Source organism: Anaeroglomus insulsum (assembly GCF_050689095.1).
In the GTDB taxonomy this organism is placed as follows: Bacteria; Planctomycetota; Phycisphaerae; order Sedimentisphaerales; family Anaerohalosphaeraceae; genus Anaeroglomus; species Anaeroglomus insulsum.
In genome coordinates this window covers 1-57,671 of record NZ_JBOGCL010000003.1, presented here as the reverse complement: position 1 = coordinate 57,671, position 57,671 = coordinate 1, and the positions used below count along the sequence as shown (strand labels likewise).

Annotated in this window: 49 protein-coding genes and 1 other RNA gene (1 of these 50 running past the window's edge); 21 read left to right on the top strand and 29 right to left on the bottom strand. The window is 51.8% G+C overall.

Features of this window, described 5'->3' with window-relative positions:
* Together pdxA and ACQ9LF_RS03820 are read right to left on the bottom strand one after the other, a co-directional pair.
* On the bottom strand, nucleotides 1-153 hold the beginning of the coding sequence (pdxA, locus tag ACQ9LF_RS03825) for a 4-hydroxythreonine-4-phosphate dehydrogenase PdxA (protein WP_462488046.1). Its footprint begins 894 nt before the window's first position; 153 of the gene's 1,047 nt are visible here — the first part of the coding sequence; its start codon is at nucleotides 151-153; its stop codon lies beyond the left edge, outside the window.
* A gap of 12 nt (nucleotides 154-165) precedes the next feature.
* On the bottom strand, nucleotides 166-807 hold the full coding sequence (locus ACQ9LF_RS03820; RefSeq protein ID WP_462488045.1) for a riboflavin synthase: 642 nt from the start codon (nucleotides 805-807) through the stop codon (nucleotides 166-168).
* Nucleotides 808-1,195: 388 nt separating this feature from the next.
* Here ACQ9LF_RS03820 and ACQ9LF_RS03815 point away from each other — a divergent pair, with 388 nt between their 5' ends.
* Together ACQ9LF_RS03815 and ACQ9LF_RS03810 are read left to right on the top strand one after the other, a co-directional pair.
* A complete protein-coding gene (locus tag ACQ9LF_RS03815; protein ID WP_462488044.1) occupies nucleotides 1,196-2,008 on the top strand; it encodes a PA14 domain-containing protein in 813 nt (270 codons plus the stop codon).
* A gap of 126 nt (nucleotides 2,009-2,134) precedes the next feature.
* Nucleotides 2,135-4,039, top strand: coding sequence for a hypothetical protein (locus tag ACQ9LF_RS03810; RefSeq protein WP_462488043.1), 1,905 nt, complete (start codon nucleotides 2,135-2,137; stop codon nucleotides 4,037-4,039).
* A 20-nt stretch (nucleotides 4,040-4,059) separates the two neighbouring features.
* On the opposite strand, the gene rsmG is transcribed toward ACQ9LF_RS03810, so the two are convergent.
* Both rsmG and secA read right to left on the bottom strand, forming a co-directional pair.
* Nucleotides 4,060-4,782, bottom strand: coding sequence for a 16S rRNA (guanine(527)-N(7))-methyltransferase RsmG (rsmG, locus tag ACQ9LF_RS03805; RefSeq protein WP_462488042.1), 723 nt, complete (start codon nucleotides 4,780-4,782; stop codon nucleotides 4,060-4,062).
* A gap of 9 nt (nucleotides 4,783-4,791) precedes the next feature.
* A complete protein-coding gene (gene secA / locus ACQ9LF_RS03800) occupies nucleotides 4,792-8,274 on the bottom strand; it encodes a preprotein translocase subunit SecA (RefSeq protein WP_462488041.1) in 3,483 nt (1,160 codons plus the stop codon).
* Nucleotides 8,275-8,592: 318 nt separating this feature from the next.
* Between secA and ACQ9LF_RS03795 the strand changes: the two genes are divergently transcribed.
* Complete coding sequence (locus ACQ9LF_RS03795; RefSeq protein ID WP_462488040.1) at nucleotides 8,593-10,539, top strand: ABC-F family ATP-binding cassette domain-containing protein; 1,947 nt, start codon at nucleotides 8,593-8,595, stop codon at nucleotides 10,537-10,539.
* A gap of 36 nt (nucleotides 10,540-10,575) precedes the next feature.
* Here ACQ9LF_RS03795 and ACQ9LF_RS03790 read toward each other — a convergent pair whose 3' ends face one another.
* Complete coding sequence (locus ACQ9LF_RS03790) at nucleotides 10,576-11,559, bottom strand: NAD(P)/FAD-dependent oxidoreductase (RefSeq protein WP_462488039.1); 984 nt, start codon at nucleotides 11,557-11,559, stop codon at nucleotides 10,576-10,578.
* Nucleotides 11,560-11,590: 31 nt separating this feature from the next.
* The gene (locus tag ACQ9LF_RS03785; protein WP_462488038.1) at nucleotides 11,591-12,907 is read right to left on the bottom strand and encodes a hypothetical protein; all 1,317 of its coding nucleotides are present in this window, start codon (nucleotides 12,905-12,907) and stop codon (nucleotides 11,591-11,593) included.
* 314 nt (nucleotides 12,908-13,221) lie between these two features.
* Here ACQ9LF_RS03785 and ACQ9LF_RS03780 point away from each other — a divergent pair, with 314 nt between their 5' ends.
* Nucleotides 13,222-13,998 (top strand): PilZ domain-containing protein, encoded by a 777-nt coding sequence (locus tag ACQ9LF_RS03780; protein ID WP_462488037.1) that lies wholly within the window; start codon nucleotides 13,222-13,224, stop codon nucleotides 13,996-13,998.
* A gap of 71 nt (nucleotides 13,999-14,069) precedes the next feature.
* Here ACQ9LF_RS03780 and ACQ9LF_RS03775 read toward each other — a convergent pair whose 3' ends face one another.
* The 5 genes from ACQ9LF_RS03775 to ACQ9LF_RS03755 form a co-directional block, all read right to left on the bottom strand.
* Nucleotides 14,070-15,128 carry a M42 family metallopeptidase gene (locus ACQ9LF_RS03775; protein ID WP_462488036.1) on the bottom strand — a complete coding sequence of 353 codons (1,059 nt, stop codon included), beginning with the start codon at nucleotides 15,126-15,128 and terminating at the stop codon, nucleotides 14,070-14,072.
* Nucleotides 15,129-15,161: 33 nt separating this feature from the next.
* Nucleotides 15,162-16,121: a ParB/RepB/Spo0J family partition protein gene (locus tag ACQ9LF_RS03770; RefSeq protein WP_462488035.1), complete on the bottom strand. Its 960-nt coding sequence runs from the start codon at nucleotides 16,119-16,121 to the stop codon at nucleotides 15,162-15,164.
* A 251-nt stretch (nucleotides 16,122-16,372) separates the two neighbouring features.
* Nucleotides 16,373-17,857 carry a PDZ domain-containing protein gene (locus tag ACQ9LF_RS03765; RefSeq protein ID WP_462488034.1) on the bottom strand — a complete coding sequence of 495 codons (1,485 nt, stop codon included), beginning with the start codon at nucleotides 17,855-17,857 and terminating at the stop codon, nucleotides 16,373-16,375.
* Between the two features lie 3 nt (nucleotides 17,858-17,860).
* A complete protein-coding gene (locus ACQ9LF_RS03760; RefSeq protein WP_462488033.1) occupies nucleotides 17,861-19,450 on the bottom strand; it encodes a S1C family serine protease in 1,590 nt (529 codons plus the stop codon).
* A 32-nt stretch (nucleotides 19,451-19,482) separates the two neighbouring features.
* Nucleotides 19,483-19,764, bottom strand: coding sequence for a cupin domain-containing protein (locus ACQ9LF_RS03755; RefSeq protein ID WP_462488032.1), 282 nt, complete (start codon nucleotides 19,762-19,764; stop codon nucleotides 19,483-19,485).
* A gap of 149 nt (nucleotides 19,765-19,913) precedes the next feature.
* Between ACQ9LF_RS03755 and ACQ9LF_RS03750 the strand changes: the two genes are divergently transcribed.
* The 4 genes from ACQ9LF_RS03750 to ACQ9LF_RS03735 all read left to right on the top strand — a co-directional run bounded on the left by ACQ9LF_RS03750 (nucleotide 19,914) and on the right by ACQ9LF_RS03735 (nucleotide 22,981).
* Complete coding sequence (locus ACQ9LF_RS03750; RefSeq protein ID WP_462488031.1) at nucleotides 19,914-20,627, top strand: hypothetical protein; 714 nt, start codon at nucleotides 19,914-19,916, stop codon at nucleotides 20,625-20,627.
* A 216-nt stretch (nucleotides 20,628-20,843) separates the two neighbouring features.
* Nucleotides 20,844-21,647: an HD domain-containing protein gene (locus ACQ9LF_RS03745; protein WP_462488030.1), complete on the top strand. Its 804-nt coding sequence runs from the start codon at nucleotides 20,844-20,846 to the stop codon at nucleotides 21,645-21,647.
* 148 nt (nucleotides 21,648-21,795) lie between these two features.
* Nucleotides 21,796-22,299 carry a transcriptional regulator NrdR gene (gene nrdR, locus ACQ9LF_RS03740; RefSeq protein ID WP_462488029.1) on the top strand — a complete coding sequence of 168 codons (504 nt, stop codon included), beginning with the start codon at nucleotides 21,796-21,798 and terminating at the stop codon, nucleotides 22,297-22,299.
* Between the two features lie 130 nt (nucleotides 22,300-22,429).
* The gene (locus ACQ9LF_RS03735; protein ID WP_462488028.1) at nucleotides 22,430-22,981 is read left to right on the top strand and encodes a hypothetical protein; all 552 of its coding nucleotides are present in this window, start codon (nucleotides 22,430-22,432) and stop codon (nucleotides 22,979-22,981) included.
* 41 nt (nucleotides 22,982-23,022) lie between these two features.
* On the opposite strand, the gene ACQ9LF_RS03730 is transcribed toward ACQ9LF_RS03735, so the two are convergent.
* The gene (locus ACQ9LF_RS03730) at nucleotides 23,023-23,637 is read right to left on the bottom strand and encodes a MarC family protein (protein WP_462488027.1); all 615 of its coding nucleotides are present in this window, start codon (nucleotides 23,635-23,637) and stop codon (nucleotides 23,023-23,025) included.
* A gap of 33 nt (nucleotides 23,638-23,670) precedes the next feature.
* Nucleotides 23,671-24,048, bottom strand: coding sequence for a hypothetical protein (locus tag ACQ9LF_RS03725; protein WP_462488026.1), 378 nt, complete (start codon nucleotides 24,046-24,048; stop codon nucleotides 23,671-23,673).
* Nucleotides 24,049-24,188: 140 nt separating this feature from the next.
* On the opposite strand from ACQ9LF_RS03725, the gene ACQ9LF_RS03720 reads away from it, so the two are divergent.
* The 5 genes from ACQ9LF_RS03720 to efp all read left to right on the top strand — a co-directional run bounded on the left by ACQ9LF_RS03720 (nucleotide 24,189) and on the right by efp (nucleotide 34,334).
* The gene (locus ACQ9LF_RS03720; RefSeq protein ID WP_462488025.1) at nucleotides 24,189-27,596 is read left to right on the top strand and encodes a PD-(D/E)XK nuclease family protein; all 3,408 of its coding nucleotides are present in this window, start codon (nucleotides 24,189-24,191) and stop codon (nucleotides 27,594-27,596) included.
* Entirely contained in the window at nucleotides 27,593-31,345 is a 3,753-nt protein-coding gene (gene addA / locus ACQ9LF_RS03715) for a helicase-exonuclease AddAB subunit AddA (RefSeq protein ID WP_462488024.1), read from the top strand. Before ACQ9LF_RS03720 ends, addA begins: the two co-directional genes overlap by 4 nt.
* 474 nt (nucleotides 31,346-31,819) lie before the next feature.
* Entirely contained in the window at nucleotides 31,820-32,794 is a 975-nt protein-coding gene (gene rfaD / locus ACQ9LF_RS03710) for an ADP-glyceromanno-heptose 6-epimerase (RefSeq protein ID WP_462488023.1), read from the top strand.
* Between the two features lie 40 nt (nucleotides 32,795-32,834).
* Nucleotides 32,835-33,551 carry a site-2 protease family protein gene (locus ACQ9LF_RS03705; RefSeq protein ID WP_462488022.1) on the top strand — a complete coding sequence of 239 codons (717 nt, stop codon included), beginning with the start codon at nucleotides 32,835-32,837 and terminating at the stop codon, nucleotides 33,549-33,551.
* A 222-nt stretch (nucleotides 33,552-33,773) separates the two neighbouring features.
* Nucleotides 33,774-34,334 (top strand): elongation factor P, encoded by a 561-nt coding sequence (efp, locus tag ACQ9LF_RS03700; RefSeq protein WP_462488021.1) that lies wholly within the window; start codon nucleotides 33,774-33,776, stop codon nucleotides 34,332-34,334.
* Between the two features lie 216 nt (nucleotides 34,335-34,550).
* Here efp and ACQ9LF_RS03695 read toward each other — a convergent pair whose 3' ends face one another.
* From ACQ9LF_RS03695 to ACQ9LF_RS03675, 5 genes are all read right to left on the bottom strand, one after another.
* Nucleotides 34,551-35,264 (bottom strand): GDSL-type esterase/lipase family protein, encoded by a 714-nt coding sequence (locus tag ACQ9LF_RS03695; RefSeq protein WP_462488020.1) that lies wholly within the window; start codon nucleotides 35,262-35,264, stop codon nucleotides 34,551-34,553.
* Between the two features lie 65 nt (nucleotides 35,265-35,329).
* On the bottom strand, nucleotides 35,330-36,298 hold the full coding sequence (locus ACQ9LF_RS03690) for a TRM11 family SAM-dependent methyltransferase (RefSeq protein WP_462488019.1): 969 nt from the start codon (nucleotides 36,296-36,298) through the stop codon (nucleotides 35,330-35,332).
* A gap of 5 nt (nucleotides 36,299-36,303) precedes the next feature.
* Nucleotides 36,304-36,915 carry a MutH/Sau3AI family endonuclease gene (locus ACQ9LF_RS03685; RefSeq protein ID WP_462488018.1) on the bottom strand — a complete coding sequence of 204 codons (612 nt, stop codon included), beginning with the start codon at nucleotides 36,913-36,915 and terminating at the stop codon, nucleotides 36,304-36,306.
* Nucleotides 36,916-36,925: 10 nt separating this feature from the next.
* On the bottom strand, nucleotides 36,926-37,843 hold the full coding sequence (locus tag ACQ9LF_RS03680; protein WP_462488017.1) for a DNA adenine methylase: 918 nt from the start codon (nucleotides 37,841-37,843) through the stop codon (nucleotides 36,926-36,928).
* Nucleotides 37,840-38,043 carry a helix-turn-helix domain-containing protein gene (locus tag ACQ9LF_RS03675; RefSeq protein WP_462488016.1) on the bottom strand — a complete coding sequence of 68 codons (204 nt, stop codon included), beginning with the start codon at nucleotides 38,041-38,043 and terminating at the stop codon, nucleotides 37,840-37,842. Before ACQ9LF_RS03675 ends, ACQ9LF_RS03680 begins: the two co-directional genes overlap by 4 nt.
* A gap of 592 nt (nucleotides 38,044-38,635) precedes the next feature.
* Between ACQ9LF_RS03675 and ACQ9LF_RS03670 the strand changes: the two genes are divergently transcribed.
* Nucleotides 38,636-39,097, top strand: a complete 462-nt coding sequence (locus ACQ9LF_RS03670; protein WP_462488015.1) for an acyl-CoA thioesterase — start codon at nucleotides 38,636-38,638, stop codon at nucleotides 39,095-39,097.
* Nucleotides 39,098-39,996: 899 nt separating this feature from the next.
* Here the strand turns inward: ACQ9LF_RS03670 and ACQ9LF_RS03665 are convergent.
* Nucleotides 39,997-41,172 carry a hypothetical protein gene (locus ACQ9LF_RS03665; RefSeq protein WP_462488014.1) on the bottom strand — a complete coding sequence of 392 codons (1,176 nt, stop codon included), beginning with the start codon at nucleotides 41,170-41,172 and terminating at the stop codon, nucleotides 39,997-39,999.
* 143 nt (nucleotides 41,173-41,315) lie between these two features.
* Complete coding sequence (amrB, locus tag ACQ9LF_RS03660; protein WP_462488013.1) at nucleotides 41,316-42,188, bottom strand: AmmeMemoRadiSam system protein B; 873 nt, start codon at nucleotides 42,186-42,188, stop codon at nucleotides 41,316-41,318.
* Nucleotides 42,189-42,290: 102 nt separating this feature from the next.
* Here amrB and purE point away from each other — a divergent pair, with 102 nt between their 5' ends.
* The gene (gene purE / locus ACQ9LF_RS03655; protein ID WP_462488012.1) at nucleotides 42,291-42,800 is read left to right on the top strand and encodes a 5-(carboxyamino)imidazole ribonucleotide mutase; all 510 of its coding nucleotides are present in this window, start codon (nucleotides 42,291-42,293) and stop codon (nucleotides 42,798-42,800) included.
* A gap of 108 nt (nucleotides 42,801-42,908) precedes the next feature.
* Here the strand turns inward: purE and ACQ9LF_RS03650 are convergent, their stop codons facing one another.
* Complete coding sequence (locus tag ACQ9LF_RS03650) at nucleotides 42,909-43,106, bottom strand: DUF4177 domain-containing protein (protein ID WP_462488011.1); 198 nt, start codon at nucleotides 43,104-43,106, stop codon at nucleotides 42,909-42,911.
* A 200-nt stretch (nucleotides 43,107-43,306) separates the two neighbouring features.
* Here ACQ9LF_RS03650 and rnpB point away from each other — a divergent pair.
* Both rnpB and ACQ9LF_RS03640 read left to right on the top strand, forming a co-directional pair.
* Nucleotides 43,307-43,690, top strand: an RNA gene (gene rnpB / locus ACQ9LF_RS03645) — RNase P RNA component class A.
* Nucleotides 43,691-43,828: 138 nt separating this feature from the next.
* On the top strand, nucleotides 43,829-45,088 hold the full coding sequence (locus ACQ9LF_RS03640; protein ID WP_462488010.1) for a BaiN/RdsA family NAD(P)/FAD-dependent oxidoreductase: 1,260 nt from the start codon (nucleotides 43,829-43,831) through the stop codon (nucleotides 45,086-45,088).
* Nucleotides 45,089-45,215: 127 nt separating this feature from the next.
* On the opposite strand, the gene ACQ9LF_RS03635 is transcribed toward ACQ9LF_RS03640, so the two are convergent.
* Nucleotides 45,216-45,476 carry a DUF2442 domain-containing protein gene (locus ACQ9LF_RS03635; protein ID WP_462488009.1) on the bottom strand — a complete coding sequence of 87 codons (261 nt, stop codon included), beginning with the start codon at nucleotides 45,474-45,476 and terminating at the stop codon, nucleotides 45,216-45,218.
* Nucleotides 45,457-45,702 carry a DUF4160 domain-containing protein gene (locus ACQ9LF_RS03630; protein ID WP_462488008.1) on the bottom strand — a complete coding sequence of 82 codons (246 nt, stop codon included), beginning with the start codon at nucleotides 45,700-45,702 and terminating at the stop codon, nucleotides 45,457-45,459. The genes ACQ9LF_RS03635 and ACQ9LF_RS03630 overlap by 20 nt, the downstream gene beginning before the upstream one ends.
* A 161-nt stretch (nucleotides 45,703-45,863) precedes the next feature.
* Between ACQ9LF_RS03630 and ACQ9LF_RS03625 the strand changes: the two genes are divergently transcribed.
* Nucleotides 45,864-46,502, top strand: coding sequence for an NUDIX hydrolase (locus ACQ9LF_RS03625; protein ID WP_462488007.1), 639 nt, complete (start codon nucleotides 45,864-45,866; stop codon nucleotides 46,500-46,502).
* 13 nt (nucleotides 46,503-46,515) lie between these two features.
* Here ACQ9LF_RS03625 and lepA read toward each other — a convergent pair whose 3' ends face one another.
* Together lepA and ACQ9LF_RS03615 are read right to left on the bottom strand one after the other, a co-directional pair.
* On the bottom strand, nucleotides 46,516-48,315 hold the full coding sequence (gene lepA, locus ACQ9LF_RS03620) for a translation elongation factor 4 (RefSeq protein WP_462488006.1): 1,800 nt from the start codon (nucleotides 48,313-48,315) through the stop codon (nucleotides 46,516-46,518).
* Between the two features lie 102 nt (nucleotides 48,316-48,417).
* Complete coding sequence (locus tag ACQ9LF_RS03615) at nucleotides 48,418-49,470, bottom strand: Gfo/Idh/MocA family protein (protein ID WP_462488005.1); 1,053 nt, start codon at nucleotides 49,468-49,470, stop codon at nucleotides 48,418-48,420.
* Nucleotides 49,471-50,085: 615 nt separating this feature from the next.
* Between ACQ9LF_RS03615 and ACQ9LF_RS03610 the strand changes: the two genes are divergently transcribed.
* A complete protein-coding gene (locus ACQ9LF_RS03610; RefSeq protein WP_462488004.1) occupies nucleotides 50,086-52,110 on the top strand; it encodes a TonB-dependent receptor plug domain-containing protein in 2,025 nt (674 codons plus the stop codon).
* 87 nt (nucleotides 52,111-52,197) lie between these two features.
* Here the strand turns inward: ACQ9LF_RS03610 and ACQ9LF_RS03605 are convergent, their stop codons facing one another.
* The gene (locus ACQ9LF_RS03605) at nucleotides 52,198-52,896 is read right to left on the bottom strand and encodes a CDP-alcohol phosphatidyltransferase family protein (RefSeq protein WP_462488003.1); all 699 of its coding nucleotides are present in this window, start codon (nucleotides 52,894-52,896) and stop codon (nucleotides 52,198-52,200) included.
* A 143-nt stretch (nucleotides 52,897-53,039) separates the two neighbouring features.
* Between ACQ9LF_RS03605 and ACQ9LF_RS03600 the strand changes: the two genes are divergently transcribed.
* Entirely contained in the window at nucleotides 53,040-53,537 is a 498-nt protein-coding gene (locus ACQ9LF_RS03600) for a zinc ribbon domain-containing protein (RefSeq protein ID WP_462488002.1), read from the top strand.
* Nucleotides 53,538-53,682: 145 nt separating this feature from the next.
* On the opposite strand, the gene ACQ9LF_RS03595 is transcribed toward ACQ9LF_RS03600, so the two are convergent.
* From ACQ9LF_RS03595 to pyrF, 3 genes are all read right to left on the bottom strand, one after another.
* Nucleotides 53,683-54,066 (bottom strand): PilZ domain-containing protein, encoded by a 384-nt coding sequence (locus ACQ9LF_RS03595; protein WP_462488001.1) that lies wholly within the window; start codon nucleotides 54,064-54,066, stop codon nucleotides 53,683-53,685.
* Between the two features lie 299 nt (nucleotides 54,067-54,365).
* Entirely contained in the window at nucleotides 54,366-55,733 is a 1,368-nt protein-coding gene (gene murD / locus ACQ9LF_RS03590) for a UDP-N-acetylmuramoyl-L-alanine--D-glutamate ligase (RefSeq protein ID WP_462488000.1), read from the bottom strand.
* A gap of 82 nt (nucleotides 55,734-55,815) precedes the next feature.
* A complete protein-coding gene (gene pyrF / locus ACQ9LF_RS03585; protein WP_462487999.1) occupies nucleotides 55,816-56,751 on the bottom strand; it encodes an orotidine-5'-phosphate decarboxylase in 936 nt (311 codons plus the stop codon).
* Nucleotides 56,752-56,928: 177 nt separating this feature from the next.
* Here pyrF and ACQ9LF_RS03580 point away from each other — a divergent pair, with 177 nt between their 5' ends.
* Nucleotides 56,929-57,642, top strand: coding sequence for a hypothetical protein (locus ACQ9LF_RS03580; RefSeq protein WP_462487998.1), 714 nt, complete (start codon nucleotides 56,929-56,931; stop codon nucleotides 57,640-57,642).
* The last annotated feature ends 29 nt before the right edge of the window (nucleotides 57,643-57,671 follow it).

Here is a 57,671-nt window from a genome sequence, read left to right as displayed (position 1 = left end):
AAGCTGTTCATCCAGCCCGAAGATTATATATTTTGCCTGACGGCGCAGCAGCGGATCGGCCAGAGCCTTGACCACAATCTCCGGCCCTATCCCGCCCGGGTCCCCCATCGTAATGCCGACCACCGGCTCAAATGTCGTGGATCCATCCGTCATTGATGTTGTTCTCTAAAAACCCAGTTCCCGTAATTTGGATTCAGTCAAACCCTCCCGGGCCGGCACGATCCGTTCGAGCTGCTTGCGTATCGCTTTGACCAGAATATCCGTCTCAATGTTGACCGCATCGCCTGCCCGGGACCGCCCCCACGTCGTGCGGGCAAGCGTTTCCGGAATCAGGGCCACCGTCAGTGCCTTTTCTGTCACCGATGCCGCCGTCAGGCTGATGCCATCCAGCGCCACAGACCCCTTGACCACAATCTCGGGCATCAGCTCGGCCGGAGGCTCAATCGTAAACACGGCAAAATCCCCCTTTTTTTCAATCGATGCAATCTTCCCAACCCCATCGACATGCCCCTGCACAATATGTCCACCAAATCGCCCCCCTGCCTGCATCGCCCGCTCCAGGTTTACGACCTGCCCTGTCCGAATATGTTTAAGAGTGCTCCGACTCAGCGACTCACCGCTAACGTCAAATCCGGCCGTATCCCCATGAAGACTCGTCACGGTCAGACAAACCCCGTTAACCGCGATACTGTCGCCCAGTTTCGTCCCCTCCGCCACCGCACCAAGACGGACCGTCAGCACCATCCCACCTGCCCGCGGAACAACCGACAAAACCGTACCTATACTTTCAATGATTCCTGTAAACATCTTCTTTTCCTATATATATAGTGCATCTGGCATAGTAAGATTGCCCGTCGGGATTGTCAAACATCTTTTAAATCCGACGTGGTATCTTCCACCAGGACAATCACATAAAAAAAGACAGGACATATAAGAATGAATCATACGATGATCCCATTGCACCGCCATTCTCGCAGCGCATCAAGGAAAAACCCGACAGCAAGCCGATACGAAAACGGCCAGGGATGGCTTACAGAGGTTGTTTATGCTGCGATGCCGCCAACCGCCATTTGGATTCACACACCATGATGTCGCCAAATAATTCCCTTTTTTTTGACTCACCAGCCCGGTTTTGCTACAATATACCCCAGTCGCTGGGTGGGGAAAAGCGTAGAGATGGGAGAGGAGAACAACCATGAGAACAATAAGGTTGGCTGGGATGATGGGGGTTGCACTGCTGGGCACAATGGCGTATGGAAATCTGCTGGGCAAATATTATGCGGGGGTTAATATCGATGTCAACGGCGTTCTTCAGACGCAGGGATTGACCGAACGATTTCGGCGAGTGGATGCCAATATCGATTTCTGGGACGGCAGTCGGTATTATCGATGGCAGCCGATTTCCGGGCAGCCGGATAACTATACGGTCGAATGGACAGGGTATATCAGAATTGACGTACCGGGTGAGTATGGTTTTGGCACGATTTCAGATGACGGTTCGCAAATCTGGATCGATGGGCAGATGATTGTCGATAACGGCGAAGGACAATGGTACGACTGGGAAGATAACATGGGCCAAAATGAGCCGGGCGAGCCCAATCAGCCGGTGTATCTGAATGTTGGCTACCATGCCATTATGGTGCGATTTTACGAAGGACCTACTTATGACGGCATTGAGCTATGGTGGTTGCAGCCAGGCACAGGCCCATCCGATATCCCCTATTACGGCACAACCTTTCATGGCACCCCGCCGACCTATAATCCCAATACCAACTGGGCAATTGTGCCCGCCTCGGTACTGGTAACGCCGGAGGAATATAATGGGCTGACCTGTGCAGCGGATTTATACTCAGACGGCGTGATTAATCTGCTTGATTTTGCAATTCTGGCGGCGGAATGGCAGACGCTGACGCCAGTCTATGGGGACTTGACCGGCGATAGTACGGTCGATATGGAAGACCTGGCACAGTTTGTCATCTTCTGGCTTGAGCCTTGTCTTGTATCTTGATTCGGTGATGTAACGTCTATACCCATATACGGCTGTGTTTTTTTGTGCGACAGAATAACATAGCCGGGGCAGGCATGTTTTTGCGCACACACGGGGCAATGGCATCGCATTTATGGAGTATCGGCAATGAACACAACGGTTCGAATCGTGGCAGGATTATGGCTGGTTTTGATCTCGACAGGTCTGGCGGGACAGGAAGCGGAACGGACTCCGTACGGGGTATGTGCCCATGTATCGCGGTCCAGCGACCACACGCTGGCTGAACAGGAATTTCCACTGATGCGGGCCGCAGGAATTCGGTGGGCCAGAACGGACTTTGACTGGACAACGGTCCAGCAGCACCAGGGCGGGCCGTGGGATTATACGATGTTTGACGAAACCCTGCGGAAAGCGGAGGCGGCAGGGATTACGATTCTGCCGATTCTGGGGTATGATGTGGCGTGGGCGCGTCCGGCCTACCGGCATCTGGACTTGTGGCGGGAGTACGTGCGGAATATGGTGAGTCGGTACAAGGGACGCCTGACATATTGGGAAGTGTGGAACGAGCCGGATTTGGAGCAATTCTGGAAAGAAAAACCTGATCCCGCTAACTATACCACGCTGCTGATGGCGGCGTATGAGGAAATCAAGGCAGCAAACCCCGACGCAAAGGTGCTGCTGGGCGGGCTGTCGGGGATACCCTTTGAATTTATCGAGGGGATTTACAAAGCCGGCGGCAAGGCGTATTTCGATATCATGAACGTGCACCCGTATCGCTATCCGAAGACGCCGGAGGGAGCATCATTCCAAGACGACCTGGCCAAGCTGCGGCAATTGATGGCTCAATACGGCGATGGCAGCAAGCGGATTTGGATTACCGAGATTGGCTGGCCGACACATCGAAACAATTCCCAACTGCTGGGCGATATTGTGCGGGCGGGATTAAAGGCTGTAAATGCCCGGAAAACCAACTGGACACTGGCGGTGTTTGACGATCCGGGGTATGTGATTCAGGTGCCGCTGACAGACGAAGCGTTGCAGAACATGCTGCCGGACGGGGGCAGGGTCATTCGACTGAAGATGGCGGAGATGGAACAACTGAGTCCGGCAAAATACGATGCCCTCTTGCTGCCGCTGGAGGAGACGTTTCCCGCCGACTGGTTTGATGCGATGGAACTGTACGTTCGCGACGGCGGGGTCTTGATATCAGGTCAGGGCGTACCGCTGTATTATACCATCAAGCGTGGCGAGGATGGACGCTGGGTTCAGGGCGACGCGGGGGAATCGTACCGCCAGCGGCTGCATATCGGCTGGGAGGCGTGGTGGACGCGACAGGGTGTACCCAGGACGATTGCAACGTTAAAAGTGCCGGACGAATTGGCCGGACAGATTCAAATCACCAAAGATGCTCCGGCGGCCACACGATTTTTAACCGATGCAAAGTTAAAGCCCGCAGATCGGTTTATTCCGCTGCTGCAGGCGGTCGAAGGCGATTATGTCGGGACGACTGCGGCGTTGTTTGATTTGAACAGCGACATGAAGGGGGCGGTGATTGTGTCGTCCCTGCAGGCGGAGTATCGCGGCGTGCTGGAAGACCAGCAGGCCCTGATGCTGGCCCGGACATATTTGATTGCACTGCACAGCGGTGTCGAGCGGATGTTCTGGTACAATTTCCGGGCGTTCGAGAATAATCCATTCTATAACGAGGACCATTTCGGGATAGTACATCGGGACTTGTCGGCCAAGCCGGCGTATCGGGCGATGCTGGCATTGAACCGGGCGAGGCCTGCCGGCTCGATGGTGGTTGGAGATATGCGACAGATTGAAACGATATTCATACCCGGCTGGAAGCGGCCGGATGGGCGAATGGCCTGGGCGGTCTGGAATGTCGGGCCGGCCAGAGAAATGGCGCTGAAGGTACAAGGTGAAATTGCAGAGGCGTTTGATGTCTTCGGCAACACATTGTCGATTCAACCGACCGACGGTGTGATTCAATTAACCGTTACGGAGCGACCGGTTTATATCGTCGGTCCCCAGCAAATTGAACCCTAAAGATTGGTGATTGAAGAGGTCTAAGCCAGCGGTTTGCGGGTGATGAGCGAATAGCTGCGAGGGTACTCTGCGGGGGTGGGGCTGATTTTGCGAATGTCGATAAGGCGAAAAGCATCAGCGATGCCGGGCAGGGTGTATTGATAGGTATGGGAAAGCTTGCCGCCAAGAGTTGTAATGGATTGTTCCGCCGCAGCGCATTCAGAGTCGCTATCCGGGCCTTTAAAGGCCAGCATCGCCCCGCCGACCTTGACCAGTCCCAGCGAGATTTCAGCCAGCACGCGCAGGTCGGCGACGGCACGAGCTAATGCCGCATCAAATTGCTGACGATAGCGGGGATCGTGAGCGACATCTTCGGCACGGCCATGCAGGACTGTCAATGTCTTGAGGCCCAGTTGGGCGGCGACTTTTTGCTGGAAATGCACCTTCTTGCCGGTGGCTTCGATGGAGACAAAGTGCCATTCCGGGCGGACGATTGCTAAGGGCAGCGAGGGAAACCCGGCCCCGGAACCGACATCAACCACCGAAAAACGCTCGCGGCCGGCAGCCATCGCATCCAGAATCGGCAGCACTGCCAATGAGTCCAGAAAATGCCGGATGCGCACCTGCTGCGGGTCGGTAATCCGCGTCAGGTTGGTATGCTTATTTTCTTCCGCCAGCAGCTTAGCCAGGGTATCAAATGCCTGCTGATGCCCTGCCAGCAGAGTGCCGGCTGTATTCATATCCAGCGAGGACACGTTCATCATAAAGACAGATCAGGTATTCTGCCCGCAGCATTTTTTGTATTTCTTGCCGCTGCCGCACGGACAGGGATCGTTGCGGCCAACCTGCGGCTTGTCGTGGCGAATCGTTTTGACGGTTTGTTCACCCTGCGGGGCCATCGCCGCGGCGCGCTGGCGCTGGGCGGCCTCGAACTGGCCGGTCTGGTCGTGGTGGGTACGGCTGACCTGATAGACGCTTCGGGCCCGTTCGCCGGCCTGCAGACGGACCTTGAAGATGATGTCCGTTACGCGCTCGGCGATGCCGTTGAGCATCTGAGTGAACATCTTGTAGCCTTCATGCTTGTATTCAATCTTCGGGTCTTTTTCGGCATAGGCCCGCAGCATGATGCTTTCCTTGAGATGGTCCATCGCATAAAGATGGTCCTTCCAGGCGACATCGAAAATCTGGATAAGCACATAGCGTTCGAGGTTGCTCAGCTCGCTGCGCATAAATTCGCGTCCGACGGCCAGCAGTTTTTCCTGGGCTTTGGCCGCATCGGCCAGCTCGGCCAGCGGAATGTCCACACCGAACCGTTCTTTGGCAAACTGGGCCTTTCGGTCAGGCGTTTCTTTGGCGTATTGCTCAACCTGTGCGGCCAGCCGGCTTTCATGCCAGCTTCGGCTTTCTTCCAGCAGAAGATGATAGATCGCCTCCGGCTTCATTTCGGTCAGCTGTTCGGCAGTCAGACGGGTCTGATATTTCTGATTGGCCCAGTCGGCCAGCGACTGGAAGGCATACGCATTAGGCCCCTGCTGCCCGAAGACCATACTCATCGCAAATTCTACCGGGTATTCGATTTCCCGCTGCCTGTATTTGTCTTCAATCGCAGCCAGCAGCTTCTGATGGACCGCTGGAATGGGTTTATCCTTCAGTTCGGCAGGATCCATCTGGATGGCAAATTTGGCCCCGGCCCACTGAGCAAACGTCCGCACCGCAAAATCTTCCGAGAGAAAATCCTTCAGCCGCGACAGGTCTTTTTTATCGACCAGCCCGCAGGCCGCATCAATGAGCAGATGCTCAATCTCGTCGGCTTTCATTTGCTTGAGTTTGGAGGCCGAAACACTGACCTGGAAGGCGCTCATTGCCCAGCGGGTCAGTTCGCTGATATTCCACGTGCTGGGATCTTCGTAATCTTCCAGATATTCTCCAAGCGAAACCGAGATGGTGTTTTCAATGCTTTTTTTCGCTTCGTCGCGCAACAGCTCTTCAATATAGTCGGCGTCCTGCCCGCGGATGCGACGCATCTCCAGATCCACCCCGAATTCAATTTTGGCCCATTCGATGATGCACTGGTACGGATACTCAGGACTCAGAACGGTCTTGCAGGCCTGCTCAGAAACCTGGCGAAGCATTTCTTCGATCACTCCGCGAAGGTCCTTGCCCGCCAGGATGTTGCGGCGACGGGTATAGAAAATCTTGCGCTGATAATCCATCACCTCATCATATTCGAGCAGGCTCTTGCGGATTTCGAAGTTGCGCTGTTCGACTTTTTTCTGGGCCTTGGCAATTCCGCGGCTGATACTGGGATGATAAATCGGCTCGCCTTCCTGCCAGCCAATCATCGACAGGGCCTTGACCGTCCATTCCGGGGCGAAGATGCTCATCAGATCATCGTCGAATGACAGAAAGAAGACGCTGCTGCCCGGATCGCCCTGACGACCCGTACGACCGCGAAGCTGATTATCGATGCGGCGGGCTTCGTGACGTTCGGTGCCGACGACGTGCAGGCCGCCCAGTTCCCTGACACCGGGACCGAGCTTGATATCGGTACCGCGACCTGCCATGTTGGTTGCAATGGTCACATTGCCCCGCATGGATCCGTCGCGGGCGGTGTGCTGATGGCCGGCTTTTTCAACGATAAGGGCTTCACGGGCATGCTGCTTGGCGTTGAGCACTTCATGCTCCAGCCCATACCGCCGGCTCAGCGCCTGTGAAAGAGCTTCACTTTTTTCGACACTGGTCGTTCCCACCAGCACGGGACGGCCGGATACGCTGGTCGCATGGATTTCTTCGACCAGCGCATTAAACTTCTCACGAACAGTCTTGAAAATCATGTCGTCCCGGTCTTCGCGGATACACGGGCGATTGGTGGGAATCGTCACCACATCGAGCTTGTAGATATTCATAAATTCTTCGGCTTCGGTCGAAGCGGTACCCGTCATTCCGGCGATGCGTTCATAGAGCTTGAAGAAATTCTGCAGGGTAATCGTCGCCAGCGTCTGGGTTTCTTCCTTGATGGGAACACCTTCCTTGGCTTCAACGGCCTGATGCAGACCATCGGACCATTGCCGGCCATGCATGAGACGGCCCGTGAATTCATCAACAATAATTACCTTGCCATCCATGACAACGTATTCTTTTTCTCTTTCATAAACCACATGCGCCCGCAGAGCCTGCTCCAGCAAATGCGGCCAGTCCATATTCGATCCGGTAAAAAACGACCCGACACCGGCAATTTCCTGAGCCTTGCCAATGCCTTCATGAGTCAGATGAGCGGCCTTGCGATCGTATTCCACTTCATAATATTGAGTCATCGTTTCGAGGCGTGCTTTGTCCTGCTCAATTTGCTTGAGGGTCTGGTCGATAAACCGTTGGGCCTTCTCCATCCGCTCGCTGTCTTTGGCCTGTTTGGCCTCGGCCAGTTCTCCCCGCGCATTGGCAACCGCTTTTTCCGCTTCGTCAATGGTCTTTTTGAGACGGTCATAAGAGCTTTGCAGACTGATAATCTGGCGGGCAACTGCGTCAGCTTTTTTGTAGCGGGTCACATCATCCTGCGCCGGACCTGAAATAATCAGCGGCGTACGGGCTTCGTCAATCAGAATCGAATCCACTTCATCAATAATAGCATATTCCAGCGGCCCCTGCACCATCTGGGCCAGTGACGATTTCATATTGTCGCGCAGATAATCGAAACCGAATTCGTTGTTGGTCCCGTAGGTAATGTCGCATTCATATTGAGCACGGCGTTCTTCGCCGATGGTATCCATATCCGACTGAATCGCCCCCACCGTCAGCCCCAGCGCCCGATACACCGGCCCCATCCACTCCGCATCGCGTTTGGCGAGGTAGTCGTTAACAGTAATGACGTGGACATGCTTGCCGGTCAGGTGGACCAGATAGGCCGCCAGTGTCGCAACCAGAGTCTTGCCCTCACCGGTCGCCATTTCAGCAATCTTGCCGTCGAACAGCACGTTGCCGCCGATAAGCTGCACATCAAAATGCCGCATGTTATTGTTCCGACGGGCGGCTTCACGGACTACGGCAAAAGCTTCGGGCAGAATCTGACTGGGCTGCTGCCCGGAGGCCAGACGCTGTTTAAATTCGGCGGTCTTGGCCTTGAGGGCTTCATCATCCAGCGCCTTGACCTGCTCCTCAAAGGCCCCCGCCGCCAGTGCATCCCGCATATATCCTTTGACCAGCCGCTCGTTCCGCGACCCGAAAATCTTGACCAAAAACCGACTTAACGAAAATGCCATCTGTCTATCCTTATATTACTTAAATTATTATTTCGTATATATATCGACATTATCCCTATTATAGACACAACATTCTACCCCGTTTTTCTGCAAAATCATACCCTGAAATTGTTAAAAACCAGTCACAGCCGCAAAAGCATCAAGGCTATCTCGCTTTTTGGAGTTCTTTAGAATCATAGCAACTCAACATAGCAGTAAATCGTCGACGACAACAGGAAGCCCATCTTGACTATGCCGGTATAATCACCAAATAAGTCTTTGAAATTTCAGGCACAGTCGAGTATTGTGTGATGCTCTATTGAATCGGATAGAATACGTATGACGCTACTATCGCTTCGTGATATCCATAAATCCTATGGGCCGGAAGTGGTCTTTCATAACCTGAATGTCCAAATCCACCCCAATCAACGTGTAGGCCTTGTTGGACCCAATGGCTCCGGCAAGACAACTCTGTTTCGACTAATTACAGGCCAAACCCATCCGGATATGGGCGAAATAAACCGGGCACGGGATTTGAAAATCGGCTACCTCGCCCAGGAACCCCAACTGGATTTAAACCGCACGGTGCTGGAGGAAATGCACGAAGGACTCGTCGATATCCTCAGCATGCACAAGCGTTTAGAGTTATTATCACACGAGCTTGGAACCTTGTCCGGCGATCGGCTCAATGCCGCCATGAAGGAATACGACAGACTCTGTCATCAATTTGAGATTCAAGGCGGTTATTCCTATGAAACACGAGTCAAAAGCACTCTGGCAGGTTTGGGATTGCCGCAGGAGCTGTTTGAGCAGAAAATATCGGCTCTTTCCGGAGGCCAAAGGTCTCGATTATCATTAGCCAAGATGCTCATTGCTGATGCCGACTTGCTGTTGCTGGATGAGCCGACCAACCACCTTGATTTACAAGCGACCCAATGGCTGGAAAAATTTCTCCTGAACTGCGAAAAAGCGGTATTACTGATCAGCCATGACCGGTTTTTACTGGATGCAGTAGCCCAGCGAATCCTCGAACTCGAAAACAAGCGGGCAAGGTCGTGGCGCGGTAATTACAGCTGCTACATCGATACCAAAGCAACCTTACGGCTGCAGCTGGAACGCCAGCATCAGAAACGCCTGGAATTCGTAACCCATGAACTGGATTTCATCGCCCGGAACAAAGATAAGGAGGGCATGCGTAAGACCGCCCGTGGACGCAAGACCCGCCTATTGCGGATGCTCAAAGAAAATCCCGATTATCTTGACAAGCCCACTGACCAGAAGACTATCCAGTTTTCCTTTTCCGACGCCAGGGTGCAAAGCGATATCATCTGTCGGGCACAGGGTGTATATAAAGCCTTTGGGCCAATTGTACTGTTTGAAGATTTAACCTTTGACCTGTATCGCGGCAGCTTTCTGGGGATTACCGGCCCCAACGGCACCGGTAAAAGCACCCTGCTGAAAATGGCACTGGGTCAGATGAAGCCGGATCAGGGGTCGATCAAACTCGGTAAAAATTTACGGGTCGGCTACCTGGACCAGCACGCAACGGTCCTGGATCCGGAAGCAACCGTCCTGCAGGAGGCGGCCCGAATTCGTCCAGACCTGACCCCCGAACAGCTGCGGAGTAAGCTGGGTACTTTTCTATTTTCCGGCGAGGATGTCTTCAAAAAAACAGGGACTCTGTCCGGCGGACAGCAAAACCGGCTGATTCTGTTTCGCCTGGTTCTGTCGGAACCGGATGTGCTGGTGCTGGATGAGCCGACCAACCATCTGGATATTCCAAGCCGCGAGATGCTGGAGGAGGCTCTCGACGGATTCAATGGAGCCGTGATTGCCGTTAGCCACGACCGCTATTTTCTGGATCGGCTGGCCGATCAATTACTGATCATCGGATGTAATGAATTCGGCGACAAACAGATGGGCCGATGCGAGATGGTCTTGCCGATTGACAACAAAGGCGTCTGGAGCACCTATACCGAGCTGCTTCAAAAACGACGACAAACTGCAGCCGAAGAAAAACAGAAAAAATCCGCCGGCCAAAGCCGCCCCGACAAAGTCCGGGTAACCGCACCCCCGGAACTGAAACGATTCAACCGTTTCACCGTCGAACAAATTGAAACCATGATCGCCCAGCTGGAAGACAAAATCGCACAGATGCAGGAACGCTTCGGCTCCGATGAGATTTATCGCAGTGCTGAAAAACTGGCCGCGTTACAGGCCGATTTCGAAGCCGCCAAAGCTGAATGCGAATTGCTGTATCGGGCCTGGGATTTCCGCTCACAATAAAACAGTCTTTACAGCAACGGTCCAATACGTCCGCGGTTACAGCGCCTCCGCCAGCGGTTCAGTCCACCATTTCGGATCGCGAAGATAATGCTTCATCCACATCGCCGCATTGACCCCATCGGCCACCGCCGTCACCAGCTGCATCGCTGCTCCCACACGACAGTCCCCTGCCGCAAAGACGCCGGGAACGCGTGTCCGCAAGTAGGCCGGATCGCAGCGGATAAACCCCGCCTCAGTCAAATCCACAAAGCCCTTCAAAAAAGCCGTATTGGGAACCATCCCGACAAAAATAAAAACTCCATCACAAGCCACCTCAGTGGTCTGGCCGGTCTGGACATGTTTGACAACGGCTTTTTGGACCTTGCCACTGCCTTCGATAGACGCCAGCGTGCTATCAAGCATCAGACTCAAATTCGAATTCGGCGCATTGACTTTGGCCATCAATTCCTCCACCAGAACCCGGGTCGCGCGAAATTCCTGACGGCGATGGACCAGGATGACTTTGGCAGCGTACTTGCACAAATGCAGCGTATCCTCGACCGCCGTGTTGCCGCCGCCAACCGCAACGACAGTTTTGCCTTGAAAGAACGGCGCATCGCAGGTGCCGCAATAACTCACCCCCGCACCGGCGTTGCGAAATTCCTCTTCGCCTGGCACACCCAGATGCCGATACGAACTGCCCGGCGTCAGAATAACGACTTTGCCGACAAACAAATCTTTATCACAGGCCACTTCAATCAGGCCGTCATCACGGCGACGCAGCCCCGTCACCTCGCTGCCGGTACGCAGCTCGGCTCCGAAAGCAGTTACCTGAGCGGTCATTTTTTCTGTCAAATCCGGACCGCTGACTTCCGCAAAACCGGGATAATTTTCAATCCGGTCGGTAGTGATGATTTGTCCGCCGGGATAAAATTTTTCGAGAATAATCGTTTTCATCCGGTCGCGTGCAGCATACAGAGCCGCCCCCAGCCCTGCCGGTCCGCCGCCGACAATAATACAATCATACTGCTGTTCAGCCATACTCATCTCCATAGGAATTGCAATGCAGGTATTATTGATGTTCGACACTCCGCAGCAACGCCGTGCCCCCCTGCCAGACAACCGGACCGCTGCGCTGCGGTCGGGTATCAAAATACTTGTCTATCTCCTGACGGGTGGACGGTTCCCATAGCAGGGCCCCGCCGCGGCCGGCCGTGGTTAATTTTCCAAGCAGTTTTTTATCTGCCGCATAGTAAAATTCCATCTTGCCGCCTTGAATCAGGTTCACGCGAACGGCATGGGCCAGCTCATCGGCCTTAGCCGTGCTGTCCGATGTGGAGATGGCCTCAATAATCGCCGGCGTAATACGGCCTTCCGGGCTGATGATATCCAGCACAATTTTCGGCTGACCGCTGTCCAGAAAAAAGGGAATCAGCCCATCCAGCAGCATTTCACTGACCGCCGAGGGCCCGGGTTCAAGAGTCCGGGACTGCCCGGCCGGTTCACGCACCGTCAGCATCCCATTGCTGAGTTCCAACAGAAACACACTGCCCTGCCCGGACAAACCGCTGTATCGATTTTGCCAGCGGAACCCGCGGAAGGGATTGGCACTTTCAAACGTTTGCTCTTTGCGCCGGATGGCTGCGGTGTTGACCACCGTCGTTTTATCAATCCGGAGGTTCCCCTCGGAATCCTGCTTGATCTGAGTCCGTTCATAGCCGCGGATACTGCGAGCCGCATCCCGAACCAACAAAGTCTGCCCTTCTTCGCTGGGGAAAAACTTGTCGGCACCAAATCGCTGGGCATTTTCAAGCAGTTCAATTCCCGCCGTCAACTCCGACGGCAATTTGTATTCCAGGGTCTGTGCCAGGGAAATAAACACATCACGCCCGTAAAACACATCCTCCGCCGCACGGACTTCCAGAATCAACACCCTGCCAAAATCCAGCATCGCCACACCCACGAAGCGATCTTCTTCAGCTTTCGGACTTACCAGGTGGGCAAATTGCATCGGACACGGCACGCTCAGAGTCGTCAGGTCCTGTAATTGTCCGTTAGATTGTTTGGCGATCAGTTCCAGGATCTCGCGGTTGCTTTTTGCTGGAGCAGTCAGGCAATAACGCCATTGAACTTCAATCACCGGACGATTCCGACGAGCAACAATGACAAAACAATTGTTCATCTCATATTGCCATTCGGTCAACCCCTGCCAGCCGGGCTCGTCAGGCAGGTGCACGGTGACCCCCGCACCTGGCAGAATCACAGGCGGGCCAACCCGAACAAAGCTGCGCTGCTTGACAATTAAATTGGCCGAAAATAATCCGACCGCAAATATCGCCAATAACGCCAGCTCAGAAAACGAATGTTTATTGAATAATCCCTTTGACATATCACCAATCATACGAGCCAGAACGCGATTTTGCAATCGTGCTCTCAAGAAAGCTGTGTTTTCTGTTGTTCCGATATTTTTAATTTGGGTAGATGTAGAATGGTTTTGTATAATTTATCAGGAGCCAGTACTGAAACCTGAAACAAGACACTGTTATCAGACCTTTAAAGTCTCAAAATCTGAAGGAGTGATTGGTATACGAGCGGCCAGCTCAAGATATAACACAATTATGCCGATGAAACAACATCTTGAAGTATAACCAACTCAATAATAAGTAGTTATTGTTTCGGGACTAAACCGTGAACAGCCTTTTTATGAATAAAACAGAAATACTCAAAGACATCAAAGTGACGGAAACCATTCAAGAGGCTGTCCAACAAAACCTCAATGCGAAGATGTGCCATATGATAGGCGGTATGTGGATACGGAATACCGTCTATTTGGTTGAACTATCCGCCACCGGCGTGGTTTGCAGGGCCTTTGAAGAAGACCATTGCCATTTTGAAAAACTCCAAATAAACCAACCGGTTGGCATATCCTTTCAAATTGAGCACGACAAATTTATCTTCGACACGACGGTAATGGGATTTGAGTCCTCGGTGGCAACCAAAGGTGGACGGATTCTGCTTGAAATACCCGACCGGATTGAGAAAATGCCACGCAGGGCCTATGAACGCCAGGCCGTTCCCGGAGAACTCAATGTCCATGTTCTCTTTTGGCACAGAGGCCATATTGACAACGTAAATCATTCCCCCACCGAGAGTTACTGGCAGGGCAGCATGATGAATTTATCGGCTGGCGGAGCCCAGATTGCCGTCTCGTCCTCACTGGCAAATTGTTTTACTCCGGGCCAGCTTGTCGGCATGCAGTTTACCCCGATGTTCTACCAGAAACCGATTTTGGTGGAGGCACAAATTATTCACCTAAAACCGGACGACGAAACTGGAAAACTCTTTCTTGGTCTGGAATTCCTCGGATTGGAAGTCAGTATCGATGGACGCGATATCCTCCATCGCCTGATGGACGTGGTCGAAGAATATGCCAAGATGAATAAGGATAAGAATTCAGGCCTTCAGGACAGCGTTGACTGAACCTATTAAACAAATCTAACAAATAAAACCGCGATATCAATACTGATATCGCGGTTTTTTTGTTAAAAGAATCAAGGCCTGTAATCTCGATTGGCCGGATGAGCAATCAGAAATTCCGTGATAAGCTTGATACAGTTGTCCAGGTCTTTGGTGGAGATCACCTCAACCGGCGTGTGCATATAGCGATTGGGGATACTGATAAGGCCTGTGGCCGCCCCGCCGCGTGATAACTGGATCGCGTTGGCATCGGTACCCGTCGCACGTGCCTCAGCAGTCAGCTGATAGGGAATTTTTTTGGCCTTGGCAATCTTGAACAGTTCTTTTTCGATAACGGGATTAATATTCGGACCACGATGCAGAACCGGGCCGTGACCCAACTTTACCGTGCCTATTTTCTTTGGATCGGTTTCCGGATGATCGCTGACAAACGTTACATCGATCGCAATGGCTGCCTGGGGGTTGACACGATAGGCGGAGGTGATTGCACCCCGCAGACCAATTTCCTCCTGGACGGTTGCCACACCGATGACGGATATGTTTAACTTCTTTTTAGATAATGCTTTAAGAACTTCCGCAACGACAAATGCCCCGGCCTTGTCATCCGTTGCACGGGATACAATTTTATCTCCATTCAGCGTCCTGCAAGGAACATCAATCACTATCGGGTCCCCCACGCTGACACGTTTTTCGGCCTCTTTTTTGGTCGCAGAGCCGATATCGACCCAGATGTTTTCCATTTCGACGCCCTTTTTGCGTTCATCGGGCTGCATCTGGTGAATGGCCTTACGTCCGATAACACCAAGAACTGGGCCTTTTTCGTTCATAATAATCACACGCTGCCCAACCAGCAGCGCTGGATCCATACCGCCAATTTGCGCTGTGTAGATGTAACCCTTTTCGTCAATGTGAGTTATCATCAGGCCAATTTCATCAATATGCCCGGCCAGCATGAATTTAAAGTCGGCTTTAGGATTGATAACCGCAATGCTGTTGCCGTGAACATCCGGAATGAGTTCATCCACGCTGTCTTTGACATAATCACGCCATAATTTTGCTGCAGGCTGTTCATATCCGGACGGACTTGGTGCCTCAAGTAAGGCTTTTAAGAAATCATGAGATGGTTTGTTCATTCTTTTTCCTTTATATAGATAATGTATATACGTTTATATCATTTCATCTGAAGATTTCAGTCCCATACGTTCTGTCAGGCGTTCAAAGTCATCCAAGCTGTAGTATTCAATGACGATTCTGCCTTTGTGTGCACGCCTGCCGGACTCAATACGGACTTTGGTGCCCAGGATTCTCTGTAATTGTTCTTCAAGATCAACAATATGTGCAGCCTTTTCCTTCTTTTCAGGAGGTGTTTTTTTGTTATCGTTCAGATAATTCTGTACCACTCGTTCCACTTCACGGACACTGAGCCGCCCTGCCAACGCTTTGTTTGCAAGAGAGCGTCGGAGCTGCTCGGTGGGAAGGGCTAAAATCGCCCTGGCATGCCCCATCGAGAGCTTCCCTTCAATCAGCATATCTTTGATATCCTGCGGTAAATCCAGAAGTCGCAAGTGGTTAGCAACCACTGAACGGTCTTCTCCAAGACGTTCTGCGGCTTCAGTTTGATTCAAATTGAACGTGGTCATGTAATTTTGATAGGCTTTTGCCCGTTCAATAGGATTTAAATCAGAGCGATGAATGTTTTCTACCAGCGCTAATTCCAGCATCTGCTGGTCTGTAGCCTGACGAATCATCACAGGAACAGTCGATAATCCGGCGAGTTGTGCAGCCCTGAACCTGCGTTCGCCGGCGATAATCTCATACTTGTGGTCCCCAGTCGGACGTACAATGACAGGCTGTAATATGCCGTTTTGCCGAATCGACTCAGCCAAACTGTTCAATTCTTCCTGATTCCATGCCGACCTGGGCTGAAAAGGATTCGGTTCAATTAGGGATATAGCCAGCTCCCTGGTGCTTTCCTGTAAGTCCTTATCAGGAGGAAAACTCGGCTTCGTTTCGCTCGCCGGTGCTTCAGTCTCAGGAGCCGTCGCAGCAGGCGGGAATGTAATCGATCCGAGAAGGGCCTCAAGTCCTCGACCTAAATGGGGCTTTTTGACTTTCTTATTATCCATAGCATTTTTCTCCATTCACTCTATATTTCTTTTCGGACGTTTTATCAAAAGTTCAAGAGAAATACCAGCGGATTTTTGAAATGTTCCACGTGAAACACGAAAAATGCCAACTCCTTGGAAATGAATCCCCCAGATCACGCCTTCATGTAAAATATAAAGCCTTAGATCAATGCTGTATAACTTAAAAAACAAAAAAGGCTGTTTCACGTGAAACAGCCTTTTTATACACCTATATGTGTATGTTGTATATGTTATATATTCTTTAATGATGGAATGCCGTAAATCTGTCCAATTTGGGCATCGTATTGACCGATATTTTGCCGCGGAATAACCACTTTAGGCGCATTTAATTCAAATTCGATCACTTCAAAGGGGTCGTCCGGATTTAACTGGCGGGCTTTGAAGATGTCTTCAAAGGAACGTATCTTCATTCCATTCCAGGTACTTACAACCAGTCTTCCAAGATTTTGGTAGCCTAAATTGATGGGAGCAGGCAAAACATAACTTAAAATCACAATATCCTGACGTTCATCTGTGGGATTAAATGCATGGTTGGAGTAATATTGATACAAATGGGGCGGAACTTTGCCAGACCAGTTGTCACCCCACAAGGCAAAGTAATTTCGTGTGAGTTTTTGGAACACATATCCGCCCGTCACTAAATAAGACGGCTGCCTGCCATATTCATAATACGGCACCAGCATTTGATCCGTAGTAAAATTCATAACCTCAACATTTAGAACCACTTGCGTTCCATCCCGAAAAACCACAAATTCCAAGGTGTCGCCCGGTCTTTTTTGTGAGATCAGATAATCCAAGTCGATGCGATCATATTGAGGATGACGAAATCGTCCATACGGATTCACTGTGTGGTTATCAATCGCCAGGATGACGTCGCCGGATTTCAGTTCTTTGGAACCGGTGCCCAGGGTGTGGACTTTGCTGACATAAACACCGTGCTTGATATCTTCCGGCATTTTCAGGTGGCTGCGAACCGTCGGGTCAAGCAGGGCGGTGGTGCGGAACCCAGGAACGCCAAATCCTTTGTAGACAGGCTGTTGTGATTCTTTCAGAAATCGATTGATCATCTCGGCTGGAATAACCCCTAAATCGGTGTCACCTGAGAAGCCGACAATCCCTATAGCTTTATCTTTATAGCAAACCACCTCGGCCTGGTCCGTGGAGCGAGAGGGATTGGTAAGAATGTAATAGAGATTGTCTGTAAATGACACCGGATTAGATTCACACTGAGCACGATCTAAAATGCCGCGTGCCTCGGTCAAATGTCCGCCGCCGGATAACCAATAGATGGAATGCTCCTGCCCCTGTGTATATTGTTCGACAAACTCAATTGGCTCAAACGGTTGTCCGGCCGTATTGGGGTCCAGCCCCAGCAGACACAAGTCATACTCATAATCGATGATTTTAACTGCGGCGGAAATCCATTCATTCGTTTCATATCTTCTTATTTGAACCATAGTTGCGTCTGCTATATTGTCTGCAGTAGTCAGAATCAGGTACGGACCCACCGCACAACCATACCCGGATTGCTGGGCGACTTCACGCTGTTTCCAGGGCTGAAACTGCTCATACCCGCCAACGGAAATCCGCAAATTCACCAGGCTGTTTTTCATTCTCTCCGAGGTGCTGATCACCTCGGTCTTTGTTTCGGTTTTGGCGCAAGATGTTACAGTGACGATAACAGTACTGATAATCAGGGTTTGTAGTATTTTCATAAGTTATTCCTCAATATACGCATCAGAAGTGACCTGGTATTGTTTAAGAATTGCGGTGTGCCTTTCCATGGCCTTTGCTGCATCGAGAATCAGCGGCATGTCATTATTCAAGAATTGAATTTGATGGCAGCCGTTTTCGGGTGTTTTTGAAAGCTGTTCCCGGACCTCTTTGAGTGAATAAATTCTCTGGCCGTTAATTTTATCCACGACCTGGCTGAGGAACGGATTACAATAGGTATTCACTTCGTCGGGGAGAATTTCCGACAAAACCACATATTCCTTCCGGTTTGGGTCTTCATTGAGTTCCATGGAGTTATGAAATAAATAACGCAAGGTAAAAGGAATCTCGGCAAGCCAGTTTCTTCCGAAGGTCTGGAGATAATTTCGGCTTAACGGTGTGAATGTAAGTCCAGCATATACATAGTATTGCGGTTTTTTATCGAATTGCAGACTCCACGGGAGTACAGGCAAATTCACTGCGGCTTCCATGATTGCCTTATTCGGTTTGCCATCCCGGCAATAGGTGATTTCAACCGATTCGCCGATTTGCTTGGCTTCGAGTGCCTCGGCCCAGTTGAGTGAAAGGCCGTAAATTTTGATCATACCATCATTATCAATATTGAAACCGTCGATTTGAGTGATGACGTCACCGGGTTTGAGGATTTTCTCGGCGGTGCTGTTTTTCTGAACCAGCAGCACAACAACACCTTCAACAAAAGCAGGCAATTTCAGATAGTATTTGTAGGCAGGATTGTGAAGCCCTTCAAAAACAGCAACGGCAGGGGAGGGAAAACCATCATATGTCCCATCCTCAATATCCTTTAGAAAATGCCGGATGACCGTTGTAGGTATCATATATCCAATGTTGTCAGCGGTCTGCAATCCCTGAAATGCGACACCGACGACCTTGCCATTTTGCAGGACAGGACCGCCTGAATTGCCGGGATTGATGGCTGCGTCAGTCTGAACCAGCAGATGCATATCGGCCTGGGTATGACTGTAGTTGCCGACTTCAATACGCGACACAACTCCTTTGGTGATAGAGACTTGTCGTCCTCCTACAGGAAATCCGCAGGTGGTTACAGTGCTGTTGACCCGAGGGATTCCTCCCAGCTCCAGCGGAATCATATCCTCATAGAAAGAGGCGTCCTCGACATCAATAATTGCCAAATCGCAATCGTGACCGACAAAGACTGCCCTGGCAGGGAATCGCTTGGCGAGGTTCTGTTTCTTTACTTCTAAATATTTGATATTGCTTACGTTATGAGCATTTGTCAGGATTCTTTTGCCATCGATAATAAAACCTGTTCCGACACCCCGCCCCATGGCGGATTGCTTCCATGGTGTTTTATAGTCCCAATCCTGCTGAACGACTTCCAGCATGACCACGGATTTTTCGTAGGTCATATCTTCAGGGTCTTGTTCGTTGGGTGCGGGTAGGGCGGCCGGCGCTTCATTTGATTGCTGTGATTCCGTGTCCTGAACAGCCTGCTGGTCTTGTTGTTGTTCAGCGACCAGGCAGGGGGGTAACAGGAAGAGAGGAATAAAGACAAATAGGCTACGAATTATCCACATGGGTGACGTTTTCTTCATCGGCGCATTCCTTATTATATAGGGATTAGGGATTACTCGAAATCGTAGTGTTTCTTGACGGCTTCGATAATATGCCAGACGCACTTGAGGCCGACGGGAAAGACGACATAATCGCCGGGGCCGAAGCTGACAGACTTCCCTGTAGCAGGGCGGTCATAGATAGTGACCTTACCCTCGAGAATCAGGCATTTTTCAGTCTCATTGTATTCCCAGTCGAACTTGTCGGCCTTATGAGTCCAGATCGGCCAAGATGCGGCCTGCTGACTCTCGGCGGCAGTGGGTTTTCGAATGATAATGTCACTGACTGTTGGCATTGCGGTTCCTTCCAATAGATTGTTTGAGATTTTTATTCCTTTTTTCGGATTGTACGATGTAGAATGGAAAATGTAAAATTTAAAAATCTGGTCCATACCCTGCTGCGACTGAGCAGATTGGACAGAATGGTTCGTGAAAGGGGTGGTTTATGAAAGGGCAGCTTTTTGTCGGGGTGACGTTTCTGGTCTTGATTTTTCTGATTGCGGGACAGTATTATGAAATCCATCATCTGCGGGTGGCCAACCAGGAATTTCAACAACACCATCGATTCATTCCCGTCGAAACCTATGTTACGGGAATGACAGAGGCCCTTGATCAGCAGAATCGTGAAATAGCACACATGCTTGCGTTAACCATGTGGACATCGCGTCGACTCGCAGCGTGCATCAAAGCCTTTGAGCTGCAGCATCATATCGTTCCGCCCTTTCAAGATAATTTGTCGTTCAATTATTTATCTCCACGTGACTGTATTCCTTCTGTCTGGAAGCCTCCTGTATTTGAGCAATCGCTGCTCTGTATCAACCCGGCTCCTGCAGACCCGACATTATCAATGCCGGTGCTGCTATTTGGCACTCAAACCCCGCTTGTGTTTTATGAACCCTATCAGCCGCATGATCCAAACTCAATATATTATGTCGGTCAATTCAGCGGCAGAGAAAACACGCTGGATTCTTTATTATCCAGCTTGCAGCATAATAAAGAGTCATTGGAGTCACTGAACAGTCAATATCGCATACTCATCCAGCAGTATGATGCACGGATCAAAGTTTTGTATCATACGCTCAAAGAAAAGAAGCTGCTGCGTGAGCCGGATAAATCCGGTTATACGGCTCCGATGCCTTTGGACACACTTCCTTTTTAGCGCGGCTGAAACAATATCATGCTTCCTGGGGGATTGGCACAGAAGGCATCGAAACGGTCCTTCGCTGCACTTGCTTGGGGCTGACCCTTTCATTCCAGTTCAGTCGTGTTTGGCTTTCTTTACAGTCGGATATTTAATTTCATCATGGTCTGTGGTATAGTAGGGTTAGTCGGCGGCGGGCCGTCACGGAAATACTATTTATCTGAATATGAGTGTATGGAACAAAAACAATTTGATGATCTGGTGCAGTGGTTTGGCGGCTATATCCAGCGCTATTTCAGCCTTGATGGCGATACGTATCTGAATAATAATCTGCATTTAAAGGAATGTCATACGCACCGGGTCTGCGGCGAGACGCGCCTGCTGGCCAAAGCCCTGAAACTGGACACCAACGATACACGGATTGCCGAAACAATCGCGTTGCTGCATGATGTCGGACGGTTTGAGCAATTCAAGAAGTACCGCACATATAAGGATTCCACCAGCGAAGACCACGCCGTACTCGGTCTGCGGATGATTCGTCAGGAACGGATTCTGGAAGGGCTGGATGCTCAGGAAAGACTCTGGATTGAGCGGGCGGTAGATTATCACAATAAAATGACACTGCCGGCCGGACTGGATGAGAAAACCGCATTGTTCAGCAAAATCATCCGTGATACGGACAAGCTGGATATCTATTCCATTGCCATGGAAAATTTCCGGCAATATCATGAGAATCCCTGCACCTTCCAACTGGAAATCGAATTTCCCGATGAGCCGTGCTGCTCGCCGGAGATTCTGGATGCGGTCGAACACGGACGGCTGGTCGATTATCGTCTGCTGCGAACGATGAACGATGTCAAGTTGCTGCAGCTTGACTGGGCGTATGATATCTATTTTGGGGCGACGCTGCGACGCATTGTGGAGCTGGGGTATCTCAAACAGATTATCGCCTGGCTGCCGGATACCAAAGAGGTAAAACGGGCAACCCAGGCAGTGATGCGGTATGTGGACAACCGCATCAACCAGCCGGAGGCTTGAAAGCCCGGCTCGTAAATATCTTATTTATATATCTAAAATATAGAAGACGTCTGATATATAGAATATTTTTATTGAATTTTTATTGACATACTATATATTGGATTAAATAATGTACTTGACTACATATTGATACCCACAAGGTGAAGCCGTGAGATGTCCATACTGCAAGGAAGACAAAGATAAGGTCATAGACTCCCGTTCGAGTGACGGCGGGCGGATTATTCGCCGCCGGCGGCATTGCCTTGTATGCAAGCGACGATTTACCACCTATGAAAAAATCGGGGAAAGCGTCAAGTTGAGCGTCATTAAAAAAGATGGCACCCGGGTTCCCTATGAGCGAAGTAAAGTAATCTCAGGCCTGCAGAAGGCCTGCTATAAACGTCCGGTTTCGGCTGAGAAGATTCAGGAAATTGCCGACATTATCGAGGAAGATATCTTCCGCAATTTTGACAAGGAAGTATCGTCGCGGTTTATAGGCGAATGTGCGATGCGTCATTTACGATCGGTCGATAAGGTTGCTTATATTCGTTTTGCCAGTGTGTATCGTGATTTTACCGACGCCGGTGCCCTGATTGACGAAGTCCGTCAGGCGATCCTTGAGCCCGACATCCCCGAACAGCCGAGTTTATTCAGCGGTGCCCCTGAAGAATGATGGTATCAAGCAGGTTTGATTGTGCAGGTCAGACCCGACGGCAAGGCAACGGCTCTGAACCATGCGGCAGCCACAACGGATACGACGGTTCAGGATGCGGATGCCCGCCCGAATTCACGGAGGATTATCTATGAAAATCGAAGTGCTCAAAGCCGATGGCACGGTCGAGCCATACCTGCATACGAAGGTGCTGGGGACCTTCCATAATGTCCTGTCGGCAGTGCAGGAGCACGACCTGACCATTGCCGAGCAGATGGCTGAGGCGATTACGTTCTATCTGTATCGTACCGAACATCCCGCAACCATTTCCTCTGACCAGATCCATCTGATGATTCAATCGGTTCTGGCCTCCACGGGATTTGCCCATGCTGCAGAAGCGTTGAATGAACATCGCCTCCAGCGGAAACTCCAGCGGAAACGGATTCAGGTGGTCAAGATGATTCCGGATTTCGGTGACGATGAACCGCAGTCTTCGCCGTGGAATAAATCACACATCGTCAGAGACCTGATGGCGAACAAAGGTATGGACCGTCTGACAGCCCGGGCCATTGCCGGGTCGGTGGAAGACAAGATTTTGAAAATGGGCGTGCTTCGCGTTCGCAGCAGCCTGGTGCGGGAACTTGTGATTGAAGATACCGATGCGATTCTGCGTGCGGAAAAACAATTACAGACGGTGTTGTAACGTTCGCAGCAGAAGAGGTTTACTGCCATACGAAGCAGGCGTTATTTAAGAGGGAAATACGCCCCCAGCCCGACCATCAGCATCCGAACGCCAATGGCAGCCAGAAAGACCAGCATCACTTTGGATACCGCGGTAATAACCAGCCTGCCAACCAGTTGGTTAATTTGCTCGACATAATACATGATTCCGCGAAACAGAATCAGCACCACAGCCACCGCAATCATCGCCGCCAGCGGGCCCTGCTGCGGATTTTTCCAGATCATCAACGTGGTCACAATGGCTCCGGGTCCGGCCAGCAGGGGGCAGCCCAGCGGCACACACCCCACTTCATCGGCGGACAGGGTTTCATCCGCGGTCTTGGGGCGCCGCTGAGAACCGAAAACCAGGTCATCAATCGCCATAATCACCAGCAAAACACCACCAGCGATTTGCAAATCTGCTATCTGTATCCCGAATATCCGATGCAAAACAACATCGCCGGTAAAGGAAAACAGCAGCAGAATGCCCATCGCAACGGCAACCGAAATCGTATAGGCCCGCTGACGTTTTTCCTGCGGAACTCCGCTGGTAACACTCAAAAAAACGGGGATATTCCCAATCGGGTCCACAATCACACACAGTGCGATAATCGCTTCCAGCAAATGTATCAGATCCATAGATGATATTGTCCTACAAACCGCCTGGGAAGCCTAATCTGTTTTATTTACAGGTTCGGCGGAGACCGCAGGCTCAACAGGCTGCTCAGAGGCAGCCACATCAGCGGGTTTGAACCTTGCCAGTCTGGACGATAGCTCGTCAAGCTTTTTTTCGATGCGATCCAGCCGAACCAGAATATCACGGTGATTGGCCGTCATGCCGTTTAACTGATTCTGCACCAGCGAAAGATATTGATCGCTGAGTCGCTCGTAGGCCTCAATTATCCGCTGGGTGTCAGTTTTGACGGCCGGCACGGTCACTTCATATTCACGCGTGGTGGTACGTTCGGCAATTGTGGATGTGATAAATATAAAAACAACCAGCAGGGCACTGATTCCCGCAATTATCAGACGATGTTTCCGGCTTTTCATAGCTCAATTCCTCACAAAAGCATCTATTTTGACATTGATTCCTTAGTATATCGGCTGAAAAACCGATCCACCACCAGAAATTATCCACGGTTGAAAACAATGTCATTGTGTGGTACAAACAGGCACAGGAGTACGACAACATGGCCATACGATTTATCCTGGGTACAAGCGGTTCCGGCAAGACACGGTGGTGCATTGATGCCATCGCAGAGGCCCTGCGTCAACCCGACGACCGGCCGCTGGTGTTTCTGGTACCCGAACAGGCGACGTTTCAGGTGGAACGGGCCATTTTGTCCTGTCGGGGGATCGCCGGATACAATCGGCTTCATGTCCTGTCATTTAATCGACTGCAATTCTGGCTGTGCAAAACCGAAACATCCCAGGAACTATCGACGCTGGGCCGACAGATGCTGGTGCGACAAGCCCTGTCGATGTGCTCAGGGCGACTGACGCTGCTTGGCGACAGTGCCGCCTCAGCGGGCATGGCAGCCGCCACAGCAGAGCTGATCGGCCGACTGCATGAAGACAATTGCGACCCGGATTATCTGGCCGATGTTGCCCGACGGATCCTGGACAAAGACCCCGCCAGCCTGAGCGGTCGAAAGTTCGCGGATATTGCCACGGTGTTCAAAACCTATATCGAGCTGCTAAGCCGGCCGGAGTGTGATTTCATCAACCCCGATGCCGTGTTGACTCAGGCCCGGCTGCAGGTGAAGGACTCGCCGTTTTTAAACCATGCCCGGCTGTGGGTCGATGGCTTTTCCGGTTTTACCCTGCAGCAGCGGGATGTGCTGTTTGAGATGTTGTCGGTTTGTTCGGAGGCCTCCATTGCATTGTGTCTGGACCCGCAGGCATTGGATTTGAATGCAACCGATGCCACACAGCTGGATCCCTCCTCTCTGTTTGCTCCAACGGAGCGGACCTATGTGGATTTGATGGCGATTCTCCGTCATCAGAAGATGCCGATGGACGAGCCGATAATCCTGAGCCAGCATCCGCGATTTCACTCAGCTGCGGCACTGGCCCAGATTGAACACCATTTTTTTGCCGCCGGTACCCCACGGCCTGTCAGCAGCAGGGGGGCGGTCACCCTTCGCGGCTGTAACGATGCACGGGGGGAGGCATTCTTTGTGGCCGGTACCATTCGGCGGCTGGTGCGGGAAGGCCGGTATCGCTATCGTGATCTGGCCGTAATTGTCCCGCAGATGGATTTATATGCCCCTTATCTGACGGCGGCATTTGAGCACTATCACATTCCGTTTTTCCTGGATCGTCCTCAGACACTGCATTATCACCCGCTGATCGAATTACTGACGGCGGCCCTGACGGCCATTCAGGATGATTTTGCCCTGCCGCGAATGACCGCACTGTTGAAGGTTGAATTGAACGGTCTGGATTTCCGCGATGCCGACTTGCTGGATAATGTCTGTCGGGCGTTCGGGATTGGTCCTGCAGACTGGCGGTCTGAACAGCCCTGGCAATTCGGTGACACTGTCGGCCTGGATGAGACCGAGCGGATTCACAGAATCCGAAAACAATTTTTCGACCCGCTGAGCCGCTTGTCCCAGCAGTTGGCCGGCACGATTTCGGCATCCCAATGCTGTCAGGCAATATATCATTATCTCGAATTACTACACGTCCGCCAATGGCTGACCCGTCAGACCCAGAATGACCCGCAGGACACCGCCGCCCATCGTCGCGTGTGGAAAAAACTCAGCGAGGTATTCGACGAACTGCAGCGTATTTTTGCAGGACTGGTTTTGCCAACACAAGAATGGCTGGCTATCCTGCTGGACGCTTTGGGCACGCTGACGCTCAAACAGATTCCCGCTACTGTGGATCAGGTCCTCATCGGTTCTATCGAGCGGAGTCGTCATCCCGATATCAAAGTGGCGTTTCTGATTGGCGCTACCAGCAAACTGTTTCCGATGCCGCTTGCCGGCGATGCCATGGTGACCGAGCAGGATGCCAAAGCTGCCGCCAGAGAAGACCTGCATTTGACCCAGCGAACCGAACAGGCCCTCGAGGCTCGGCATTACCTGGCCTATATTGCCCTGACTCGAGCCTCGGATCAGTTGTATATCACCTACCCGCTGCTGGATGAAGATGCCTCACCCAATACACCCTGGCCGGGACTGCAAAAGCTTTGTTCGCTGTTTACGGATGTGCAGATACAATACGGCGATGCGTCCGAGTCATCCGCACTGTGGATGGAATCGCCTGCCGCACTGACCCAGTGGCTATGCAGTACTCTGGGTGCCGACAGCAGTCAGGATGAGGCTGCCCGGGAACAATGCCGTGATGTGCTTTCGCTGTGTGCTTGCACCGATCAGCCGACTCTGCGAAATATTGCTGCCCAGGTGGAATACGCTGTGGCATTTCGCAATATCGCAACACTCGATCCGGCCATCGCAAAGACTTTGTTTACCTGGCCGATGACCGCATCGGAAACACGGCTGACAACGTTTGCGGCCTGTCCCTATCAGCATTTTGCGCGATATGTCCTGGATCTCAAAAAGCGTGATCTGCTGCGGCTGGAGCCGGTGGATATCGGCGATTTTTATCACGACATCTTGCGGCAGTTGTTTTCGAATCTGCATGCCGACGGATTGGATTGGACAACCGTTGCAGTTGAGGACCTGCTGAGTCGGTGCCGTCGTATCGCGACGGAGCTGTTATCCAACGATGTCAAGCTGTCTGCCTTTGTGCGCCAGAGCCGCCACAATGCCTACATCATGCATCAGGCGGTTCAACGGCTCTGTTATGTCCTGCCGGCGATGGCAGCGATGAGTGCGGCAGGGCAATTCCGGCAGTGTCTGGCCGAGCAGACCTTCGGCAAAGACAGTCCGGTTGCCATTGTCGTTGGGCCGGGCCGGATGCTCCATCTGTATGGACGCATCGACCGGGTGGACTGGGCCCGGATCAAAGGGGTCCCGACAGGCATTGTTTTTGATTATAAAACCACCCAACACCGGATGAAATGGAACGAATTTGCTCACGGCCTTGATTTGCAGCTGGCCGTCTATCTTCTGGCTTTGCGTCATCTGACTGTAAACGGCCAGCCCATCGCGAAAGCGGCAGGGGCCTTTTACCTGCCGATTGAAACCAAATATCTGCCCGCGAAATTTGAGCCGGCCGAAGATTCATCAGAAACGCCGGGACTCAAGGCGCGCGGGCTTTTCGATGCCGCGTTCGCCTTTGATCTGGATTCGGCAGCCGGCACAGGGAGCCGCCACAGCCGCTATTTCGGATTTTCACTCAAAGAAGGTCAGCCCCTGGGCGATTATGATCGCAGCGATGCGGTTGCCTCCGACGCCTATTCGGCAGTGCTGGCCTTTGCCGAACAGACTATGGCACGGCTGGCAGCAGACATCGCCTCCGGCGACATTCGTGCCTTTCCTTATCGCCTTGGCACCCAAAGTCCCTGCTCGCATTGCGATTATCGATGCGTATGCAAATTCGACTGGCTGCTCAACGACTATCACATTCTGCCGTCTATCCGCAAGATCGAATTACTCAACACGCTGAGCAAAGGAGCTTCCCAATGACCGCGCCGCAATGGACCTCTCCGCAAAAACGGGCCATTGAGACCATTGGCCGCGATGTCCTGGTTACGGCTTCGGCAGGCACAGGCAAGACTGCCGTCCTCAGCCAGCGATGTGTCGAGCGGATTTGCGATCCGAGGCATCCGGTGGATGCCGACCGGCTGCTGGTGCTGACATTCACGGAAGCTGCTGCCGAAGAAATGAAAACCCGCATTGCCGAAAAATTGTCCGCCGTATGTGAGAACGAAGGCTCCGGCCGCTTGCGTCGTCAGCTTGTCCTGCTGGATGCGGCTTATATTGGTACCATTCATGGCTTCTGCAAACGCATCCTTACCGAATTTTTCTATCTGTCGGGCCTGGACCCGCAATTCGGCATCCTCGACCCGGACCAGCGCGACATCATCCGAGCCGAGTCCATGAATGAAGCCCTTGAACAGGCCTGGAACGATGAATCGCTGGCCGTGCAATTACAGGCACTGTTTGATGGCCGTAATCTGCGAAACGCCAATACCTCCCTGCCGGCGTCGCTGTTGGAGGTGGCCAATGATCTGGACAGCCTGCCCAGTCGGGAGGCGTTTTATCAATCCGCCCTGAAGGCCGTCAGTGATGACCCGGCCAGTCGGCAGGCCCTGGATCAGATGATATGCGAGGGACTGAGTCGTCATCTGCAAACCGCCCTCGACCGACTGCACGAGGCCCGGCGACGCGACCAGCTGCTTACCGGCGGACAATATCTGTCCGACTATATCGATTTTATACTGAGCCAGCTCCAGCCCTGCCTGATGGATTTAAACCACGGCAAGCTCGCCTCTGCCGCCGCAGCTCTGTGCCAGGTGGACTATGGACGCATGCCTTCCCTGAGTAAAAAACTCGACGTGGATAAAGCCGCCGCAGAAAAAATCAAACAGGAAGTCACCCAGGGCCGTGATGCTCTCAAAAAACTCAAAGACCTTGTGTTCGTCCATCCGGACTACATCGCCGCCATCGCCCCCCAGGTTCGAACTCAGACCCAAGCCTGCATCGCCCTGCTGCGATTATTCGATGAGCGATACCTTCGCCGCAAGCAGACTCTGAACGTGCTGGATTTCGCTGACCTTGAACACCAGATGCTGGCGCTGCTGGAAACCCGTCCGGGGGTAGGCGAAATTCTCCGCGACCGTTTTGAATATGTCTTTATTGATGAATATCAGGATATCAACCGTGTGCAGCGTGAAATCCTCCGGCATGTCAGCCGTCCCGGCAATCTGTTTGTCGTCGGCGATGTCAAGCAGAGTATTTATGCCTTTCGCCAGAGCCGTCCGGAGATATTTTTAGAGCAGCTGGCTGCTGCCGCGGATGATCCCGCCGCCGTGGATACACCGCTGCGGGTGGATATGAATCACAATTTCCGTTCCCGTCAGGAAGTGCTGACCTTTGCCAATCGCGTCTTTGGCCGCATTATGACCCAGGCCGTCGCCGGGCTGGATTATGACAAACGTTCGGAATTAATCGCCGGGCTGAACTATCCTCCGCTGGAAGAAGCATCCGCCAATCGGGTCGTCGAGCTGCATCTGCTGGATGAAGATAATCCCGAAGACAAAAAAAAGCAGGACGAGGACGCCGGCGAACAGGCAGAATCCGATGAAAGCCAGGACACGATTGACACGGTCACCGCCGTCCAGCGGCAGGCCGCGATGATTGCCCGCCGCATCCGTCAGATAGTCGGTGCCGATACCGGCCGGCCGGAGTTTCAGGTGTATGATAAATCCACCGGCACGATGCGTGATGTCCGCTACAGCGACATCGTTATTCTCATGCGGGCCTTGTCGCATCGGGCTTCAGAATATGTTGAACTGCTGCGGCTGGCCGGCATTCCTGTCAGCTCGCAAACTCAGTGCGGCTATTTCGCCGCGACCGAAGTTGCCGACTGTATTGCCCTGTTCAAAACGCTCGACAATCCCCTGCAGGATATCGAACTGGCTGCAGTGCTGCGCAGTGCTCTGTTCCGTTTTACCGATTCGGAACTGGCAGCCATGCGATTGTTTGCCAATCAGAAAAAACACCATAATGCCTGTTTTTATGATGTCGTAACAGGCTATTCACAAGATGGTCCCGATATTCCCCTGCGTCAAAAAGCCGCTGCGGCCCTCAGCACGCTCGAGTCCTGGCGACAGCAATCACGGCGAAAGCCGCTGTCGGAATTGCTCTGGCGAATTTATGAATCGACATCTCTGTTAGCCTTTGTGTCGGCCTTGCCCAATGGCCGGCAGCGTCGGGCCAACCTTCTCAAGCTCCACGACCGCGCCATTCAGTATGAATCCTTTGCCGACCCGGGCCAGAGCCGCAGTGTCTCGGGCTTTGCGGCCTTTCTCGAGAAATTGCTCGAGCAGGAAACCGACTGGGCCCCGGCTCAGCCCGACAATTTCGCTGAAAATGCCGTACGGATCATGAGTGTCCACAAAAGCAAAGGCCTGGAGTTTCCCGTCGTCATTCTGGCCGAACTAAACTGGCGTATGCGAAAGCAGGATTCCGGCGGACCATGCCTGGTCAATGCGACCATGCTCGGACTGGAATTGGTTGATCCGCAGCGAGGCTTGCGGATAACCACCCCGATCCATCAGCTTATTGGGATGGAAAAACGGCGCGCCGGTCTTGCCGAAGAAATGCGTATTCTCTATGTGGCTATGACCCGCGCACGCGACCGACTGATCCTGACGGCCTCCACCCAATTGTCCCGCTGTCGGGATCGCATCGAGCGCTGCCGTGAATTCCAGACACTGCCCGAATGGGAACTGCTCGACGCCACCTGCCACCTGGACTGGCTGCTGACGGCGCTGGCCCAGTCCCAGGCACTCCACTCTGTATGTTCTGCAGGGCAATCCACCTGTGCCCTCGATGAACTGTTCTCCGTTTGCAGCCATGACAAGACTCAATTAAACCAGCTCAGCGACACCATCCGCCGGCAAAAGCAGCTCCGCTGCCGCAGTGTCACGCCTGTTTCCAGTCAATGCTCCAATCCCCAGAATCGTCAGTTTTTTGAACAAATCGTCAACCTGCTGAACTGGCAGTATCCGGAGGATGCACTCACCCGCCTGCCCGGCAAATTCTCCGTTACAGGCCTGACTCATCGCGATGATGAGTTTTTACGTCCGCAATTAGACGATCTTTTTGCATCTCCTCAGCCCCGCAGTACCGCCGGCAACCCACGAGCTGAAGCATTGGCACGCGGCCATGCAACGCACCTGGTCTTTGAGCATCTTCCGCTAACCTCGATACCGGATCGGGCCATCGTCCTGCAAACCATAGAAAAACTGGTCAACTCCGGACGGCTGACATTGGCCCAGTCTCAATCCATCGATATCGAGACCATCCTCTCCTTCTTCCAGACCCCGGCCGGAGACCTGGTAATTCGAAATACAGAAAGAGTATATCGGGAATGGCCTTTTACCATAGCCCTGCCGGTATCGGAATTGGGTCTTTCCTGCCCCGATGATTTTGTCGTAGTCCAGGGCGTAATTGATTTGTTGATTCCCACAGACCATGGACTGGTCCTGGTGGATTACAAGACCGATAAAATCGTCGATGATGCAATTGAAATCCGAGCAAATCGCTATCAATCCCAGCTTGCCCTCTATGCCCGTGCCGCTCAAACCATTTTAAAAATCCCCGCATCCGCCGGCTATTTATACTTTTTGCATCCGCGAATTCTCCGGCCGGTCGATATTGCGCATCTGGATTTACATTCTGCATTATTATCAGACAAAGCCTCGTAACGACCCTCTTTTTGCATCTTTGCACAGCGTTTTTTTCGCAGGTCGAATACCTTTTTTTTAGAATGACAACCTCTTTTCCTAAAAGGTCTTACATTCCATTGGCCAGAATCGCCTTGAATCAAAACTCACGATGGTTTATAATGACCTTTGTGATGAATGACATGGCTTCGGCTATGGGGGGTGCGAAACAAACAATGTTAATTGAGGGGATTACCATGAGTCGCTTCTACAATACAATTTGGCTGCCTTTTGTTGAACCGAAAAAACGAATTTTCCTGCTTGCTCTTGCTGCGTACATTGCTTTGTGTTAGTTGTGTGACTCCTAAGACACCTTGTTCGTGGAGAACAAAACGAAGGCCGACTCAACCTCGGCCTTTTTTATTGCGCACTTTGATTGCTTGACATCCCTACCTTTTGGCTTTACCCTGTAATCAGAATTCGACCCGATTTTGACCCCATTAGAAGGGATGTGATATGATTATTGTGACAGGCGGAGCAGGTTTTATTGGCTCGGCACTTGTGGCGGAACTGAACGCTCGCGGAGTGGATGATATCCTCATCGTGGACCTGCTGGGCACCTCAGACAAGTGGAAAAATCTCCGAAAACTCCGGTTTTTGGACTATATGGAGGCTGACGATTTTGCCCAGTCCCTTGATTCCGATCAGATCGAATGGGACATCGAAGCCATCCTGCATATGGGAGCCTGCTCCGACACCACCGAAACCGATGCGGCCTATCTGCTTCGCAACAATTACGAATACAGCAAAATGCTGGCCCAGTGGGCCTCTCAGAAAGAAATTCGTTTTGTATATGCCTCCAGCGCCGCCACTTACGGCGACGGAACAATGGGGTTTTCCGACTCTGAACCGATCGATCGGCTGATTCCCCTGAATATGTATGGCTATAGCAAGCAGCTTTTCGACCTTTGGGCCCAGAAGACCGGCCTGGCCGACCAGATTGCCGGCCTGAAATATTTCAATGTCTTCGGCCCTAATGAATATCACAAGGGCCAGATGCGCAGTTTCGTTGTCAAGGCTTTTGAGCAAATCAACGCCGAAGGCAAAGTCCGTCTGTTCAAGTCCCACCGTCCTGACTATGCCGATGGCATGCAGCTCCGGGACTTCATCTACATCAAGGATGCCGTCGAAATGACCCTGTTTTTCCTCGAAAACCCGGAAATCAACGGCCTGTTCAACATCGGCACCGGCAAGGCTCGCTCCTGGCTGGACCTGGCCAACGCCGTCTTTGCTGCCATGGACAAAAAGCCCAACATCGAATTCATCCCGATGCCCGAGACCCTTCGCGACAAATACCAGTATTTCACCCAGGCCGACATCACCAAAATCCGCTCAGCCGGCTATCATACCAACACCATCGAACTGGAAGACGCTGTCGCCGACTTTGTCCGAAATTATCTGATGAAAGGCGAATACCTGGGCGGCGAATAAACACAGAATCGCATGGATTATCCCCTGAAGGAGTATATGAATGCCAAATTCAAACGTCGATATACAGCTCGGGATCATCTGGTACCTGATATTTATTTTCTCGACAGCGGCACACGAGGCGGCCCATGCCTTTACCGCCTACCAGTTCGGCGACCGGACCGCATGGCTGGGCGGCCAGGTCACGCTCAACCCCGTCCCGCACATGAAGCGCGAGCCGTTCGGCATGGTCATTGTGCCGCTGTTATCCTACGCCCTGGGCGGCTGGATGATCGGCTGGGCCAGCGCCCCCTACGACCCCTACTGGGCACAGCGGCATCCCAAACAGGCTGCCCTGATGGGACTGTCCGGGCCGGCTGCCAATCTTATCCTGATGCTTATTGCAGCGGCACTGATTCGCATCGGTCTGGCCACAGGCTTTTTTCAGATACCCGAAACCCTCCGCTTCACCCAGATGGTTATGGGGGGCAGTGATGGGTTATTACAGGGTCTTGCCGTCGGTGTCAGCATTCTGTTTACCCTCAATCTGCTGCTGATGGTATTCAATCTCATCCCGCTTCCGCCGCTGGACGGCACTTCCCTCATGGAACTGATTCTGTCCGGAGAGGCCCTGGCAAAATACCGCGAACTCATTTATCACCCGGGCCTGCGGACCTTCGGCATCCTGATTGCCTGGTCTGTGATGAAATGGCTCTTTCCGCCTATCCATCTTGCCGCCATCAACCTGCTTTACCTGGGTACCGGCGTGTACTGGGGTTGAGTCGCCCCGATTCTGACGAGACTGAGTTTTCACAGTCATTCTTTTTCCGTCAAGTTTCTGGAACCGCTGCCGCATCCGATACAACCGCATCACCCCGCTTAATTAAGCCTCCTCTTGACTTTGGGAACGGTTTATGCGATACTGGTACCGCTAATTTTCCCTAAATCCAGGCCGGGAGCGTGTCCCGTCCACTGATTTGGGCCTCTTATGACAAGGTGTTCGATGAAGGCATCGGAAATGAAAAAAGGGCAGACCATCAAGGTCGATAATACCCTTTATTCGATTGTAGATTACCAGCATGTTAAACTCGGCAAAGGCGGCGCGGTTTATCAAACCAAGCTCAAAAGTCTTGCCGATGGCTCTATCCGCGATATCCGCATCCGCGCTGAAGAAGTGCTCGAAGATGCATATCTGGACAAACGCAATTTTGAATATCTGTATTCGTCCGGCTCAGAACACATCCTGATGGATCTGGAGACTTACGACCAGATTTCTCTGGATGATGATGCCTTCGGGGAAGGTCCCAAGTACCTCAAGCCCAACACCCAGCTGCAGGTCAGCATGTATCAGAACAAGCCGGTCCAGATTTCTCTGCCGACGACAGTGGACCTGAAGGTGGTCGATACCGCCCCCGAAATCAAGGGCGCCACTGCCACCAATCAGTATAAGCCGGCCACCCTTGAAACCGGCCTGGAGATTTCTGTTCCACCGTTCATCAAAGTGGGTGAGATGGTCCGAGTGGATACCCGCACCGGCGAATATGTTACCCGCGTCAAAGAGTAATCGATCTTCACATGACCTCTGGCCGCCGTGCCAGCCAATGACACAGATTTGAGGGGGCGCAGGGATGCGCCCCTTTTTCTTGCGCCTGCAGCCCGTTGCCCCTGTACGGTACTATCCCGAACCCGTTAAATTCTGCCGCCAATACCCTGTTTCTATATCCTGATATCCGGCTATCCTTATATGCGTGTTTGGAATACCGGACTTCGTGCCTGGGATTTATCGTTTATCTGCCGCCTCATAGACCTTCTTGAGCGTCGGCCTCAGCAAATCCGCCCACTTGCTATTGCCCTGACTGGTCAGATGAATCTGATCGTCCAGAAACAGGCTCGGCTCCGGCGTCCCATCGGCCCCCAGCATGCCGGTGGTCATATCCACATAGTGCAAAGACTCCAGCGTCTGGGCCATCTCCCGAACAGCGGCATTGACGCGATCGGCCTCGGGATGATGCGGCCACCACGCCGGCCCCAGTCGAATCGACAAATAAATCACCGGCGTCTCGGGCAGGGCGGCATGAACCTTCGCCAGAAACTGCTTGAAATCACTGACGACCTGCTCCGGCGTCTTGCCGCCTCCGACGATATCATTTACTCCGCAGTAAAATACGATCACCCTGGGCTTATACGGCAGCACAATCCGCTCGACATACTGATTGACATCCGATGTCTGCGCCCCGCCAAACCCCCGATTGATCACCGGATACTCTGCAAACAGTTTGGCCGTTTCCCACATCCGGATACTCGAGCTGCCCACAAACAGCACGGCATCCTTCGGGAATGAATTCTTCGCATCCCATTGCTCAAAAGCCTTGATGTCGTTTTCCCACTTGCTGGCCTGGGGCTTGTCCGCCTCCTGGCCGATCATGTACGACGCTAATAGGCCAACCAGTACGATTCCGAGTGCACCAATCCTGCGTCCATTTCTGTGTATCATGTGTTTCTCCTGAAATAAGGTTATCAGCCTGCCGATATTACCCGTGGCGTCCCCATCTGGCAACCTTAAATCAGGGGTCCGGAACAAACTGATTTCGCGGACAGTCCGGCTGTCCTGAATCCGGGTCTTCGGGATTCAGAGCACGATTCTTTGATCCGATTCAAGTTCTCGCCGTGTTCGGGCTTGCGGAAGACAAACAGATGTTCGTGCATAATCAGATAGAAGCCGGCCTTTTTGGCCTTGCCCACCCAGCGGCTGGTCGCGGAGCAATTGTGCTGGACCTTGATAATATCTTCCTTGAGCACAAAGCCCGCCGACAGGAACACCTCCATCACCCGGTAGGCCAGCGGGACAAAATGCCGTCCCCGCCGGGTATCGCCTATCAGCACGGCACAATAGCGTCCGGCCTTCAGCGTCCGGTACCACTGGGCCGCCGCCCGGGCCATCTCGCCGCAGAATTTCGACACCGACGATATTGCCGACAAATCGCCCGCGATGCCGTCACTGTAGCGGATGATATTCAGATACGGCGGATGGGTCAGGATCAAATCCACGCTCCCATCGGCCAGAAACGACAAATCCCGCGCATCGGCACAGACGATTTTGTCTTGCCCCGGGGCCGCCGTCCGTCGCCCGTCTTTTTTTCCCGTCTTGTATCCCTGTATCCGTGTATCCTTATATTCTTCTTTAGAATTCGACTTCTTAAGTTCCTGAATTCTTGGGTTCATGAGTTCTTCGATTTCAAATGCTGTCGCCTCCTCGCACAGCTTCACCGCCGCCGGATTAATATCGGCTCCGATAAACCGCCGGCCCAGCAGCTTGGCCTCTATCAGCGTCGTGCCCCCGCCGGCCATCGGGTCCAGTACCACCTCCCCCGGCTCCGAATACATCTCGATGATATTCCGCGCCAACTGCGGCGCAAAATTCCCACGGTACTTGTTATTATGCGTCGCCCACGCCCCACGCACCGGAAACGACCAGACTGTCGTAAATTCCGGATTGAATTCTAAATTGGTTGAATCATTATTACTCATTTTTATTATAAATTTGGGAATACCACTTTTGTAAGAAAAGGAACCCTCGCATAGAATGCCCTTGATATGCTACCATGACCAGGCCCTTTAGTTCTTGGTTGGATATATACCCCCATCCTCCCAGTGAGTGCTGAAAATCCTCTTGTTATAATGGTATTGCGAACAGATTCGTAATCTTCTCTTACTTGGTTGTATATTGCAGGATTATCCAAGTTGAACGCTGTTACAGTATATAGCTTTGACTCCTCTTCTTCTTTACTGGTCCAAATCCGTGCAGCAATAACAGCCTTTTGGAGCTTCGCGAGTAGATGGCTGTTTTCAAAAGGTGTGTTTTTAACATATTCAGCATCTATCATTGTTATGGCCATTGTTTCTTTTATTTTTAACGTACCATTACTTAGGTACTTTAGTGGGATAACCTTGAGTTCCCATGATCCGAAATTTGGTGATTGGGCTGAATTAAGAGGCAGACCAAGATACCTTTCGATGACATGACCGGCCCAACCTTTGTTTTTTTTGCCATCTCTAAAAACTGTGACCCCAAATTTAGTTGCTAGTTTTCGTAAATCCTGTCCAATAATCTGTTGTAATTTCTGTATAGCAACAGTTCTCTCCATGATAAGTCCTTCAATAGTTTGTAATTATCAACTCACTAATATGTCCCCGTTTATCACCTTTGCAATTAATTGCCCGGCTTGCCTTGACTCTATCGATACAGAACCCTTTTGATTCTGGAAAATGGTTTTCAAAAAAATTGTCTTCCGGGTCCTCATTTTTGGGATCGGAATTGCTCAAAAGAAACTTTGTCTTGTTAGCAGTAAGCCATTTACACAAATCAGCAAGACGCTCTTGATCTTTATCAGAAAAACTATCTTTGGCGTAAGATGTAAAACTTGCGGTCTTGGAAATAGGCCTGTAAGGGGGATCAAAATATACAAAAGAACGTTTATTTGCGTATTCCTTACACAAAGAAAAATCGCCGCAGATAATATCTGCATTCTGCAGGATTTCTGACACCCGCCTTAAATTATGTTCTGAGCAGATCGCAGGTTTTGAATATTTTCCAAAAGGTACGTTGAAGTCCCCTTTTCTATTCACACGATAAAGACCATTAAAACAGGTTCGGTTCAGAAAAATGAGCTTTGCTGATCGTTTCGGCGTCAAATCTTCTTTTTCGTGGTTAAACTCTCTTCGTACCTTAAGAAATAAGTCATTCCTCTTTTCGGTTTCGATGGAATAGTATTGATCTTCCAGATATTTCAACTCATCAATTAATAACTCAACATTGCATTTTATGTGATTGTAACAAGAAACAAGGTCTTGATTGATATCCATTAAGACACATTTTTCTAAGGCCTCATATTTTTGAGCTATATGAAAAAACACCGCCCCACCACCGATAAAAGGCTCGATGTAAGTCTTGATTTTGCCGCTTTTCAAATCGTGTGGTAACCGTTGATCGATATCGTCGATCAATTGCCCTTTACCACCGGCCCATTTCAGAAAAGGTTTGGCTTGTTTAATTCCAGACAAAACAGTCGTCATAGTAAATCCTTGATACCGACACCGAGAGCTTTAGAGATTTTTTCCAGAGTCCTTAGGGTTAAATTTGTTTGCCCTCTTTCGACCAGCCCGATATAAGTCCTATGCAAATCAGCTTTGTCCGCTAATTCTTCTTGACTTAGGCCTTTTTTTTCACGGCACTTACGAATATTGAGACCAGTTTTAACACAAATCTCTTCCATGCTTGTTTCTCCGATTTTTCTGATGTGATCCTATTGAATGTTGTATAAAGATCGACAGCATATATAGTGCATTTTGGGGAAATTAAATAAATGCTCTGCTGTACATCGGTAGCCAAGAATCGACCCAAAAAAGACTTGCTTTCATCGGAAATGAGATAACACTATGCATGGGTTTTCAACTGTTGACCGGTAAATGACTCCTGGCAACTTTCGGAAAGCCTTAATTTCATAAAAAATCCCCATTTCCCCAGATTGGAGCTCAAGCCTCCGTGCTTGAAGGTCAATCCGCATCCGCCCCGGCGGATTCCATCTTTTTGCCCTTTGCCTTATTGTGTAATCTGTGTAATGTGTGGTTAGAGGTATCCAGACCGTTGAAAACCGCCGGAATTGTGGTACGCTATCCCATTTGAATATGAGGTTTGCCCAACGGGTATGATTATTCCGCGGCGGCCAAAGGCCGCGTGTGAGGTGCTTATTGACAGGGTTCAGTTGCCCTCCATAGCCGCGTGATAATCTGCCGCTGGAAGCCGGCGGCTGATAGCTCTTTAGCCGCGACGAGCTGGAACAATATCAAGTAGGATCAGTATAACCAATGCGAGTAAAACCCAGAACCGACGAAATACAGATGAAGCCCATGGACTTCCCGGATTGTACCAAGATTCAGTCCCATACGATTGAGGTTGTGCCGCGCTATGCCGAGACGGACCAGTCCGGCGTGATTCACCACACCGTGTATCCGGTATGGTTTGAGATGGCCCGGACGGAGCTGCTGCGGGTCAACGGCCTGGCCTACAGCGACCTCGAAAAGGCGGGGGTCTATTTTGTTGTGGCCGAACTGACCTGCAAATACAAACGTCCGGCCTTTTATGATGAGACGCTGGAGCTGACCGCCACGTGCACCAAAATCACAAGTGCCCGTGTGGAACATACTTACGTCTTAAAACGCAAATCCACCGGCGTTATTCTGGTCGAAGGCACCACCATCCTGGCCTGCGTCGATGCCGACGGCAAAGTCCGCCGGATGCCCGAATTCATGTACCCGGCCGAGCAATAAACCAAAATAAAAAACAAAAATCTTTAAATATCAAGCCGCCATGGTCTTATAATACGCTTTATCAGTATTGTATAAAGCATATTTTAAGCTGAGACTCGAATTGTCTTTAATTTTTCTTCATATCTGCTTGAAGTAAAACCCCCATTTTGATATACTCACCTTTGTTGAAACGATAAAGATTTCAATAACAACCGTGGGGGTTAAAAATATGAAGCAAGCACGTTCAAGATACTATCAGGCAGTGGAAGCGGGGCGGGGTCCACCGGATGACTAAAAAAGACGATAGAAACCGGCAGCACTTCTTGAAGCAATTATAAAATCATTATAAATAATAACTTACGCAATTATGGGGGACATTATGACAGTTAACACCATCAGCTTCAATATACACGTGAATCCACCGATGGCATTCAAAAGCGGAACTGATCCGCCGAAGACCCAAAAAAGACGATATCTCGTTTTTGACCGGGTCTTTTTTATTATCTATACTTTAGATGTAAGCAATAATGATGAATGACTCAACTTTTGATGGGGAAACGATTTATGGGGCCGCGACAGCACAAACATTGTATCTATTCGACAAAACCGTGTGATGACCTGACGGGCCCGGGGCCGCCGATCTTCCAAAAAAAGGAAGAGTTCAACGAGCCGCATCACAAGCTATTATTCGCTATGCTATAATTCTATATCCGAAAGTCCACGTTTCAGAGCCTGAAACGTGGACGTTTTGTTGCGCCTTTCGAATGTTTCTGTGCCATACCCAGAAAATAAGAAAGCCGATCCGCAGGGCTGCATGATCGGCTCACCTTCTTAAAACCTCAGGTCAGGTTATGAGGCGGTTATGAGTATTGTTTAAAGAGCATGACGCTTGGGAGTCCTCTTTTAATTCATTTATTTGATTAATCCTGCCAGAAATCTCTGGGCACAATCTGTTCGGGCTGATTCATTTGTCCGCCAAACCCTCGCCGCTGGCCGTTAAAATTGGGAGCAAAATTCGGACGCATCATTCTGTTTTGTCCCATGTTGGGCCGGCCATAGCCTTGCGGAGCCATCGGTGCGGCATCGATGTTGGGGCGATTGAACCGACCCTGCGGCATCATCTGGCCATAGCCCATCTGTCCGCCAGGGGCAAAGCGGGGGCCAAAGTTGGGCTGCATCGGCTGCCGGCCAAAGCGATTCTGTAACCCTTCAAACCGCATTCCCGCATTGGGCCGCTGAGCATTGGGACCAAAGCCTTCGATGCGGTCTCGCTGTCGCTGCTGACGGGGGGCCTGACAGAACGGGCAGACCTGGTTGCCTCTGCCGAATCCCTGGCCGCGAATGGCACCCCGCTGACGACCCTGAAATGGTTCCTTACGAGCCTGACGATTTTGCATCATCGGACCTTCGGCATCCGGGCGTTCCTGCGGACCACGCAGACCCTGACGGAATTGCTGACCGCGGAAGGGCGCAGCTTGCGGGCCGCGTGCATCCATATCCCGACCCTGTCCGCCAAAGGCGCGTCCCCCTCGGCCGGGAGCCTGGGGCTGTTCCGCTAAAGGAGCAGCGTTATCAAACGGTCTGTCGGGCTGGTCCTGAAGCTGCCGCTGCTGGCGAAGCTGACGCATCCGACGAAGCTGTTCGACAGGACGCGGCTGCTGGTCCTGATCCGCAGCGATGCCTTCACGCGGACCTTGTCCCTGACGCATCCGGCGACCCTGCTGGGGCTGCGCATTCAGCGATTCGCGAAAACTATTGGCTTTTTCCAGCAGCGTCCCCATCTTCTCAACATCTTCGGCTTGATAGGCTTCCTTCACATCGTTAATCCAATTATCAAACCGGGGCATTTCGGGCATTTTGCTCTTGATCGCATCAAGCCGGTCGAGCAATCGTTCCATCTTTTCACCATCGCGATTTTCATAGGCCGCGTTGAATTCATCCAGCCAGCGATTCAATTGGATTGCAGGTTCCCGCATGCCTTCCGGTGCGGCGGGGGCTTTCGGTTTGCCCCAGGTTCCTGTTTGCGGGTCGGATGCTGCCAAAACCGGTAACGCTAACATAACGAGTATTGCAGTGATGGTTATTTTCTTAAACATAGGTCTTTCCTTTCACAATCAAGGGTTACTGTTTCTACTTTTTTTCGGGGCCCTTATTCTGAAAGGATAGACGCGGCAGGGGGGAGAGTTATTGCGTGATAATTTTTTGAGGAAATACAGGATTTAAGCCATCTTGTGTCTTTTTAAAAGACAATCGCGGCATATCCCACTGATTCGGAGCTGGATTGGCGGAATTTGTCTTCCATGACCTGGGAGCTACTGGTATGAGCCAGCAGGTAGCCTTGAGTTCGTCCCATGGCTTTAGCAACGGCAATTGCTGCGGCAGCACCCGCAGGTCCACAGGCGTTTTCGTGCTCCAGCGATGATTGCAGCAGATGCTCGGCATCCATGTTTAATGCGTGGTTGATGAAGTCCATATCGTTGACCGAATGGGCCCAGTGAATGCCGTTGGGGCCGGAGCCTTTGGGAGCAAAGCCGTATCGCGGGCCGTAATGAGTCAAATCGGTTGAGGCAATACAGACGGCGTTGATACTTTTGGTTTTGAGCAGCATTCCGACCTTGCGGCCAAAGTCGCATTCATAGCCGTTCGACGCTGGCGGCATGATGGCTGCAACTAATTTGGCTTTGGGGAATAGATGCTGAATAAACGGAACCTGCACCTCGATGGAGTGTTCGTGGCGATGGGCCTGCGCGTCCGGGCGAGCACCCAGGCCAATCAGCTGCGAGGTTAAATCCGCATCAATTTCGATTTGTCCCAACGGGGTTTCCCAGGAGCCTTCGGGGAAGATGACCGGGCACAAATCATAGCATCCGTGAGCAGCACCAAATAGAATAAATGTATCCGGCTCCTGTTTTACCTGTTTGATGGCGGCAAAAACCATTGCAGCCAGCTCACCGGAAAACACCCAGCCGGCGTGAGGCACAATACCGGCGACAATGGTTTCCGGCAGGACCAGGTTCAACGGGCTGGCAGGCAGACAGTCGGCAATCTCGGCCAGACATTCCCGACGTGTCCCGGCGTAAAATTGTCCTGCTACTGCGGGTCTGCGAATCATCTGTTTATTCCTTGCAAAATTGCCGGCTGCCGCTATGATACTCAGCCGGAAAAACGGCTTTGTTAACGGATGCTATTATATCTGTTTTGGTGAGGAAAAACAATGGCAAGCAAAAAATCCCCTGTGGCGGTTTTGATGGGTTCCGACAGCGATCTGTCATCGATGCAGAATTGTGTGGACCAGCTCAAGTATTTTGGAATCGATCCGATTGTACGGATTTTGTCGGCTCACCGCACGCCAGCCCAGGCGGGCGAGTTTGCCAGAACAGCCAAAGACAATGGAATCAAGGTCATCATTGCCGCAGCAGGAATGGCAGCGCATTTGGCCGGGGCGATGGCAGCCCATACGACGCTGCCGATTATCGGCGTACCGCTGCAGGCAACCGAAGGTCCCAACGGACTTGATGCCTTGCTCAGCACCGTGCAGATGCCGCCGGGAATTCCGGTCGGGACGATGGCCATCGGAAAGGCCGGGGCAAAAAATGCGGCGATTTATGCAGTGCAGATGCTGGCATTAAGCGATAAAACACTGGCCGACAAACTCGACCAGTTCCGCGCCGACCAGACCGCCAAGGCCCTGCAAAAAGATGCCGAACTGAATCAGCGGGGATAAGTTTCCCGTTAGGAAACGGGACTCTTTCCTGACATTTTCGCTGGCCGGAAATTCACAACGGCAAACTCTGCCAACAAACCTATTGCAAACTTGCCGATGCCGTGGGGTTTATTTTTTGAGTCGCTTGAAGATGACCACGACATCTTTGGTATTGCCGTAGGCTTCACTGGTGTCCAGTGCCGCGACCAGTTCCCAGCCCTGCTGGCCGAGGTCGTTCATCATCTGATCCAGCCGGAGTTCATCGATTTTGCCGCCCAGCCAAAAGCCCGTCGCCGCCAACTTGATTGTTTTGTATTCCCAAATCATACTTCACCATGCAACGTATTGAGCATCGCCCCTGCCGATTTCAAGACTATTGCCATCCTTTTAATATTTAAGCCCTCTGCCGCTTTACTCTACTTACTATGACTGGCCAGAAGCAAGACTGTTTCCACAAATCCGCGGAAAATAGTATTGGAGCCGAAACGTCCTTTTCTATCTATTGTATTTCGTCTATAATGCCATTCTGAGTGGGTCGGGCGACCGCCGGAGTGAACGCTCCGGAGGAAAGTCCGAGCAGGACAGGGCACGGCGGCGGCTAATGACCGCCCGGGGTGACCCGCGGGACAGTGCCACAGAAAAGATACCGCCGGGGCCTTTCGGGACCTCGGTAAGGGTGAAAAGGTGCGGTAAGAGCGCACCGCGTCATCGGTAACGGTGACGGCATGGAAAACCCCGCCGCCTGCAAGACCAAGCAAGCCGGTAGCCTGGCCCGGGCAAAATCCGGCGGGTAGGTTGCGTGCCGATGGGGAGACCTGTCGGCAGAGCCGGCCGGCGACGGCCGGTCCAGTGTAATGGTCGCCATCCGCTTACCGCGGATACAGAACTCGGCTTACAGACCCACTCATTTATGAACTGTCAGCGAAATGATCGGCGGCCTCATCGGAAAGCAGGATAGACGGACGCCGATCCAGTCGAATGTCCCATAAAAACCGCAAAACCTCGGGTTTTTAGTTTCCAATAGCGGATTTTCCAGATACAATTCCAGTATGAAATATGACGTGTGTATTATTGGCGGTGGGGCGGCAGGCCTGATGGCCTCCGTGTTTGCTGCGCAGGCGGGAGCCAAAACCGCCGTCATCGAGAAAAACCCCTCCATCAGCCGCAAATTGCTCAAGACCGGACGGGGGCGATGCAATCTGACGCATACCGGAACGGTGGAGGAGTTTGTCCGCGAATACGACTTCTGCGGTCGGTTTCTCAAGCACAGTCTGTACGAGTTTTCCCCGGATGCGGTACGGCAGTTTTTCGCCCAGAAGGGACTGGCAACCAAACTCGAAAAAGACGGCTGCGTCTATCCGATCACCGACCGGGCCACCGATGTCAGCCGGATTCTGTTTGATACCGCACGACGCGCAGGAGTCACTTTCGTTCACGGGCGATGTATTGAGACGCTGGAAAAAAATTATGGCGGCGGATTTGTAATGAAAGCGGGTAATGACGTCTATGAAGCCAACGCGGTGATTATCGCCACCGGCGGGATGAGCTGGCCGTTTACCGGCTCCACCGGCGACGGCTATCGCTTCGCACAGACCTTCGGCCATACCATCATCCAACCGCGTCCCGCACTGGCGCCGGTAACAACCGTCGAGACCTGGCCGACACGTCTGCAGGGAGTGGGGGTACCAGAGGTTCGGGTCAGCACGATCATTGACGATAAAAAAATTCAGACGATCGGACCGTTGATGTTTACCGATGACGGTATCGGCGGACCGGTGATTTTTGACTTATCGCGGTCAATTACCGACTACATTCATACCCATCCGGCACCGCTGCCGATCAAGCTGGACTTTTGCCCGTCGAAGGATTTTCAGCAATTGGAACAGTGCATCCTCGACGGTTGTGCCGCCTACCCCAAGCAGGAAATCGCTCGCGTCATTACCGACCTTTTGCCCCGGGCGCTGACTTTGTACCTGGTGGAACAGATTCAGACCGACGGCCGGCCAATCCTGGCCAGTCAGCTGCCCAAAGACGCCCGGCGCGAACTGATTCGCCTGATGAAGGAGATGCCGCTGACCATCCAGGCGATTCGCCCGCTGGCTGAGGCTACCATCACCCGCGGCGGCGTCAGCCTCGACGAAATTGAACCCACAACCATGCAGTCCAAACTCTGTCCGGGCCTGTTTTTTGCCGGCGAAGTCATCAACGCCGATGGCCCCTGCGGGGGATATAACCTCCAGATCGCCTGGTCCACAGGAGCATTAGCGGGGAAACAGGCAGGACAATGGAGTAAGAATCATATTCCATGAAAAATAAGGCATAGACTGTTTAATTCCCTATGCAAATTCAGAAATAAGGTTTTTAGAAAGGAGATTCTATGGTTTTAGTTGGTTGATACGGTATTCTGGTGTACAATTAAGCAACAAAATCTAATATTTATCCGATCTTGCGGTTCTGATCGCTTACACCAAGCAGGAGAGATTTGACGCAAATATCTTCATCCAGCTCATCCCAGTGAAGCCCAGTACCGCCTCCGCTGATAACATAATGCTGACGCTGCTGAGACGTAGCCTTCATCAAGCGGGGAAAATAAGCCAGAGGAACACCAAGGATGCGGCCATCGTTCAGCTCCACCCACATGGTGTTGTCATCGAATCGTAATGTCTTGGCCGAAGGTTCAGAAACCAAAATGCTCATTCCAATACTCCTGAATCAATTTCTTGTTGTCTTCGGCGACCCGGCACAACTCATTGAGTTCTGCCGATGTCATCCCATACGAAGAAGCCACCGACAATTCCGGCTCAAGCCAAATCTTGGCAACCGCATCGGCCTTGCGAATATGTACATGCAAAGGCTCACGAGGATAACCCTCGTTGGAATAAAAGAAAAATCGGTATCCTTTATATCGGAATATCGCTGGCATACTCTAATATCATACTATGTTTTGAGGGAATTTGTAAAGATTATTCCGGGTACACGACAGCAAAAGTCTTTTATGCAAAGTATTTGAGACTCTTGTTTTCCACAAGATCAGCCAGTATAGTAACCAAAACCTTTTATATGATTGAGTTTCCGGGACGATGTATGCAAAACAATAAAACCAAAGATTTTAACTGGCTATCCATTGCCACGGAATTAAAGGCCATCTCGCAGGCGGGCAAGGCCTTTGCCAAAGATGTCTATGAAAAGCAGCGGCATGAAAAGATTGAATGGATTGCCGCACAGATTCTCGAACGCCATACGGACCTCGACGCCGACACCATCGTCTCGATGCTGCAGAAAGACTGCGGCTACCCGACGCCGAAATCCGACTGCCGCGGCGTGATTTTCAAGGACCATAAAATACTGCTGGTCAAGGAAATCGAAGACGGCGGCTGGACGCTGCCGGGCGGCTGGTGTGATGTCGGCTCAACACCGGCGGAAAATGTCATCCGCGAGGTCTGGGAAGAATCCGGCTACAAGGTCCGCGTGCTCAAGCTGCTGGCTGTCTGGGACCGCAACAAGCAGGGCCATACGCCGTTTTATCCGTTCAACATCTACAAATTTTTCTTCCACTGCGAAATCATCGGCGGCGCTCCTGCCAGCAGCCACGAAACCAGCGAGATCGCCTTCTTCGGCGAAGATGAAATCCCGCCTCTGTCGCAGTCGCGGACGATGCCGCATCAGATCAAGCGCTTCTTCGAGCATCTCCGCAACCCCGACCTGCCGACGGATTACGACTAAGAACGCTTACAGATCAATCATCACTGTTGTCCAAAATGGACATAAAGGCCTCCTGCGGGATGTTGACCTGCCCAATGGACTTCATCCGCTTCTTGCCTTCCTTTTGCTTCTTGAGCAGTTTCATCTTGCGGGTTACGTCACCGCCATATAATTTAGCCAGCACATCTTTGCGATATGCTTTAATGGTCTCGCGGGCAATAATCTTGCCGCCGATAGCCACTTGCAGCGGAATCTCAAACTGATGTTTGGGAATCGCTTTGCGCAATTTAAGAATCATTTTGCGTCCGCGATATTCGGCATTGCTGCGATGAACAATCAGGCTCAGTGCCTCCACAGCCACCTTATTGACCAAAATATCAATCTTGACTAAATCGCCAGCTTCAAAACCGATGAATTCATAATCCATCGTCGCATAGCCATGGCTGATGCCCTTGAGCAGGTCATAAAAGTCATACACGATTTCCGCCAGAGGGGCTTTGTATTCCAGCATCACGCGGGTTGGGCCCAGATATTCAGTCTTGATCAGCTTGCATCGCCGTTCATCCGCCAGCTTCATAATCCCCCCCAGCGAATCACTGGAGGTAATAATTTCCAGCTTCACAAACGGTTCCCGGATTTCGGCAATCACCGACCGGTCGGGCAGTTCGCTGGGCGAATCGATGCGTTTTATCGTTCCGTCGGACATCAGGATTTCATAACTGACTGTCGGTGCCGTCTGAACCACATCGATATCATTTTCGCGTTCCAGGCGTTCCTGCACGATTTCCATATGCAGCAGACCCAGGAATCCGCAGCGGAACCCAAAGCCCAGCGCCTGAGAATTTTGCGGCGAGAAGGTGAAACTGGCATCATTGATCGCCAATTTCTCAAATGCGGTGCGGAGTTTGGGATAATCGGTCATGGCACCGGGATAAAAGTCTGAAAACACCATCTGCATCGGCGGTTCATAGCCGGGCAGGGGCTTTTCGGCGGGATTGCTGAAATCGGTAATGGTATCGCCCACCCGCACATCCGACAATTCACGAATATTGGCAACAACATACCCTACCTCGCCGCTGGCAAGCTGGGAAACCGGCGTCATTTGTGGACAAAACTTACCTAATTCTGTAATGGTATAGGCCCGTCCGCTGCCCATCAGCTTGATTTTCTGCTTGACGCTCAGCACTCCCGCCACGACCCGGACATAACAAATCACACCCCGGTAATCATCAGCATGGCTGTCGAAAATCAATGCTGCGGTTGGCTCGTTTGTTCGATCCGGCGGCGGCGGCAGCTTGGTCACAATCGCTTCCAGCAGAGCATCGATATTTTGCCCGGTTTTGGCGCTGATGGGGATGCATTCTGAACCATTCAGACCCAAAACATGCTCCATTTCTTCAGCAGCCACCTCCGGCTGGGCAGCCGGCAGGTCGATTTTATTAATCACCCCCAGAATTTCGCAGCCACTTTCGACCGCAAGATAAGCATTGGCAACAGTTTGCGCCTCCACGCCCTGGCTGGCATCCACAACCAGAAGCGCCCCTTCACAGGCCGTCAGAGCACGGGATACTTCATAATGAAAGTCCACATGACCAGGCGTATCGATCAGATTCAGCATATACGTCTTGCCGTGATAGGTATAATTCATCGTCACTGCAGAGGCCTTGATGGTAATACCCCGTTCCCGCTCAAGGTCCATATCATCAAGCATCTGTTCCTTGCGGTTGCGGGGATCAATGGCTCCGGTCTTTTCCAGCAAACGATCGGCCAGCGTGCTTTTGCCATGGTCAATATGGGCAACAATCGAAAAATTACGTATATGTTCTGTACTCATAAAGGGTTATCTGCTTTCTTTGAGATTTATAGAAAGGGGGATTATACCGCAAAAGGCAGGAGGATGCAACGGGGGTTCAAAATTCCTGGGCTGTCGATGACACTACCACACGGCCGCACCGGTTTTTGCCAGATCCAGAAGCCGTGAGGGGGCCTCCGGCATTGCCGTCCGTGCAGACAAATACAACGACTCAATCACCGCCATCGTATATAAATCCGTTCCCGGCGAGGGATACAGCGCATACTGTTGAGGCGACAAAATAGCCCTGGCAAAATTCGTCAGCAAATCCTGCATCCCGTGAAATTGCTCCTGGGAAAACTGAACATTATCGATAAGTTTTCCCTCGTTGTCGCTTATTGAAAATTCATCCCGAGTCAGCGTGATAAATTTGTCTTTACCGTGAATCCGCAGGTGGCGTCGGGCCGGCCCCAGCGTTCGGCTAGCAACAATCTGGGCAACCAGTGTATCGGTAAAACGCATAATTGCCATGGCATTGTCTTCGGTAATACTGAGCCGCTGCTGTCGGTCGGGAGCCTGACTAATAAGCTGGGCATACACCTGCTGCGGCAGGCCAAAACACAACACAATCTCATCCAGCAAATCATAGCTGTTCTGGATCAGCACACCGCCGCCAGCCATCTGCGGATCCAGCAGCCAGCGTTTGTGCGGGGGGATTTCGCCCTGCGGAACATGGCAAATCGCCGTGATCAGGTGCCAGTAATCCGGCTCCGAATGGGATAATTCTTCACGAAGACGCAAAACCGCCGGTTCAAAACGCCCCGGCAAGGCCACCACGAAATGCACATTTTCCTTACGGGCCAGTTGAATGAAAGACGCACATTGCTCAAACGTCAGTCCGGCAGGGGGAGTCTTGATGATATGACATTTGTTTTGAATCGCCTGGCGGATATGGTCGGCACACAGATGCAGCGGTGCCCCCACAAACAGCACATCCGCGGGATTCTGCATAATCATCCGCCGGAAATCCACATAGACCGGGCAGTTGTAACGACGTGAAAAGGACTGGCCAAGCTGGACATCCTCATCGGCGACGGCTACAACCTGGTAGTCCTCCAACGCCAATGCCAATTCCAGCATTTGCTGAATGGGCTCGGTTAAGCCCATGGCTGCCACTTTGATTTTTCCATGTTCCATAAACACCCGTTCGATACAGACCCCAGCAGCCCCGTAAGGATAAACCTTCTGTCAGCTCCAGGGCCTGCCCTGATTCTATTTCCAGATTACCAGATATCCCTCGACCCTATCACCGCGATTTCAAGGACTTGCTGAAGTGGTGGTATTATAACACCCGGCCCCCATCTGTCCAGCTAAAGTCTGCAGATAGAAATCTTCTATATAAAAACAATTTATACCGAGAATATCGTATGTTCATCGACTGCCCCCTTCCTCTCCCAGAGTCTCATAACTGACGCATCCGGCGAACGAATCTCGGTAAAGACCTATAATCATTGGCAAATTCGATGTTTTTTTGCATACATAAAGAATTTATTAAGCCGCCGTTTATTTTGACCTGATTATCGTCGAGTTATGAAGAAACAATAAAGAGAGGCTCTAAACATTGCTTTTGAGCGGCAAAGAGATGATTTTGCTCACAGGCAAGGAAGGCAAAATGAGCTTTTTTTGGATAATCAAGCGGCTTTTGCCTGACACCGCCAGAGACAAAAAGAGTCCCTGGTCCGCCAAAATGAATGATTAGCGGAACCCCTGATAATATCTGGTATTGCCGTTTGCCTTTTGTGGAGTTCGCAGATGAAACAAGGAAAAGCATTTCTCTCAGCAGGATACATGGTATTGTTCCTGGCTGTCATAGGCCAGACCCACGCGGCATCCCGAGATGTATTTGATATGACATTAGAAGAGCTGATGGACGTTCCGATCGTGTCTGCTTCCCGCTTGCCGACACAGCCGGCGTATCTATCCGCTTCGACCACTGTGATTACCGCAGAAGATATCCACTACAGCGGAGCAACCAGCATTCCTGAACTGCTGCAATTTGTCCCCGGAGTGGATGTCCGCCGTCTGGACCGTCAGCGGCAAATCGTCGGCGTGCGGGGCTTGTTTGGAACCTTTTCCGACCGGACATTAATTCTGATTGATGGCCGGCCTGTGACCAGCCCGGTGTTTGGAATCACCCATTGGGAAAATCTTCCGGTGATGATGGAAGACATCGAACGCATTGAAGTCGTTCGCGGTCCGGTGGGTGCCGCATGGGGCGCCAATGCCTTTACCGGCGCCATCAACATTATCACCAAGAAACCCGGCCAGATTCAGGGCGGGCTGACCTCGACAACCGTCAATGAATACGGCGATGTCTTTACTCATCTGCGTTACGCCGCAACCCAGGGCCGCTGGAGCTGGAAGGCCTCCGCCGGCTATGAAGGGATCGAGGATTCCGACGCGGCGGGCGCCGGCAAATATCGCTCCGATATCGCTTTATCAATCCAGTCCCTGATGGGAATCGGCAGCTATTCAGCCCGCGACTGGGGGCGATTCTGGAAATTCGATCTTGGTGCGGAATACCGTGCCGACGACCAGACCCGCTGGAGTTTTGGTGCCGCTCATACCTCCAGCCAGGAGGGCGATTATGAATTTATCGGGGTCTTCCCGCGGCGTGACATCCTGGTCGAATATACCCGCATGTTTGTCCGAATGGATCACCAGTTCGATGAAGACACCAGCGGTTCAATTCAGTGGTCCGGCAATTTCTGGCAGTCGCATCGGCGCGTGGTGACAGACCAAATTGGATATATGCAAAATGATGTTGAAGCCCAAATCACCTTCAAGCCCGCTGAAGACCACACCGCCTCGGTCGGCGGCAATTTCCGCGGGGATCGTATCAACGTCGATAATCACTCCTCGCTGGATGAGCTGAATTTCTTCCATGACGTCTATAACGAATACTGGGCGGGTCTGTTTCTGATCGACCGCTGGGCCGTCACAGAACGATTCACCCTCGAAGGACAGCTGCGTCTGGACGATTACAGCGAAATCACCACCGACTGGTCCACGCGGTTATCGGCTCTCTATGCACTCGATGACAAGCAGGATCATATCGTGCGCACCAGCTTTGCCCGGTCGTTCCGTTCTCCTTCGGTCGGTATTCGCAAGACCACCGGCGATTATCTGCAGGCTCCAGGGGTTGGCGGCTTGTTCAGGACGATTCCAAGTGCTGACGGCATCGGCAATGAAGGCACCTATTACCTGGAGGCAGGCTACACCGGCAAGCTCACAGAGACTCTGTCGCTGAATATCGACACCTATTATCAGCGTATGGAACGCCTGATCGGCGTTATGAACACGACGGACATGTTTGGTGTGACCACCAGCACCCTGGACAATATTGACGGGGCCAACACCTGGGGCGCCGAAACGTCATTGACCTGGCAGTATAAGACCGTCAAGATAACCGGCTGGTACGCCTATAACGGTATTGCAACCGATGACTTCGCCCAGATCACCCGTTCGATTCTGCCCTCCCAGCACAAAGCCGGCATCAGCGGCAGATGGTTTTTCGATAAGGACTGGGCCTTCAACGCCAATTATGTCTATCAAAACGGCATCAACAGCTATGCTGCACTCATCAGTGATCCTGATGTCATGCATCGACTCGATTTGACCCTGTCGCATACCTTTGCCCGGGGAAAAGGCGAGCTGATGTTTGGTGTGACCGATGTGCTCAATAATACGATTGAGTCCGTGTATGATGTAGGCAGCTTTTCATCCCTGGAACTTCCCGGCAGAACGTTCTTCGGACGATTGCAGATTCGCTTTTGATACGCCTATTACAGACAACCCGGGATGCGCCCGCTCTCGTCCAGCGGAGAATGACGGTTTGGAGTCGGCACTTGCCCAACAACGCCATCAGCCGTTAGAAACATGCGGTATTTTTTGCCCCTGCTTGATATCCATATCCAGCTTCCAGAGGTATTTCTGAGTCCGAAAGGAAATAAAGCCCAGCAGCAGGATCGACACGACCAGCAGCCAGGGCAGCAGCGGCAGAATCCATCGCGTCCCCAGCAGGGTCAGGGCGGCGTTTAACACGATAAACCAAATCCGGATTTCCGTTGGCCCTGTGGCAAGATAGGTAATCTTGAACTCCCCCGTCGCCCCAAAGCCGAGGAACGAGGCGGTCATATAGCCGCCAAAGACCGGAATCAGATACAGGATAATCTCCCGGCTGGTTCCTTCGGTCAGCAGGGCATAGCCGATTAATGTGGAGCATAAAAAGACATAATCCAGCAGGTGGTCCATATAGAATCCCCACTTGATCAGGCCGGTGTCTTTGTAGCGGCCGATGGCGCCGTCAAAAGCATCTGTAAACCATTGCAGGAAAATCATTAACGAACTGAGCCACAGCCAGTGCAGGTTGCCCGTACGCCCGGCCAGCCAGCCGAAAACAATCAATCCCACACACCAGGGAATCGTCAGCAGGGTCAGATGCCAGGTTTCGATCCAGCGGGGAAAATACGGCGTCAGCCATGTGATAAACTGCTTTTCATACGGGGCCAGCAGGGTTTTCATCGGAGCCTTGCCGGCGGCACCGGTGGGTTGTGTTGCCACGATGTTCCTCCTTCCAGACGATTTCCGATTTTTTGAAACACTGTACCACCGCTGACGGTCTGAGTCAATGCAGGGCAAGCTGTTTTCCTTGCTTTCGACGAAGATTGCTGATACATTCAAGCTTTATATAAGGAGACAAAACAATGTCTGCACAGATATCCGAAGAACGCAAAAACTGGTATAAAATCGGACTGGTCATGCAGATTGCCGGCGTATGCCTGTTTACCCTGCCGTTTATTGCCATTATCGGTGTGATGATATTGTCCGCCCTCCATGGTGGTTTTGAACCAAAGAGCGTTGTGTTTGTGCCGATTGCTTTTGGGATTGGCTTTGTCGGCTTTGCCCTGATTGCAGGCGGCGGCGTGGTTCGCGGCATTGCCGCCAGGGGCAAAGCGGGGTCCGGATTGACACTGGACCCGGAGCAGGCCCGCAAGGATTTGGAGCCGTGGAGCCGGATGACCGGCGGCATTGTCAAGGATGCTCTGGATGAGGCCGGGGTGGATATCGGGCAGGTGGGTACGCAATTTATGCGGGGCGGAGCTTCCCGGCCGCAAAAGGTTGTTATGATTAAATGCCCCCACTGCGGCAAACTGAATGAAGAAGATTCCAAATTCTGCCAGGAATGCGGCAAGTCGTTTTAGCCGAAACATGTTCGACTCCATAAAACAACCAAAGGCCGCTGGGGGGGGGGATCCGGCGGCCTTGTTGGCTGTAATAGAGAGAAGAAGAGAAGAAGAAAGTCTTTATTTTGGGTTAGCGGGGGGGGGGGCCCGCCATGGTATCGTTTTAGACCAGCGCTTCCTCCGTATCGAGGGCCATCATATTATCCATTTTTTCATTATCGGCCGGCTTGAACGGCAGCGGATCAGCAAACTGCACCGCAACGCGCCGGACAAACGGACTGAGTTCTTCGACCCGGCAAATCTTGCCGTGACGGATAAAGTTGGCCATATCGAAGGCCTGATGTGTCGTGTACTTGGGAACACTGAAGCGAGCGGTAATGTGGTCGCCGGGGAACGGGCACTTGTCGGCATAGCAGCTAAACGCCGCACCGCCGCTGGAAATATCAATCATCTGCCCCTGCACCAATTCATCCGTAAAGTCCTCCGCAAACCAAACCGGCCAATTGTAACGAAGCCGTGCTTCCGCCCTGCGTTCCTGTGTGTTCATGTCTGTCTCCTGAAATTGTTGTTTACGTTCGTCCGTGCTTTCTTTTCAGCAAATCGCACTTGTCTTTTCTGGGATATAGCTTCGGACAAACTCCCGGCTGGGATAACCCGCAAGAGTACTATTTTCAGGGCAAACTATAATTTCTATAAGTATCCCCATAGAAGGCTGTTAGAAGACAGACAGAGCGTGTTTTTATGGGACCTCAAGGCAGCTTTGGGGCCTTGATTATGCAACCACTAAAAAACCTCTCCGGAACCGTCCGATAACTGCCGGACTTGCTATTTAAACTGAAGTCTGGATTACTTGCCGGACAGGACCGCATCGGCGAAGATTTTGGCTCGCTGCTGGTAGTTTTCGAACATATCCCAACTGGCACAGGCCGGACTCATCAGCACCACATCTCCCGCCACAGCCAATTCCCGACAAACGGACACCGCTTCGGGCATAGACTTGACCCGGCGAATAACAACCCCCCCCCCGGCATTCATGATGGCTTTTTCAATCAGGTCTGCCGTCTGCCCCAGCAGGACGACCGCCTTAACCCGTTTAACAATCACTTTGCCCAGTTCATCAAAGGGAATATGCTTGTCGTAGCCACCTGCGATAAGAATTTTCGGCTCGTCAATTCCTTCCAGCGCGGCAATCGTGCTGACCGGCGTAGTCGCCTTCGAATCGTTGTACCAGCGGACATTGTCGATATTGGCGATCAATTGCAGCCTGTCCGGAAGCGACTCGAATGTCCTGACAGCACTAATAATGCGATCCCGAGCCACCCCGAAATGCTCCACAACCCGCAGGGCTGCTGCGAGATTGGACCGATTGGCACGTCCGATAAGTGGATATGCGTCCAGAATGTCTTTAGAAATATTATCGGAACTAAAAAGCAGGCTTATCCGTCCTGCCTGATTCTTATACATTTCATACCAGCTCAGGCTGACCGGGTCTTCGGCATTAAAGATAGACACACATGGTTTGTTCGAGCAGGTGCGTTGATTGCTGAAAATAAACTCCTTGGCGGCACAATAACCTTCAAAGGTTCCGTGGCGATCCAGATGGTTCGGGGTTAAATTTGTGATAACCGACACATAAGGGGCCAGCCTTGTCCGGGACAACTGTTCCAGTTGGAAGCTGCTAAGTTCAAGCACCACAATATCTTGAGACTGTATCTGATCCAGCATTCCCAGAAATGGCCGGTTGCCGATATTGCCGGACAGCCATACCTTATTATAAGGGATTATCTGCTTTTGGCCTTCACCTGCTGCCAGCAGGTGATAAATCAGCGAGGTCGTGGTGCTTTTGCCGTTGGAGCCGGTGATGCCGATGATCGGGGCCGGGCAGAGCTGAAAGAACAATTCGACCTGCGAGGTAATCATCGCCCCGGCCTTTTCCGCGGCAGCAATGAACTTGTTGGTGGGGGGGACAGCCGGATTGACAATCACGACGTCCGCAGTCGTAAAATCGTTCATCTGATGTTCGCCAAGTCGATATTCCATATCGGCACCTTCGAGCTGCTTGAGGGTTTTGGCCAGCTCCTCAGGCTTGGCCAAATCCGTAACCAGCACTTTGCCGCCGGATTTACAGGCGAACAGGGCACTGTCCTCGCCGCCGCCAAAACGTCCTAAACCCATGACAACAATACGTTTACCGCTCAGACAATTCGTTTTCATAGACCTTTTTCTCTTCCTGCAGGAAATAAAAAAGGTGGGCATAAACCCACCTTATGATACTTCATCGTATATCGGCAAAAGCTTACAGCGCTTTTGAAATTTCGATCTTGGCGTCGATAGCGGCCTGCTCGATGCATTTTTCCCAGTTGTCGCCAAACTGCTGGCTGTATTTGGTATCATTAAAGGCATACAGGATTGAGCGGGAAGCGTTAATCAGCGCGCCCAGACCGTTGTTGTCGCAGAAGCGAACACAATCGGCGGCAGTGGCACCCTGGGACCCATATCCCGGAACCAGGAACCAGCATTTTGGATACTTCTGACGCAACGCGGTGGTTTCCTGCGGGCTGGTCCCGCCGACGACCATACCAACATTACTGTATCCGGAACTGCCGATTCGTTTGGGCTGGTTAGCGATTTCGCCGACGACGCTGGCCAGTTTTTCGTACATCTTCACCCCGGCCGCATCCGCAAAGTCCTGAATGGCCGCTGCGGAAGGATTGCTCGCCCGAACCCAGACGAAGACACCCTTGCCCTGTTCGTCCGCTTTGTCGGCGAAAGGAATAATCCCCTCGGCGCCGGCAAAGCCGTTGATGGTGATGGCGTCCGGTGTAATGATGGCATCCATCTCGTCGAATTCCGGGTTGACTAAGTGAGCGTCGGCATAGCATTCGGCAGTATGGCCAATATCGCCGCGTTTGACATCGCCGATGACTTCAATACCCAGTGCCTCGGCCTCTGACAGGAGCGAGTAATAGACTTCAACGCCCTCCCAGAGATATTTTTCAAAATAGGCAATATTGATTTTGACCGCGGGCACTATCGGCGCGACGACTTTCAACGTACGGACACAGAATTCAAATACGGAATCGATTGCCGCCGGCAGATCGGTCTCGCCATCGCCGCGTCCGTACCGCAGGTTCTGGGGCAGCCGGCTATAGACCGGGTCCAGACCCACAATCAGGGGCGTGCTTTTCTTTTTTACTGCTTCGGCCAATCTATCTGCAAAATGACTTGCCACAAGTACATCCTTTCTTTTGGATCAAAAATAATTTACAATCTCGCATTCTTTTGACGAAACACTATACTCGCCGATGACGTATCGGGCAAGAACGAATTTAATTAAACTTTGGGTTTATCGGTAAAAAACAAGGATTTATACTGAATCAAAGTCCTGATTGGATATAGATATACGTGTATGACAACGACCGGCAGAAAAAAGCGACGACACAGCGGGCTGAAGGCCTTTTTATTTTTGATTTTGTTTGCATTATTCATTCTGGCGGTGGGATTGGTCCTGCTGGGCCATACGCCCAGGGCCTATCAGCCTGCGGCGGTTCCGCCGGATGGGCAGGTCAGTCCGTATCTGACGCACAAGCTCGGGCCGGATTTTTTCAACAATATCCAGCTTGACCAGCCATTTGAATTAGCAATTGATCAGCAGGGAGCCAATGAAATCTTCGCTTCGCAGTGTCCGGAGCCCCAGGAGTATGGCGGATTTTCGTTTGCCGCGCCGGCGGTAACGTTTACGCCAAAAGGCATTATCCTGATGACGACTATCGGATACAAAAATGCTACGAGCGTCCTGTCGGTTACGGCTCTGCCGACGATGGATTCGGCCGGGCGGCTCAATCTGAATATCCACTCAGTCAACCTCGGGGCGCTGCCGGTCACCGGAATCGCTTCCAAGCTGGCCCGGCAGTATGCCGATGAGTACCTTGTGCCGGAGGACGATGGGGAACTGGCACCGATTATTAACGGCGTGATTAACAATCAATCCTTTGACCCGGTGATGACGATTTCCGATTATACCGTACGGCTCAAGAGCTTTAAGCTCGAACAGGGCAGGCTGATTCTGCAGGTTGAGCCGGTCCGAAAGAAAAACAAAATTGCCGGGGACAGAGTTCCATAAGATGGGTGAATAAGAACCGCGTGGGCACG

Coding starts and splice junctions, on each gene's coding strand:
- amrB (WP_462488013.1), bottom strand. CDS start 42,188: ATGATTCGCAGACCCGCAGTAGCAGGACAATTTTACGCCGGGACACGT.
- ACQ9LF_RS03815 (WP_462488044.1), top strand. CDS start 1,196: ATGAGAACAATAAGGTTGGCTGGGATGATGGGGGTTGCACTGCTGGGC.
- ACQ9LF_RS03765 (WP_462488034.1), bottom strand. CDS start 17,857: ATGAAAATACTACAAACCCTGATTATCAGTACTGTTATCGTCACTGTA.
- ACQ9LF_RS03635 (WP_462488009.1), bottom strand. CDS start 45,476: ATGAGCATTTTGGTTTCTGAACCTTCGGCCAAGACATTACGATTCGAT.
- ACQ9LF_RS03640 (WP_462488010.1), top strand. CDS start 43,829: ATGAAATATGACGTGTGTATTATTGGCGGTGGGGCGGCAGGCCTGATG.
- ACQ9LF_RS03580 (WP_462487998.1), top strand. CDS start 56,929: ATGACAACGACCGGCAGAAAAAAGCGACGACACAGCGGGCTGAAGGCC.
- ACQ9LF_RS03820 (WP_462488045.1), bottom strand. CDS start 807: ATGTTTACAGGAATCATTGAAAGTATAGGTACGGTTTTGTCGGTTGTT.
- ACQ9LF_RS03755 (WP_462488032.1), bottom strand. CDS start 19,764: ATGCCAACAGTCAGTGACATTATCATTCGAAAACCCACTGCCGCCGAG.
- ACQ9LF_RS03810 (WP_462488043.1), top strand. CDS start 2,135: ATGAACACAACGGTTCGAATCGTGGCAGGATTATGGCTGGTTTTGATC.
- rfaD (WP_462488023.1), top strand. CDS start 31,820: ATGATTATTGTGACAGGCGGAGCAGGTTTTATTGGCTCGGCACTTGTG.
- ACQ9LF_RS03595 (WP_462488001.1), bottom strand. CDS start 54,066: ATGAACACACAGGAACGCAGGGCGGAAGCACGGCTTCGTTACAATTGG.
- murD (WP_462488000.1), bottom strand. CDS start 55,733: ATGAAAACGAATTGTCTGAGCGGTAAACGTATTGTTGTCATGGGTTTA.
- ACQ9LF_RS03610 (WP_462488004.1), top strand. CDS start 50,086: ATGAAACAAGGAAAAGCATTTCTCTCAGCAGGATACATGGTATTGTTC.
- lepA (WP_462488006.1), bottom strand. CDS start 48,315: ATGAGTACAGAACATATACGTAATTTTTCGATTGTTGCCCATATTGAC.
- secA (WP_462488041.1), bottom strand. CDS start 8,274: ATGGCATTTTCGTTAAGTCGGTTTTTGGTCAAGATTTTCGGGTCGCGG.
- ACQ9LF_RS03750 (WP_462488031.1), top strand. CDS start 19,914: ATGAAAGGGCAGCTTTTTGTCGGGGTGACGTTTCTGGTCTTGATTTTT.
- ACQ9LF_RS03650 (WP_462488011.1), bottom strand. CDS start 43,106: ATGATTTGGGAATACAAAACAATCAAGTTGGCGGCGACGGGCTTTTGG.
- ACQ9LF_RS03785 (WP_462488038.1), bottom strand. CDS start 12,907: ATGTCAAAGGGATTATTCAATAAACATTCGTTTTCTGAGCTGGCGTTA.
- ACQ9LF_RS03780 (WP_462488037.1), top strand. CDS start 13,222: ATGAATAAAACAGAAATACTCAAAGACATCAAAGTGACGGAAACCATT.
- efp (WP_462488021.1), top strand. CDS start 33,774: ATGAAGGCATCGGAAATGAAAAAAGGGCAGACCATCAAGGTCGATAAT.
- ACQ9LF_RS03745 (WP_462488030.1), top strand. CDS start 20,844: ATGGAACAAAAACAATTTGATGATCTGGTGCAGTGGTTTGGCGGCTAT.
- ACQ9LF_RS03735 (WP_462488028.1), top strand. CDS start 22,430: ATGAAAATCGAAGTGCTCAAAGCCGATGGCACGGTCGAGCCATACCTG.
- ACQ9LF_RS03685 (WP_462488018.1), bottom strand. CDS start 36,915: ATGGAGAGAACTGTTGCTATACAGAAATTACAACAGATTATTGGACAG.
- ACQ9LF_RS03665 (WP_462488014.1), bottom strand. CDS start 41,172: ATGTTTAAGAAAATAACCATCACTGCAATACTCGTTATGTTAGCGTTA.
- purE (WP_462488012.1), top strand. CDS start 42,291: ATGGCAAGCAAAAAATCCCCTGTGGCGGTTTTGATGGGTTCCGACAGC.
- ACQ9LF_RS03725 (WP_462488026.1), bottom strand. CDS start 24,048: ATGAAAAGCCGGAAACATCGTCTGATAATTGCGGGAATCAGTGCCCTG.
- ACQ9LF_RS03730 (WP_462488027.1), bottom strand. CDS start 23,637: ATGGATCTGATACATTTGCTGGAAGCGATTATCGCACTGTGTGTGATT.
- ACQ9LF_RS03795 (WP_462488040.1), top strand. CDS start 8,593: ATGACGCTACTATCGCTTCGTGATATCCATAAATCCTATGGGCCGGAA.
- ACQ9LF_RS03705 (WP_462488022.1), top strand. CDS start 32,835: ATGCCAAATTCAAACGTCGATATACAGCTCGGGATCATCTGGTACCTG.
- ACQ9LF_RS03670 (WP_462488015.1), top strand. CDS start 38,636: ATGCGAGTAAAACCCAGAACCGACGAAATACAGATGAAGCCCATGGAC.
- ACQ9LF_RS03760 (WP_462488033.1), bottom strand. CDS start 19,450: ATGAAGAAAACGTCACCCATGTGGATAATTCGTAGCCTATTTGTCTTT.
- ACQ9LF_RS03790 (WP_462488039.1), bottom strand. CDS start 11,559: ATGGCTGAACAGCAGTATGATTGTATTATTGTCGGCGGCGGACCGGCA.
- ACQ9LF_RS03680 (WP_462488017.1), bottom strand. CDS start 37,843: ATGACGACTGTTTTGTCTGGAATTAAACAAGCCAAACCTTTTCTGAAA.
- ACQ9LF_RS03630 (WP_462488008.1), bottom strand. CDS start 45,702: ATGCCAGCGATATTCCGATATAAAGGATACCGATTTTTCTTTTATTCC.
- ACQ9LF_RS03675 (WP_462488016.1), bottom strand. CDS start 38,043: ATGGAAGAGATTTGTGTTAAAACTGGTCTCAATATTCGTAAGTGCCGT.
- ACQ9LF_RS03770 (WP_462488035.1), bottom strand. CDS start 16,121: ATGGATAATAAGAAAGTCAAAAAGCCCCATTTAGGTCGAGGACTTGAG.
- ACQ9LF_RS03600 (WP_462488002.1), top strand. CDS start 53,040: ATGTCTGCACAGATATCCGAAGAACGCAAAAACTGGTATAAAATCGGA.
- ACQ9LF_RS03625 (WP_462488007.1), top strand. CDS start 45,864: ATGCAAAACAATAAAACCAAAGATTTTAACTGGCTATCCATTGCCACG.
- ACQ9LF_RS03775 (WP_462488036.1), bottom strand. CDS start 15,128: ATGAACAAACCATCTCATGATTTCTTAAAAGCCTTACTTGAGGCACCA.
- ACQ9LF_RS03720 (WP_462488025.1), top strand. CDS start 24,189: ATGGCCATACGATTTATCCTGGGTACAAGCGGTTCCGGCAAGACACGG.
- ACQ9LF_RS03615 (WP_462488005.1), bottom strand. CDS start 49,470: ATGGAACATGGAAAAATCAAAGTGGCAGCCATGGGCTTAACCGAGCCC.
- ACQ9LF_RS03690 (WP_462488019.1), bottom strand. CDS start 36,298: ATGAGTAATAATGATTCAACCAATTTAGAATTCAATCCGGAATTTACG.
- addA (WP_462488024.1), top strand. CDS start 27,593: ATGACCGCGCCGCAATGGACCTCTCCGCAAAAACGGGCCATTGAGACC.
- rsmG (WP_462488042.1), bottom strand. CDS start 4,782: ATGATGAACGTGTCCTCGCTGGATATGAATACAGCCGGCACTCTGCTG.
- ACQ9LF_RS03695 (WP_462488020.1), bottom strand. CDS start 35,264: ATGATACACAGAAATGGACGCAGGATTGGTGCACTCGGAATCGTACTG.